Source organism: Pseudomonas sp. IT-P253 (assembly GCF_949768125.1).
Classification (GTDB): domain Bacteria; phylum Pseudomonadota; class Gammaproteobacteria; order Pseudomonadales; family Pseudomonadaceae; genus Aquipseudomonas.
Window position 1 is genome coordinate 1 of record NZ_CATKPT010000003.1, and the last position, 56565, is coordinate 56565.

At 58.8% G+C, this 56565-nt stretch carries 56 protein-coding genes (1 of these 56 only partly in view); 22 read left to right on the plus strand and 34 right to left on the minus strand.

Annotated features, from left to right (window positions below; all coding sequences use genetic code 11):
- Positions 1-135: 135 nt before the first annotated feature.
- The 10 genes from brnQ to sdhC all read right to left on the minus strand — a co-directional run bounded on the left by brnQ (position 136) and on the right by sdhC (position 13224).
- The gene (gene brnQ, locus ACM6IR_RS01345; RefSeq protein WP_414906031.1) at positions 136-1449 is read right to left on the minus strand and encodes a branched-chain amino acid transport system II carrier protein; all 1314 of its coding nucleotides are present in this window, start codon (positions 1447-1449) and stop codon (positions 136-138) included.
- 401 nt (positions 1450-1850) lie between these two features.
- Complete coding sequence (gene sucD, locus ACM6IR_RS01350) at positions 1851-2732, minus strand: succinate--CoA ligase subunit alpha (protein WP_027922418.1); 882 nt, start codon at positions 2730-2732, stop codon at positions 1851-1853.
- On the minus strand, positions 2732-3898 hold the full coding sequence (gene sucC, locus ACM6IR_RS01355; RefSeq protein WP_008148602.1) for an ADP-forming succinate--CoA ligase subunit beta: 1167 nt from the start codon (positions 3896-3898) through the stop codon (positions 2732-2734). The genes sucD and sucC overlap by 1 nt, the downstream gene beginning before the upstream one ends.
- 198 nt (positions 3899-4096) lie before the next feature.
- Entirely contained in the window at positions 4097-5533 is a 1437-nt protein-coding gene (lpdA, locus tag ACM6IR_RS01360; protein ID WP_414906032.1) for a dihydrolipoyl dehydrogenase, read from the minus strand.
- A 102-nt stretch (positions 5534-5635) separates the two neighbouring features.
- The gene (odhB, locus tag ACM6IR_RS01365) at positions 5636-6856 is read right to left on the minus strand and encodes a 2-oxoglutarate dehydrogenase complex dihydrolipoyllysine-residue succinyltransferase (RefSeq protein ID WP_010456848.1); all 1221 of its coding nucleotides are present in this window, start codon (positions 6854-6856) and stop codon (positions 5636-5638) included.
- Positions 6857-6898: 42 nt separating this feature from the next.
- Complete coding sequence (locus ACM6IR_RS01370) at positions 6899-9730, minus strand: 2-oxoglutarate dehydrogenase E1 component (protein ID WP_414906033.1); 2832 nt, start codon at positions 9728-9730, stop codon at positions 6899-6901.
- 262 nt (positions 9731-9992) lie between these two features.
- The gene (locus ACM6IR_RS01375) at positions 9993-10697 is read right to left on the minus strand and encodes a succinate dehydrogenase iron-sulfur subunit (protein WP_414906034.1); all 705 of its coding nucleotides are present in this window, start codon (positions 10695-10697) and stop codon (positions 9993-9995) included.
- A gap of 11 nt (positions 10698-10708) precedes the next feature.
- Positions 10709-12484, minus strand: a complete 1776-nt coding sequence (gene sdhA, locus ACM6IR_RS01380; RefSeq protein ID WP_414906035.1) for a succinate dehydrogenase flavoprotein subunit — start codon at positions 12482-12484, stop codon at positions 10709-10711.
- Positions 12485-12487: 3 nt separating this feature from the next.
- Entirely contained in the window at positions 12488-12856 is a 369-nt protein-coding gene (gene sdhD, locus ACM6IR_RS01385; RefSeq protein WP_059402221.1) for a succinate dehydrogenase, hydrophobic membrane anchor protein, read from the minus strand.
- Positions 12850-13224, minus strand: a complete 375-nt coding sequence (gene sdhC / locus ACM6IR_RS01390) for a succinate dehydrogenase, cytochrome b556 subunit (protein WP_414906036.1) — start codon at positions 13222-13224, stop codon at positions 12850-12852. Before sdhC ends, sdhD begins: the two co-directional genes overlap by 7 nt.
- A gap of 363 nt (positions 13225-13587) precedes the next feature.
- Between sdhC and gltA the strand changes: the two genes are divergently transcribed.
- A complete protein-coding gene (gene gltA, locus ACM6IR_RS01395; RefSeq protein WP_414906037.1) occupies positions 13588-14877 on the plus strand; it encodes a citrate synthase in 1290 nt (429 codons plus the stop codon).
- A gap of 703 nt (positions 14878-15580) precedes the next feature.
- On the opposite strand, the gene ACM6IR_RS01400 is transcribed toward gltA, so the two are convergent.
- The 3 genes from ACM6IR_RS01400 to ACM6IR_RS01410 all read right to left on the minus strand — a co-directional run bounded on the left by ACM6IR_RS01400 (position 15581) and on the right by ACM6IR_RS01410 (position 18693).
- Entirely contained in the window at positions 15581-17239 is a 1659-nt protein-coding gene (locus ACM6IR_RS01400; RefSeq protein WP_414906038.1) for a cation acetate symporter, read from the minus strand.
- Complete coding sequence (locus ACM6IR_RS01405; RefSeq protein ID WP_414906039.1) at positions 17236-17547, minus strand: DUF485 domain-containing protein; 312 nt, start codon at positions 17545-17547, stop codon at positions 17236-17238. Before ACM6IR_RS01405 ends, ACM6IR_RS01400 begins: the two co-directional genes overlap by 4 nt.
- Positions 17548-17841: 294 nt before the next feature.
- Positions 17842-18693 (minus strand): glycine betaine ABC transporter substrate-binding protein, encoded by an 852-nt coding sequence (locus ACM6IR_RS01410; protein ID WP_414906040.1) that lies wholly within the window; start codon positions 18691-18693, stop codon positions 17842-17844.
- A 287-nt stretch (positions 18694-18980) separates the two neighbouring features.
- Here ACM6IR_RS01410 and ACM6IR_RS01415 point away from each other — a divergent pair, with 287 nt between their 5' ends.
- On the plus strand, positions 18981-20576 hold the full coding sequence (locus ACM6IR_RS01415; RefSeq protein ID WP_414906140.1) for a beta (1-6) glucans synthase: 1596 nt from the start codon (positions 18981-18983) through the stop codon (positions 20574-20576).
- 111 nt (positions 20577-20687) lie between these two features.
- Here ACM6IR_RS01415 and ACM6IR_RS01420 read toward each other — a convergent pair whose 3' ends face one another.
- On the minus strand, positions 20688-21056 hold the full coding sequence (locus ACM6IR_RS01420; protein ID WP_414906041.1) for a hypothetical protein: 369 nt from the start codon (positions 21054-21056) through the stop codon (positions 20688-20690).
- 222 nt (positions 21057-21278) lie between these two features.
- Between ACM6IR_RS01420 and ACM6IR_RS01425 the strand changes: the two genes are divergently transcribed.
- Both ACM6IR_RS01425 and ACM6IR_RS01430 read left to right on the plus strand, forming a co-directional pair.
- Entirely contained in the window at positions 21279-22577 is a 1299-nt protein-coding gene (locus tag ACM6IR_RS01425; protein WP_414906042.1) for a serine/threonine protein kinase, read from the plus strand.
- The gene (locus ACM6IR_RS01430) at positions 22570-23358 is read left to right on the plus strand and encodes a VacJ family lipoprotein (RefSeq protein WP_414906043.1); all 789 of its coding nucleotides are present in this window, start codon (positions 22570-22572) and stop codon (positions 23356-23358) included. The genes ACM6IR_RS01425 and ACM6IR_RS01430 overlap by 8 nt, the downstream gene beginning before the upstream one ends.
- A 148-nt stretch (positions 23359-23506) precedes the next feature.
- Here the strand turns inward: ACM6IR_RS01430 and ACM6IR_RS01435 are convergent, their stop codons facing one another.
- Positions 23507-24421: a DUF808 domain-containing protein gene (locus ACM6IR_RS01435; RefSeq protein ID WP_414906044.1), complete on the minus strand. Its 915-nt coding sequence runs from the start codon at positions 24419-24421 to the stop codon at positions 23507-23509.
- A gap of 144 nt (positions 24422-24565) precedes the next feature.
- On the opposite strand from ACM6IR_RS01435, the gene ACM6IR_RS01440 reads away from it, so the two are divergent.
- Positions 24566-25174, plus strand: a complete 609-nt coding sequence (locus tag ACM6IR_RS01440) for a TetR/AcrR family transcriptional regulator (protein ID WP_414906045.1) — start codon at positions 24566-24568, stop codon at positions 25172-25174.
- A gap of 127 nt (positions 25175-25301) precedes the next feature.
- Here the strand turns inward: ACM6IR_RS01440 and ACM6IR_RS01445 are convergent, their stop codons facing one another.
- On the minus strand, positions 25302-25760 hold the full coding sequence (locus tag ACM6IR_RS01445) for an REP-associated tyrosine transposase (RefSeq protein WP_414906046.1): 459 nt from the start codon (positions 25758-25760) through the stop codon (positions 25302-25304).
- Positions 25761-25959: 199 nt separating this feature from the next.
- Positions 25960-26400 (minus strand): GlcG/HbpS family heme-binding protein, encoded by a 441-nt coding sequence (locus tag ACM6IR_RS01450; RefSeq protein ID WP_414906047.1) that lies wholly within the window; start codon positions 26398-26400, stop codon positions 25960-25962.
- Positions 26401-26666: 266 nt separating this feature from the next.
- On the opposite strand from ACM6IR_RS01450, the gene gcl reads away from it, so the two are divergent.
- The 8 genes from gcl to ACM6IR_RS01490 all read left to right on the plus strand — a co-directional run bounded on the left by gcl (position 26667) and on the right by ACM6IR_RS01490 (position 36214).
- Entirely contained in the window at positions 26667-28442 is a 1776-nt protein-coding gene (gene gcl / locus ACM6IR_RS01455) for a glyoxylate carboligase (protein WP_414906048.1), read from the plus strand.
- A 143-nt stretch (positions 28443-28585) separates the two neighbouring features.
- Entirely contained in the window at positions 28586-29368 is a 783-nt protein-coding gene (hyi, locus tag ACM6IR_RS01460) for a hydroxypyruvate isomerase (RefSeq protein ID WP_414906049.1), read from the plus strand.
- A 114-nt stretch (positions 29369-29482) separates the two neighbouring features.
- On the plus strand, positions 29483-30373 hold the full coding sequence (locus tag ACM6IR_RS01465) for a 2-hydroxy-3-oxopropionate reductase (RefSeq protein WP_414906050.1): 891 nt from the start codon (positions 29483-29485) through the stop codon (positions 30371-30373).
- A gap of 153 nt (positions 30374-30526) precedes the next feature.
- Positions 30527-31807, plus strand: coding sequence for a glycerate kinase type-2 family protein (locus ACM6IR_RS01470; protein WP_414906051.1), 1281 nt, complete (start codon positions 30527-30529; stop codon positions 31805-31807).
- A complete protein-coding gene (gene pyk, locus ACM6IR_RS01475) occupies positions 31797-33212 on the plus strand; it encodes a pyruvate kinase (protein WP_414906052.1) in 1416 nt (471 codons plus the stop codon). The genes ACM6IR_RS01470 and pyk overlap by 11 nt, the downstream gene beginning before the upstream one ends.
- Before the next feature lie 140 nt (positions 33213-33352).
- On the plus strand, positions 33353-34267 hold the full coding sequence (locus ACM6IR_RS01480) for an urea transporter (protein WP_414906053.1): 915 nt from the start codon (positions 33353-33355) through the stop codon (positions 34265-34267).
- Between the two features lie 21 nt (positions 34268-34288).
- A complete protein-coding gene (locus ACM6IR_RS01485; RefSeq protein WP_414906054.1) occupies positions 34289-35113 on the plus strand; it encodes an ion transporter in 825 nt (274 codons plus the stop codon).
- Between the two features lie 102 nt (positions 35114-35215).
- The gene (locus ACM6IR_RS01490; protein ID WP_414906055.1) at positions 35216-36214 is read left to right on the plus strand and encodes a sulfate ABC transporter substrate-binding protein; all 999 of its coding nucleotides are present in this window, start codon (positions 35216-35218) and stop codon (positions 36212-36214) included.
- A gap of 395 nt (positions 36215-36609) precedes the next feature.
- Here the strand turns inward: ACM6IR_RS01490 and ACM6IR_RS01495 are convergent, their stop codons facing one another.
- Complete coding sequence (locus tag ACM6IR_RS01495; protein ID WP_414906056.1) at positions 36610-37239, minus strand: hypothetical protein; 630 nt, start codon at positions 37237-37239, stop codon at positions 36610-36612.
- A 237-nt stretch (positions 37240-37476) separates the two neighbouring features.
- Here ACM6IR_RS01495 and ACM6IR_RS01500 point away from each other — a divergent pair, with 237 nt between their 5' ends.
- Positions 37477-38682 (plus strand): MFS transporter, encoded by a 1206-nt coding sequence (locus tag ACM6IR_RS01500; protein ID WP_414906057.1) that lies wholly within the window; start codon positions 37477-37479, stop codon positions 38680-38682.
- A 71-nt stretch (positions 38683-38753) separates the two neighbouring features.
- Here the strand turns inward: ACM6IR_RS01500 and ACM6IR_RS01505 are convergent, their stop codons facing one another.
- Positions 38754-39158 (minus strand): type II toxin-antitoxin system HicB family antitoxin, encoded by a 405-nt coding sequence (locus ACM6IR_RS01505; RefSeq protein ID WP_201118776.1) that lies wholly within the window; start codon positions 39156-39158, stop codon positions 38754-38756.
- Positions 39158-39370 (minus strand): type II toxin-antitoxin system HicA family toxin, encoded by a 213-nt coding sequence (locus ACM6IR_RS01510; protein WP_414906058.1) that lies wholly within the window; start codon positions 39368-39370, stop codon positions 39158-39160. Before ACM6IR_RS01510 ends, ACM6IR_RS01505 begins: the two co-directional genes overlap by 1 nt.
- Positions 39371-39592: 222 nt before the next feature.
- Between ACM6IR_RS01510 and ACM6IR_RS01515 the strand changes: the two genes are divergently transcribed.
- The 5 genes from ACM6IR_RS01515 to ACM6IR_RS01535 all read left to right on the plus strand — a co-directional run bounded on the left by ACM6IR_RS01515 (position 39593) and on the right by ACM6IR_RS01535 (position 43178).
- Positions 39593-40249: a peroxiredoxin-like family protein gene (locus ACM6IR_RS01515; protein WP_414906059.1), complete on the plus strand. Its 657-nt coding sequence runs from the start codon at positions 39593-39595 to the stop codon at positions 40247-40249.
- A gap of 50 nt (positions 40250-40299) precedes the next feature.
- Complete coding sequence (locus tag ACM6IR_RS01520) at positions 40300-41019, plus strand: SDR family oxidoreductase (protein ID WP_414906060.1); 720 nt, start codon at positions 40300-40302, stop codon at positions 41017-41019.
- Between the two features lie 147 nt (positions 41020-41166).
- Positions 41167-42054, plus strand: a complete 888-nt coding sequence (locus tag ACM6IR_RS01525; RefSeq protein ID WP_414906061.1) for a LysR family transcriptional regulator — start codon at positions 41167-41169, stop codon at positions 42052-42054.
- An 84-nt stretch (positions 42055-42138) separates the two neighbouring features.
- On the plus strand, positions 42139-42606 hold the full coding sequence (locus ACM6IR_RS01530; protein ID WP_414906062.1) for a helix-turn-helix domain-containing protein: 468 nt from the start codon (positions 42139-42141) through the stop codon (positions 42604-42606).
- On the plus strand, positions 42603-43178 hold the full coding sequence (locus ACM6IR_RS01535) for a PIN domain-containing protein (protein ID WP_414906063.1): 576 nt from the start codon (positions 42603-42605) through the stop codon (positions 43176-43178). The genes ACM6IR_RS01530 and ACM6IR_RS01535 overlap by 4 nt, the downstream gene beginning before the upstream one ends.
- Positions 43179-43235: 57 nt before the next feature.
- Here ACM6IR_RS01535 and ACM6IR_RS01540 read toward each other — a convergent pair whose 3' ends face one another.
- The 10 genes from ACM6IR_RS01540 to ccmA all read right to left on the minus strand — a co-directional run bounded on the left by ACM6IR_RS01540 (position 43236) and on the right by ccmA (position 50619).
- Positions 43236-43640 (minus strand): hypothetical protein, encoded by a 405-nt coding sequence (locus ACM6IR_RS01540; RefSeq protein ID WP_414906064.1) that lies wholly within the window; start codon positions 43638-43640, stop codon positions 43236-43238.
- 14 nt (positions 43641-43654) lie between these two features.
- A complete protein-coding gene (ccmI, locus tag ACM6IR_RS01545) occupies positions 43655-44857 on the minus strand; it encodes a c-type cytochrome biogenesis protein CcmI (RefSeq protein WP_414906065.1) in 1203 nt (400 codons plus the stop codon).
- Complete coding sequence (locus tag ACM6IR_RS01550; protein ID WP_201118798.1) at positions 44854-45324, minus strand: cytochrome c-type biogenesis protein; 471 nt, start codon at positions 45322-45324, stop codon at positions 44854-44856. Before ACM6IR_RS01550 ends, ccmI begins: the two co-directional genes overlap by 4 nt.
- On the minus strand, positions 45321-45857 hold the full coding sequence (locus tag ACM6IR_RS01555) for a DsbE family thiol:disulfide interchange protein (RefSeq protein ID WP_414906066.1): 537 nt from the start codon (positions 45855-45857) through the stop codon (positions 45321-45323). Before ACM6IR_RS01555 ends, ACM6IR_RS01550 begins: the two co-directional genes overlap by 4 nt.
- Positions 45854-47842, minus strand: a complete 1989-nt coding sequence (locus ACM6IR_RS01560; RefSeq protein ID WP_414906067.1) for a heme lyase CcmF/NrfE family subunit — start codon at positions 47840-47842, stop codon at positions 45854-45856. Before ACM6IR_RS01560 ends, ACM6IR_RS01555 begins: the two co-directional genes overlap by 4 nt.
- A 3-nt stretch (positions 47843-47845) precedes the next feature.
- A complete protein-coding gene (ccmE, locus tag ACM6IR_RS01565) occupies positions 47846-48301 on the minus strand; it encodes a cytochrome c maturation protein CcmE (protein ID WP_414906068.1) in 456 nt (151 codons plus the stop codon).
- Entirely contained in the window at positions 48298-48474 is a 177-nt protein-coding gene (ccmD, locus tag ACM6IR_RS01570) for a heme exporter protein CcmD (RefSeq protein ID WP_008055370.1), read from the minus strand. Before ccmD ends, ccmE begins: the two co-directional genes overlap by 4 nt.
- Positions 48471-49226 (minus strand): heme ABC transporter permease, encoded by a 756-nt coding sequence (locus ACM6IR_RS01575; RefSeq protein WP_414906069.1) that lies wholly within the window; start codon positions 49224-49226, stop codon positions 48471-48473. The genes ccmD and ACM6IR_RS01575 overlap by 4 nt, the downstream gene beginning before the upstream one ends.
- Before the next feature lie 92 nt (positions 49227-49318).
- Positions 49319-49987 carry a heme exporter protein CcmB gene (gene ccmB, locus ACM6IR_RS01580; RefSeq protein WP_414906070.1) on the minus strand — a complete coding sequence of 223 codons (669 nt, stop codon included), beginning with the start codon at positions 49985-49987 and terminating at the stop codon, positions 49319-49321.
- Positions 49984-50619, minus strand: coding sequence for a cytochrome c biogenesis heme-transporting ATPase CcmA (gene ccmA / locus ACM6IR_RS01585; protein WP_414906071.1), 636 nt, complete (start codon positions 50617-50619; stop codon positions 49984-49986). The genes ccmB and ccmA overlap by 4 nt, the downstream gene beginning before the upstream one ends.
- A gap of 196 nt (positions 50620-50815) precedes the next feature.
- Here ccmA and ACM6IR_RS01590 point away from each other — a divergent pair, with 196 nt between their 5' ends.
- The 3 genes from ACM6IR_RS01590 (at position 50816) to ACM6IR_RS01600 (ending at position 54279) form a co-directional block, all read left to right on the plus strand.
- Positions 50816-52390 carry a flagellar hook-length control protein FliK gene (locus ACM6IR_RS01590; RefSeq protein WP_414906072.1) on the plus strand — a complete coding sequence of 525 codons (1575 nt, stop codon included), beginning with the start codon at positions 50816-50818 and terminating at the stop codon, positions 52388-52390.
- The gene (locus tag ACM6IR_RS01595; protein ID WP_414906073.1) at positions 52387-52716 is read left to right on the plus strand and encodes an EscU/YscU/HrcU family type III secretion system export apparatus switch protein; all 330 of its coding nucleotides are present in this window, start codon (positions 52387-52389) and stop codon (positions 52714-52716) included. The genes ACM6IR_RS01590 and ACM6IR_RS01595 overlap by 4 nt, the downstream gene beginning before the upstream one ends.
- A 105-nt stretch (positions 52717-52821) precedes the next feature.
- Entirely contained in the window at positions 52822-54279 is a 1458-nt protein-coding gene (locus tag ACM6IR_RS01600) for a hypothetical protein (RefSeq protein WP_414906074.1), read from the plus strand.
- Between the two features lie 117 nt (positions 54280-54396).
- Here the strand turns inward: ACM6IR_RS01600 and ACM6IR_RS01605 are convergent, their stop codons facing one another.
- From ACM6IR_RS01605 to ACM6IR_RS01620, 4 genes are all read right to left on the minus strand, one after another.
- Positions 54397-54789: a DUF2802 domain-containing protein gene (locus ACM6IR_RS01605; protein WP_414906075.1), complete on the minus strand. Its 393-nt coding sequence runs from the start codon at positions 54787-54789 to the stop codon at positions 54397-54399.
- Positions 54790-55275 (minus strand): chemotaxis protein CheW, encoded by a 486-nt coding sequence (locus ACM6IR_RS01610; RefSeq protein WP_322221603.1) that lies wholly within the window; start codon positions 55273-55275, stop codon positions 54790-54792.
- Between the two features lie 72 nt (positions 55276-55347).
- Positions 55348-56220, minus strand: coding sequence for a CheW domain-containing protein (locus tag ACM6IR_RS01615; RefSeq protein ID WP_414906076.1), 873 nt, complete (start codon positions 56218-56220; stop codon positions 55348-55350).
- Between the two features lie 117 nt (positions 56221-56337).
- A protein-coding gene (locus ACM6IR_RS01620) for a ParA family protein (RefSeq protein WP_414906077.1) crosses the window boundary here: on the minus strand, positions 56338-56565 show its 3' portion. Its footprint extends 561 nt past the window's final position; only the last 228 of its 789 coding nucleotides appear in the window; its start codon lies off the right edge, out of view — the gene reads right to left on this strand; its stop codon occupies positions 56338-56340.

The window sequence follows — 56565 nt, forward strand, 5'->3', positions numbered from 1 at the left end:
TGGGAATTGCAATGCTTCGACGTTAGCTCAAGGAAAAAGACACTGCATCACGCGCATAAAAAATGCCCCATATCGATTGATACGGGGCATTTCTGTTGTTGCTCAAGACCCGCTTGTGACGGGCCTTGCAGCGGCTTAAGCCAGCACTTCTTCGCGCTTGCCCAGCAGACGGTCGCAGGCTACGGCGACCACCAGTGTCATCACCGACGGCACCAGCCATGCCAGCCCCTGCTCGCTCAGCGGCAGGTGGGACAACTGAGTCGGCATCCAGTCCGCCAGACCCGCGCCCTTGAGGGCATCGATCAGGCCGAAAAGGAACGACACCAGCATGACCGGACCGACGATGCGGCCTTGCTCATGCCAGAAGTCCTTGCAGAAGCTCAACGCCACCAAGGCAATGCACGGCGGGTAAATAGCGGTCAGTACCGGGATCGAGAACGCGATCAGCTTGGTGAGGCCCAGGTTGGACACCAGCAAGGAGAACGCGGCCAGGATAATGACCAGTGTCTTGTAGGACAGTGGCAGCACGCGGCTGAAGTATTCAGCGCAAGCACACGTCAGACCCACCGCAGTGACCAGGCAGGCCAGCGAGATCAACACCGCCAGAAAACCGCTGCCCAACGAACCAAAGGTGTGTTGCACATAAGCGTGCAACACCGCCGCGCCGTTGGTGGCACCTGCTGCCACTTCGTGGCTGCCCGAACCGAGGCGGAACAGGCTGACGTAAACCAGCGCCAGACCGACGCCGGCAATCAACCCGGCAATGATCGCATAACGGGTGATCAGCGCTGGCGAATCGACGCCACGGGAACGGATGGCGTTGACGATAACAATGCCGAACACCAATGCGCCCAGTGTATCCATGGTCAGGTAACCATTGATGAACCCTTGGGAGAACGGCGCCGCCACGTATTCCGGGGTCGCCACGCCGATATCACCGGCCGGCAAGGCAAACGCCGCGATACCCAGCGCAGCCAGGGCGATGATTTTCAGCGGCGCGAGGAAACGTCCTACGGTATCAAGCAAACGGCCCGGGTAGAGCGAGATGAAGAACACCAGCAGAAAGTACACCGAGCTATAGAGGAACAGCGCCAGCGGGCTCTCACCCGTCAGCGGCGCCAGACCCACTTCAAAGGATACCGTTGCGGTACGCGGTGTCGCGAACAGCGGGCCAACGGCGAGGTAGCACGCGGCAGCCAGCAGACCGCCGGCGACTTTACCGATCGGGCTGCTCAATGCATCCATTGCACCACCGACCTTGGCCAGTGCAACCACGGTGATCACCGGCAATCCGACCGCCGTGATCAGAAAACCCAGCGCCGCCATCCAGACATGAGGTCCGGACTGCAAACCGACGATAGGCGGGAAGATGATGTTGCCAGCCCCGACAAACAGGGCAAACGTCATAAAACCAAGTGCCAGGATGTCCTGGCCTTTCAACACTTTCATTAAGGAAATACCACACTACTGAATCGGAATTTAGAGAGGGATTTCCCTTATGGGTGAGGGAAATGCTGTCGGCCCGTATAGGACTGACCCTTTAGCGCGACGCTTCCTTGTGGGACGCAGACGCAAAAATGGCTGCTAGCCTAACGAATTTGGGTAATAAACGCACTGTTACAGGGCGAACTATCCGATCTGCGACATTTCCGTGTCGCGTTTTTACATGAAAATGGTGGGTGCCTGTAAGAACGTCTTCGCGGGCAAGCCTCGCTCCTACAGACTTACGGCGCCCTGTAGGAGCGAGGCTTGCCCGCGAAGAGGCCCGTACGGCCAGCACAAATGCCACAAACGACAAAAGCCACCCGAAGGTGGCCTTTGTTTGGTGAAGCGTGAATTAAGCGCGAGGCTTACTTCATCGCCCAACCGGTCAGCTCGGACAAAGCCTTGCCGATGTCTGCCAGCGAACGCACGGTTTTAACGCCTGCGTCTTCCAGGGCAGCAAACTTCTCGTCTGCAGTGCCTTTGCCGCCAGAGATGATTGCGCCAGCATGGCCCATGCGCTTGCCCGCAGGGGCAGTCACACCAGCGATGTAGGAAACAACCGGCTTGGTCACGTGTGCCTTGATGTAGGCAGCCGCTTCTTCTTCAGCCGAACCGCCGATCTCACCGATCATAACGATCGCTTCGGTCTTCGGGTCTTCCTGGAACAGCTTCAGGATGTCGATGAAGTTCGAGCCTGGGATCGGGTCACCGCCGATGCCGACGCAAGTCGACTGACCGAAACCGGCGTCAGTAGTCTGCTTCACAGCTTCGTAGGTCAGGGTGCCGGAACGGGAAACGATACCGACCTTGCCTGGCAAGTGAATGTGACCTGGCATGATGCCGATCTTGCATTCGCCTGGAGTGATCACGCCTGGGCAGTTTGGACCGATCAGGACTACGCCCAGCTCGTCGCACTTGACCTTGGCATCCAGCATATCCAGGGTAGGAATGCCTTCAGTGATGCAAACGATCAGCTTGATGCCGCCGAAGGCTGCTTCCAGGATGGAATCTTTGCAGAAAGGAGCTGGAACGTAGATCACGCTGGCGGTGGCGCCAGTGGCAGCTACAGCGTCTTTCACAGTGTTGAACACTGGCAGACCCAGGTGTTCGGTGCCGCCTTTACCCGGAGTTACGCCACCGACCATCTTGGTGCCGTATTCGAGGGCTTGCTGGGTGTGGAAACTACCTTGCGAACCGGTAATACCCTGGCAGATAACTTTGGTGTCTTTATTGATCAGGACGCTCATTATTTGCCCTCCGCAGCTTTAACGACTTGTTGAGCAGCGTCGGTCAGGCTGGTAGCAGCGATGATGTTCAAACCGCTTTCTGCCAGTACTTTAGCGCCCAGCTCAGCGTTGTTGCCTTCAAGGCGAACAACAACCGGGATTTTCACGCCGACTTCTTTCACAGCGCCGATGATGCCTTCGGCAATCATGTCGCAGCGAACGATGCCGCCGAAGATGTTGACCAATACTGCAGCGACGTTAGTGTCGGACAGGATGATCTTGAACGCTTCGGTAACGCGTTCTTTGGTAGCACCGCCGCCCACGTCGAGGAAGTTGGCTGGTTTGCCGCCATGCAGGTTGACGATGTCCATGGTACCCATGGCCAGGCCAGCACCGTTGACCATGCAACCGATGTTGCCTTCCAGTGCTACGTAGTTCAGTTCGAACTTGGCAGCGTGCGCTTCGCGCGGATCGTCTTGCGACGGATCATGGAAAGTCTTCAGCTTAGGCTGACGGTACATGGCGTTGGCGTCGATGTTGATTTTGGCGTCGAGGCAATGCAGATCGCCGTCAGCCTTGATCACCAGCGGGTTCACTTCCAGCAGAGCCAGGTCGTGATCCTTGAACAGCTTGGCCAGACCTACGAAGATCTTGGCGAACTGAGCAACTTGCTTGCCTTCCAGACCCAGCTGGAATGCCAGCTCGCGACCCTGGAATGGCTGAGCGCCAACCAGTGGATCGATAGTGGCCTTGAGGATTTTCTCAGGGGTGTCGTGAGCGATTTTCTCGATGTCCACGCCACCTTCGGTGGAAGCCATGAACACGATGCGACGGCTCGAACGGTCAACGACAGCGCCCAGGTACAGCTCTTTAGCGATATCAGTGCACGATTCAACCAGGATCTTGGTGACTGGCTGACCATTGGCATCAGTCTGGTAAGTCACCAGACGCTTGCCCAGCCACTGCTGTGCGAATGCCTTAGCGTCTTCTTTGCTGCGAACCAGCTTGACGCCGCCCGCTTTACCGCGACCACCAGCGTGGACCTGGGCTTTGACAACCCACTCGGTGCCGCCGATTTTGTCGCAAGCTTCTGCTGCTGCTTCCGGGGTGTCTACGGCGAAACCCTGGGATACTGGCAGGCCGTATTCAGCGAACAGCTGCTTACCCTGATACTCGTGAAGATTCATGCTTATTACCGTCTTCGTTAGGTACTGCGCATTCGGTGCTGCACTTGTTCAAGTGCCGCACCACCTGTGACTGCTGCTTGCGTAGCCTTTCCGGACAACCGGTGCAGCTACGCAAGACTGCGTCCAGCGGATATTCCGCGGTGAGTCTTGCATGCAAGGCTCACGACGGGCCAAACCGCCGTGGTTTCTTATTATGTCTTAACGCTTCTTGCGGTTGGCAATGTGGATGGCGCCGCCATTCACAGCCAGTGCTGCTTCGTGCAAGGCTTCGGACAGGGTCGGATGGGAGAAGACCATCATGCCCAGGTCTTCAGCGCTGGTGCCGAATTCCATACCGATCGCGCCCTGCTGAACCAGTTCTGCAGCGCTCGGGCCAATCACGTGGACGCCCAATACGCGGTCAGTCTTGGCATCAGCAATGACTTTCACGAAACCGCCGGTGTCGTTGGCTGCCATGGCACGGCCACTGGCTGCGAACGGGAAGGTGCCAACGTTAACTTCAACGCCTTCAGCCTTCAAGGTCTGCTCGGTTTTGCCGACCCACGCGATTTCCGGGTGAGTATAAATAACTGACGGGATCAAGTCATAGTTCATCTGGGCTTTGTGGCCCTTGATGCGCTCAACGACCATGATGCCCTCTTCCGAGGCTTTGTGTGCCAGCATCATGCCGCGAACCACGTCACCAATGGCGTAAACGCCCGGTACGGTGGTGGCGCAGTGATCGTCAACGTGCACGAAACCGCGCTCGTCGAGGGTCACACCGCAATCAGCGGACAGCAGATCAGTGGTCACTGGACGGCGACCAACGGCTACGATCAGCTTGTCGAAAGTGATGTTCTGTTCGCCATTGGCATCGGTGTAGTTCACGACTACTTCGTCGCCGTTCACTTTGGAACCGGTGACGCGAGCGCCCAGCTTGATGTCCAGACCTTGTTTGGTCAGGGTTTTCAGCGCTTCCTTGGAAACGGCAGCGTCAGCAGCCATCAGGAAGGTGTCCAGCGCTTCGAGAACGGTAACTTCTGCGCCCAGACGGGACCAGACCGAACCCAGTTCCAGACCGATCACACCAGCGCCAATCACGCCCAGACGTTTTGGCACGGACTGGAATTCCAGCGCGCCAGTCGAATCGACGATCACATTCTGGTCGACCGGAGCCGGTGGAATGTCGATCGGACGCGAACCTGGAGCCAGAATCACGTTCTCGGCTTCAATGATTTCTACCGAACCGTCAGCCTTGGTGACTTCGACTTTCTTGCCGGCCAGCAGTTTGCCGTGGCCCTGGATCGAGGTCACACCGTTGGCTTTGAACAGGGTCGCAACGCCAGAGGTCAGGCCTTTAACGATGTTGGCTTTACGGCCGACCATCGCTGGCACGTCCATGGTCACGCCAGCATGGTTGATGCCGTGGATCGCGAAACCGTCTTGGGCTTCGTGGAACTTCCAGGAGCTGTCCAGCAGCGCCTTGGATGGAATGCAGCCGACGTTCAGGCAAGTACCGCCCAGAGCCAGTTTGCCTTCCTTGTCGGTGTACTTCTCGATGCAGGCAGTCGTCAGGCCAAGCTGCGCTGCTTTGATGGCAGCCACATAGCCGCCAGGGCCCGCGCCGATCACTACTACGTCAAATTTCTGCGACATTCAAAAAATCCTCTTTTGGCAAGCTTGAAGCCACGAGTGGCAAGCCCAAGCGACAGCCGAAAAGGCTTGCCGCTTGAAACTTGCAGCTCGCAGCTGCTTCTATCAGATATCCAGCAGCAAACGAGCCGGGTCTTCCAGCAGGTTCTTGATGGTAACCAGGAAGGTCACAGCTTCTTTGCCATCGATCAAACGGTGATCGTAGGACAGAGCCAGGTACATCATCGGACGGATAACAACCTGACCGTTGATCGCCATAGGACGCTGCAGAATGTTGTGCATGCCCAGGATTGCCGCTTGCGGCGGGTTGACGATCGGGGTCGACATCATCGAACCGAAGGTACCACCGTTGGTAATGGTGAAAGTACCGCCAGTCATTTCGTCCATCGACAATTTGCCGTCACGAGCCTTCTTGCCGAAGGTGGCAATGCCACCTTCGATTTCAGCCAGGCTCATCAGTTCGGCGTTACGCAGAACCGGTACGACCAGGCCGCGGTCGCTGGAAACAGCCACACCGACGTCAGCGTAGCCGTGGTAAACGATGTCTGCACCGTCGATCGACGCGTTGACAGCCGGGAAGCGTTTCAGCGCTTCGGTGGCCGCTTTCACGAAGAACGACATGAAGCCCAGGCGTACGCCGTTGTGGGACTTCTCGAACAGGTCCTTGTACTTCGAACGCAGGGCCATGACTTCGGTCATGTCGACTTCGTTGAAAGTGGTCAGCATCGCCATGTTCGACTGAGCTTCTACCAGACGCTTGGCCACGGTAGCGCGAACGCGGGTCATCGGAACGCGCTTCTCGATGCGGTCGCCAGCGGCGAACACAGGAGCAGCGGCAGCAGGTGCAGCAGCCTTGGCAGGCGCGGCAGCCGGAGCGGCTTTCTTGGCAGCAACCGCTGCAACCACGTCTTCCTTGGTCACACGACCGCCTTTGCCAGTACCGGCAACGGAAGCGATGTTGATGCCGTTTTCTTCAGCCAGCTTGCGAGCAGCCGGTGCAGCAACAGGATCGTCTTCGCCTTCAGCGGCTGGAGCAGCAGCTTGTGCGGCGGCCGGAGCAGCAGCGGCAGCCGGGGCAGCAGCAGCGCCGCCCGCTTCGATGGAGCCCAGGACTTCGTCGGACAGAACGGTGTCGCCTTCGTTCTTGACGATAGCGCCCAGTACGCCGTCAGCAGTCGCCAACACTTCCAGCACAACCTTGTCGGTTTCGATATCGACGATCAGGTCATCACGCTTTACAGCGTCGCCTGGTTTTTTGTGCCAGGTGGCAACGGTGCCATCGGCAACCGATTCCGGGAAAGTGGGGGCTTTGATTTCGATAGCCATTATCTGTGGGTCCTTAAATTCGGTTTCAGGTGCGCGAAGGCGTTAAACAGTAAAGGCGTCTTGCAGCAGTTTTTCCTGCTGCTCAGCGTGCATCGACGCATAACCACAAGCAGGTGCAGCAGAAGCCTCACGGCCCGCGTACTCGAGTACGAGAGACTTGTTGAGATTGCTGATGCTACGACGCAAGTGGTGTTGGCTGCAGTACCAGGCACCCTGGTTCATCGGCTCTTCCTGACACCAGACAGCATGTTTGGCGTTGGTGTAAGGAGCCAGGACTTCTTTCAAGTCGTCCTCAGGGAATGGGTACAGCTGCTCGATACGCACGACGGCGATGTCGTCACGACCTTCGGCACGGCGTTTTTCCAGCAGGTCGTAGTAGACCTTGCCGCTACACAGAACAATGCGCTCGACCTTCGACGGGTCTTGGGCATCGATTTCCGGGATCACGGTCTGGAACGAACCTTCGGCCAGATCTTCCAGGGTCGAAATAGCCAGTTTGTGACGCAGCAGCGACTTCGGAGTCAGAACGATCAATGGCTTGCGCAGCGGGCGAATCACCTGACGGCGCAGCAAGTGGTAGATCTGAGCCGGCGTGGTCGGTACGGCTACCTGAATGTTGTGCTCGGCGCACAGTTGCAGGTAACGCTCCAGACGAGCCGACGAGTGCTCCGGCCCCTGACCTTCATAACCGTGAGGCAGCAGCATGGTCAGACCGCAGAGACGGCCCCACTTGTGCTCGCCACTGGTGATGAACTGGTCGATAACCACCTGGGCACCGTTGGCGAAGTCGCCGAACTGGGCTTCCCAGATCACCAGCGCCTCAGGCGTGGTGGTCGAGTAACCGTATTCGAACGCCAGCACGGCTTCTTCGGACAGGAACGAATCGTACAGGTCGAAACGTGGCTGGCCCTTGTACAGGTTTTGCAGCGGAACGTAGGTGCCCGCGTCTTTCTGGTTGTGCAAGACAGCGTGACGGTGCGAGAACGTACCGCGACCGATGTCCTGACCCGTCATGCGAATCGGGTGACCTTCGAACGCCAGGGTCGCGTACGCCATGGTTTCAGCGTAACCCCAGTTGATCGGCAGGCCGCCGGCTTGCATTTTCTGACGGTCTTCGTAAATTTTCGCGACCTGGCGCTGAACCACGAAGCCTTCCGGAATTTCCAGCAGCTTGGCAGACAGTTCCTGCAAGGTTTTCAGATCGAAGCGAGTGTCGTGACGTGCGGTCCAGGCGTGGCCCAGATACGGACGCCAGTCCACGAACAACTCTTTGTTCGGCTCTTTGACCAGGCTTTTTACAACATGCAGACCGTTGTCCAGCGCATTGCGGTATTCGTCGACTTTCGCCTGAACACGCTCTGCGTCCAGCACGCCGCCCTGAGTCAGACGATCGGCATACAGCTCACGGGTGGTGCGCTGTTTGGTGATCTGCTGATACATGATTGGCTGGGTGCCGCTTGGCTCGTCGGCCTCGTTGTGGCCACGACGACGGTAGCAGACCAGGTCGATCACCACGTCACGCTTGAACTGCATGCGGTAGTCGATGGCCAGCTGGGTCACGAACAATACGGCTTCCGGATCATCACCATTCACATGGAGGATCGGCGCCTGGATCATTTTCGCAACGTCGGTCGCGTACTCGGTGGAGCGCGAGTCCAGCGGGTTGCTGATGGTGAAACCGACCTGGTTGTTGATCACGATGTGAACAGTACCGCCGGTCTTGAAACCGCGGGTCTGCGACATCTGGAAGGTTTCCATGACCACGCCTTGACCTGCGAATGCAGCGTCACCGTGGATGGAGATCGGCAGAACCTTCTCACCGGTAGGGTCGTTACGACGATCCTGACGGGCGCGAACCGAACCTTCGACCACCGGGGAAACGATTTCCAGGTGGGACGGGTTGAACGCCATGGCCAGGTGAACTTCGCCGCCGGCGGTCATCACGTTGGACGAGAAGCCCTGGTGATACTTAACGTCACCGGAACCCAGCTCGACCTTCTTCTTGCCTTCGAACTCGTCGAACAGCTCGCGCGGGTTCTTGCCGAAGGTGTTGACCAGCACGTTCAGACGACCACGGTGGGCCATGCCGATGACGATTTCCTTGGTGCCGTAGGAACCGGAACGCTGGATCAGCTCATCGAGCATCGGAATCAGGCTCTCGCCGCCTTCCAGACCGAAACGCTTGGTGCCCGGGTATTTGGTCCCCAGGTATTTTTCCAGGCCTTCGCCGGCGGTGACGCGCTCGAGCAGGTGGCTCTTGATGTCGGCGGAGTAGGTCGGACGGCCGCGCACGCTTTCCAGACGCTGCTGGAACCACTGGCGCTGCTCGGAATCGGTGATATGCGTAAATTCAGCGCCGATGGTGCGGCAATATGTCTGCTGCAACGCTTCGTGAATTTCGCGTAGGCTCGCTTCCTCTTTGCCGATGAACAGGTCGCCGGCACGGAAGGTCGTATCAAGATCGGCATTGGTCAAGCCGTAATGATTGATCGACAGGTCTGCAGGTGCAGGACGCTGCCACAGCCCCAGCGGGTCAAGCTGGGCTGCCTGGTGGCCGCGCATACGGTAGGCCTGGATCAACCGCAGTACTTCAACTTGCTTCTTTTCGTGCTCACTGCTCACGCTTCCGGCGGAAACCGGTTGGGCGCGGCGCTGGTTCTTTGCCAGCAAGACGAAATGATCGCGAATTGTGGAGTGCGAAACATCGGTGGCAGTGTTGCCGTCAGCAGGCAACTTCTGGAAGTAGGTGCGCCACTCTTCTGGCACAGCGTTAGGGTCGTGCAGGTAGAGCTCGTAGAGCTCTTCCACATAGGCAGCGTTACTACCGGATAGGTAGGCGCTGTTCCACATGCGCTGCATCACGCTTTCTTGCATGCTTGGTCACCCTCGGTTAGGGGAACACCACCGGCGTCGACACCGAGCACGCTTGCAGAAGTCCGAATGCAGCGACCAAAACAAGCCACTTAGGATCACGCTGATAGTCCGGGTACCAGCCCGGATGCCCCTGCTTGTCTCATTTCTTCAAAATAAGAGCCGCAGCTTTATGGGCTGCTGCTCAGGTTAAAACTACGGCGCCGGTTGAAGCCTGCGCCGTAGCATCTACAGGTACTGCGGTGTTACGGGTACAGCAGCTGAATCACACGCCGCTTTGCAGCAGCATGTTACGTACGTGACCGATGGCCTTAGTCGGGTTCAGGCCTTTCGGACAGACGTTGACGCAGTTCATGATCCCGCGGCAGCGGAATACGCTGAACGGGTCATCCAGCGAAGCCAGACGCTCGGCAGTCTTGGTGTCGCGGCTGTCTGCCAGGAAGCGGTACGCTTGCAGCAAAGCAGCTGGACCCAGGAACTTGTCCGGGTTCCACCAGAAGGACGGGCAAGAGGTCGAGCAGCAAGCGCACAGGATGCACTCGTACAGACCGTCGAGCTTTTCACGCTCTTGCGGGGTCTGCAGACGCTCGATGGCCGGAGCCGGCGTGTCGTTCTGCAGGTATGGCTTAACTTTCTCGTATTGCTTGTAGAAGATGCTCATATCGACGACCAGGTCACGGATAACCGGCAAACCTGGCAGCGGACGAACGATCAGCTTGTTACCTTTCACGACAGAAGACAGCGGCGTAACGCACGCCAGACCGTTTTTGCCGTTGATGTTCATGCCGTCGGAACCGCAAACACCTTCACGGCAAGAGCGACGATAGGAGAAACCTTCGTCCTGCTCTTTGATCAGGGCCAGCACGTCCAGCACCATCAGGTCTTTACCACCGGTGTCGACCTGGAATTCCTGCATGAACGGCGCAGCGTCCTGATCAGGGTTGTAGCGATAAACACTGACTTGCAACATGGCGGCCACCCTTAATAAGTCCGAATCTTAGGTTCAAAAGTCGGAACAGTCTTCGGCGAGAAGTTCACGGCGCGCTTGGTTACGCGTTTGTCACCCGGGAAGTACAGGGTGTGGCACAGCCAGTTTTCGTCGTCGCGGTCTTCGTAGTCTTCACGGGCGTGAGCGCCGCGGGACTCTTTGCGGATTTCTGCAGCGATGGCGGTGGCTTCGGCCACTTCCAGCAGGTTCTGCAGCTCCAGTGCTTCGATACGAGCAGTGTTGAACGCCTGGCTCTTGTCGTTGATCTTGACGTTGGCAATACGGCCACGCAGATCAGCCAGCTGAGCAATACCCTTCTGCATGTATTCGCCGGTACGGAATACACCGAAGTAGTTCTGCATGCAGCTTTGCAGCTCTTTACGCAGCGTGGCGACGTCTTCGCCTTCGGTACGCGAGTTCAGGCCATCGAGACGAGCCAGGGCTGCGTCGATGTCGGACTGGCGAGGGCGAGCGTAATCAACGCCTGCTTTCAGGGTCTGCTCAAGGAACAGGCCGGCGGCACGACCGAATACCACGAGGTCGAGCAACGAGTTGCCGCCCAGGCGGTTCGCACCATGAACCGATACGCAAGCCACTTCACCCACTGCGAACAGGCCAGGAATGATCTGGTCTACGCCGTCGGCGTCCTGGGTCATTGCCTGACCGTGGATGTTGGTGGCAACGCCGCCCATCATATAGTGGCAGGTTGGAACGACCGGAATCGGCGCCACGGCTGGATCGACGTGAGCGAAGGTCTTGGACAGTTCCATGATGCCTGGCAGACGGCTGTGCAGAACTTCTTCACCGAGGTGATCGAGTTTCAGCATTACGTGGTCGCCATCCGGACCGCAACCGTTGCCGGCGATGATTTCTTTAACCATCGAACGAGCAACAACGTCACGACCCGCCAGGTCTTTGGCGTTCGGAGCATAACGCTCCATGAAACGCTCGCCGTGCTTGTTGATCAGGTAACCGCCTTCACCGCGGCAGCCTTCAGTAACCAGTACACCGGCGCCGGCGATGCCGGTCGGGTGGAACTGCCACATTTCGATGTCTTGTACCGGCACGCCAGCACGCAGAGCCATGCCGACGCCGTCACCGGTGTTGATCAGGGCGTTGGTGGTGGACGAGTAGATACGGCCTGCACCGCCAGTCGCCAATACGGTGGCGTTAGCGCGGACGTAGGAGGTTTCGCCGGTTTCGATGCAGATGACGATCATGCCGACAAAGGCACCATCTTCGTTCTTCACCAGGTCGACGCCGTAGTATTCGTTGAGGAATACGGTGCCGGCCTTGAGGTTGGCCTGGTACAGGGTGTGCAGAAGCGCGTGACCGGTACGGTCGGCAGCGGCACAGGTACGTGCAGCCTGGCCACCTTTACCGAAGTCTTTCGACTGACCGCCGAACGGACGCTGATAGATGCGACCTTGTTCGGTACGAGAGAACGGCAAGCCCATGTGCTCGAGCTCGAAGACCGCTTCCGGCCCTACGGAACACATGTATTCGATAGCGTCCTGGTCACCGATATAGTCGGAACCCTTGACGGTATCGTACATGTGCCAGCGCCAGTCATCGTTCGGATCTGCCGAGGCGATGGCGCAGGTAATGCCACCCTGGGCGGATACAGTGTGCGAACGAGTCGGGAAAACCTTGGTGATAACGGCAGTCTTGTGACCACCTTGTGCCAGCTGCAGAGCAGCGCGCATGCCAGCACCGCCGCCGCCAATGATGATGGCGTCGAACGAAAGCGTATTAACTGTAGTAGACATGAATCAGATACCCCAAAGAATCTGCACACCCCAGACGAAGTACGCGAACATCGCGACGCCGCATACAGCCTGGAAGAGGAAACGTATTGCAGTCGCGGACTTGCCGAACGCCATTGGCGTCAGGTAGTCGGTCGCGATGGTCCACATGCCGACCCAGGCGTGAGCGCCGAGGGCAACGAGAGCCAGGAGACTGAAAATACGCATCCAGTTGCTTGCGAACAGTTCATGCCATTGGGCGTAGCCGAGGCCAGGATGGGCGACGACGTATCCGATCAGGAAAATGAAGTAAGCCGCGAGAACGACCGCAGACACACGTTGTGCCATCCAGTCATAGAGGCCCGAACGCGACAGGTTCGTGACGTTAGTTACCATATCCAAACTCCTGCCAGAACGATTACCACCACGGAAACGGCGATAACGATTTTCGAGCCCAGTTTGCCGCCTTCAAGCGACTCGCCGATGCCCATGTCCATGATCAAATGGCGCACACCGGCAACCATGTGATACAGCAAGGCGGACAGGATTCCCCAAATCACTAGCTTGGCTAGCGGACTGGTCAGACACGCTTTCACCTGACCGAAGCCTTCTTCTGAGCTCAGCGACTTGTCCAATGCATAAAGCATGATGGCCAGGCTGACAAAGAGGATGACACCGGAGATTCGGTGAAGAATGGACGTGTAAGCAGTGACTGGGAGTTTGATGGTCCTTAGGTCTAGGTTTACAGGTCGTTGGCTATTCACGGCTTTTTTTCACACTGAAGAGCCCCTAACAATCAGGGCAAAGTTGTTGGGGAGTGCACTGGTCAGGTACCCACCACCCAGGGAGTGCGACCCCCAATAAAGCAGGCCCAAAAGCCCCTGGCGGTCGGAGGCCGAGTATAGACAGTTAGGCTACTAATGACAACGCGTTCACCTACCCCAAATAGCGCATTGCACAAGTTGGATAAAAGGCGTAAATGGCAGTCAAATTCGAGGAAAAAGTCCGGTTAAAGCCTTCTGGAGCAAGACTTTAGGCAAATTGACATTCAAATTTATCTCACTATAGTGGTGCGGGCCCTGCGTGGGGGGTCTGTCTGATGATTTCAAGCATAAATAGGAGGCCACATGGCTGACAAAAAAGCGCAGTTGATCATCGAGGGCGCAGCCCCCGTCGAGCTGCCCATTTTAACCGGCACCGTTGGTCCCGATGTTATCGATGTTCGGGGCCTGACGGCCACGGGCCGTTTCACCTTTGACCCTGGTTTCATGTCGACCGCTTCCTGCGAGTCGAAGATCACCTATATCGACGGCGACAACGGCATTCTGCTGCACCGCGGCTACCCGATCGAACAGTTGGCTGAGAAGTCGGACTACCTGGAAACCTGCTATCTGCTGCTCAACGGCGAATTGCCGACCGCAGAACAGAAGGCCCAGTTCGTCAGCACCGTCAAGAACCACACCATGGTTCACGAGCAGCTCAAGACGTTCTTCAACGGCTTCCGTCGCGACGCCCACCCGATGGCCGTCATGTGCGGTGTAGTCGGCGCCCTCTCGGCCTTCTACCACGACTCCCTGGACATCAATAACCCGCAGCATCGCGAAATCTCCGCGATCCGCCTGGTTGCCAAGATGCCGACGCTGGCAGCGATGGTTTACAAGTACTCCATGGGCCAACCCATGATGTACCCGCGCAACGACCTGTCGTACGCGGAAAACTTCCTGCACATGATGTTCAACACCCCGTGCGAGATCAAACCGATCAGCCCGGTGCTCGCCAAGGCCATGGACCGGATCTTCATCCTCCATGCCGACCACGAGCAGAACGCATCGACTTCCACCGTACGTCTGGCCGGTTCTTCGGGTGCCAACCCGTTCGCCTGTATCGCCGCCGGTATCGCTGCGCTGTGGGGCCCTGCCCATGGCGGCGCGAACGAAGCCGTTCTGACCATGCTCGATGAAATTGGCGATGTTTCGAACATCGACAAGTACATCGCCAAGGCCAAGGACAAGAATGATCCGTTCAAACTGATGGGCTTCGGTCACCGGGTTTACAAAAACCGCGACCCACGCGCCACGGTTATGAAGCAGACTTGCGACGAAGTGCTGAAAGAGCTGGGTATCACCAACGATCCGCAACTCCAACTGGCCATGCGCCTGGAAGAGATTGCCCTGACCGACCCGTACTTCATCGAACGCTCGCTGTACCCGAACGTCGACTTCTACTCGGGAATCATCCTCAAGGCGATCGGTATTCCAACCAGCATGTTCACCGTGATCTTCGCCTTGGCGCGGACTGTCGGCTGGATCTCCCACTGGAAAGAAATGCTCTCCAGCCCGTACAAGATCGGCCGTCCGCGCCAGTTGTACACCGGCTACGAGTCGCGTGACATTACCAAGCTGGAAGACCGCAAATAAGACCTGTCTTGCGATAACGTCTTAAGTAGTACCGAGAACGGCCTCTATATATAGAGGCCGTTTTTGTTTGGGGCGGTTGGGTCTTTGATTGGGGGTATATCCATTTTTTTGGTAGCTGCGGCTATTGGTTCCGCCCTTACGGCGGGTCACTTTGAAAAGCGCAAAGTAACCAAACGCTTCTGCCCCTTTCGTTCGGTGCCTCAAGATCAAAAGCTGAAGGCGAGCTAACGCTCGGCCTGATGAGCAGTGAGAATCAAAAGCGGTACGCCGCGCCATTGTGGGGGGGGGGTGAAAAACAATTGCGGTACGCCGATCCAATGTGGGAGCGAGCCTGCTCGCGAAGCTGTTGCCCTTGCCTTTGCTTTGCTTTTGCTTCAGATCTGCTGCCCCTTTCCCAGAGGCCGAACGCAGGCGTTGCGCAGGGGGCACCGCGGCAAGGATGCCGCGGTAGCCGCCCCCGGGGCAATGCCTTCGTTATGGCATGCCGAGCCTTAGCGAGGCACCGAATGGAGGGGCAAAGCCTTTTGGTTCCTTTTTGGCGTTTGAAAAAGGGACTCGCCGTAAGGGCGAAACCGCCAGCAGCCGCTACCAAAAAACGGATATACACACAAATCCAACCACCCAACCACCCAACAAAAAATGCCCCGATCTCTCGACCAGGGCATTTCCGTTTAACACCACTTACCCAAACAAACCCAACCTCTTAGTGAGAAACCGCCCCACTCGACCCCAACCCAGTCTGCGAACGAACAAATTGCGGGAAGAACAGCGCCCGTTCATTGTCAGCCGCGGTCGACTTGTCAGTAATCGAGAAGAACCAGATCCCGACAAAGGCAATGGCCATCGAGAACAGCGCCGGGTACTCATACGGGAAGATAGCTTTCTCGTGATGCATGATCTGCACCCAGATGGTTGGCCCAAGCACCATCAAGGCAACGGCACTGACCAGCCCCATCCAGCCCCCGATCATCGCACCACGGGTGGTCAACTTCTTCCAATACATGGAAAGCAGCAGTACCGGGAAGTTACAGCTCGCCGCGATGGAGAACGCCAGGCCGACCATGAACGCGATGTTCTGGCTTTCGAACAAAATACCCAATCCAATCGCCAACACCCCGAGAAAGATGGTGGTGATTTTGGAGACGCGGATCTCGTCCTTGTCGTTGGCCTTGCCCTTCCTGATCACACTGGCGTAAAGGTCGTGAGACACCGCGGTAGCACCGGCCAGGGTCAGACCGGCAACGACGGCCAGAATGGTCGCGAAGGCTACTGCCGAGATAAAGCCCAGGAAGATACTGCCACCTACCGCGTTGGCCAGGTGCACCGCCGCCATGTTGTTACCGCCCAACAGCGCGCCAGCCGCATCTTTAAAGGCCGGGTTGGTGCTGACCAGCAGGATCGCGCCGAAGCCGATAATGAAGGTCAGGATGTAGAAGTAACCAATGAAGCCGGTGGCATACAACACGCTCTTGCGAGCTTCTTTTGCGTCACTCACGGTGAAGAAGCGCATCAGGATGTGCGGCAGGCCTGCAGTGCCGAACATCAGTGCCAAGCCCAGCGAGAACGCCGAGACCGGATCTTTCACCAAACCACCGGGGCTCATGATCGCTTCACCTTTAGGGTGAACCTTGATCGCCTCGGAAAACAGGGTGTTGAAGTCAAAGTTGACGTGTTTCATCACCATCAGCGCCATGAACGAGGCACCGGACAGCAACAGCACGGCCTTGATGATCTGCACCCAAGTGGTTGCCAGCATACCGCCGAACAATACGTACAGGCACATCAGGATACCGACCAGGATCACCGCGACGTAGTAATCGAGGCCGAACAGCAGCTGGATCAGCTTGCCGGCACCGACCATTTGCGCGATCAGGTAAAACGCCACCACTACCAGCGAACCGCAAGCGGACAGTGTGCGGATCTGGGTTTGCCCGAGGCGGTAGGACGCTACGTCGGCAAAGGTGTATTTACCCAGGTTACGCAGGCGCTCGGCGATCAGGAACAGAATGATCGGCCAACCCACCAGGAAGCCGATCGAGTAGATCAGGCCATCGTAGCCGGAGGCGTACACCAGGGCGGAAATACCCAGGAAGGACGCCGCCGACATGTAGTCACCGGCAATTGCCAGACCGTTCTGCAGACCGGTGATCTTGCCGCCAGCCGCATAGTAGTCGGCCGCCGATTTGTTGCGCTTGGAAGCCCAGTAGGTGATGCACAGGGTCAAACCGACAAACGCCACGAACATCAGGATCGCGGAAACGTTGAGTGGTTGTTTGTGCACTTCGCCCGTCAGGGCTTCAGCCGCCCAGGCACCAGGTGCAAAGGCTGTGATGCTCAATAGAGCCATTAGACGCCGGATCATTGCTGAGCCTCCTTGAGAATCGCATTGTTCAGGTCGTCGAATTCGCCATTGGCGCGTCGTACGTAGATTGCCGTCAGGACAAAGGCCGAAACAATCAACCCGACACCAATCGGTATCCCCCAGGTAATCGATGACTCAGGACTGATTTTCGCACCCAGTATGTGCGGTCCGTAAGCAATCAAAAGGATGAATCCGGAGTAGAGCCCAAGCATGATCGCCGAAAGAATCCAGGCGAATCGTTCCCTCTTGCGAACCAGCTCCTTGAAGCGCGGGCTGTTTTGAATCGAGAGGTAAATGCTGTCGTTCATTGTTTTTATCCTCGCAGCACAGATTAAGTTGGAACATATCCACTCTATTCGGCTCAAGGACAGGTTCCAGACGACCTTAGTATTAGAACGACATGACGTTTTCGCCAATTTCCGGCACGCAATAAATAAATGTGGGAGCGAACCTGCTCGCGAAGACGGTATGTCAGTCAACGTTGATGTCGATTGACACACGGCCTTCGCGAGCAGGCTCGCTCCCACATGGAAAAGCGAAAGGCCGCTTGGCGGTTACACCAAGCGGCCTTGAAAGGTGCTGACCACATGCGTCAGCTCAAATCATTTGATCCAGTCTGCAACACGATCCGGGTGCTTGGCGACCCAATCCTTCGCAGCGACTTCAGGCTTGGCGCCATCCTGGATTGCCAGCATGACTTCGCCAATTTCGTCTTTCGAGGCCCACTGGAAGTTCTTCAGGAACTTGGCCACTTCCGGCGCCTTCGTTGCCAGTTCTTTGCTGCCGATGTTGTCCACGGTTTCAGCGGCGCCATAAACGCCTTTCGGGTCGTCCAGGAAGCGCAGTTTCCACTTCGCGAACATCCAGTGCGGCACCCAACCGGTGACAGCAATGGATTCGTTTTTCTTCTCGGCACGGGTCAGCTCGGCAATCATGCCAGCGCCGGAACTGGCCTTGAGTTGATAGCCAGTCAGATCGTAGTCCTTGATCGCCTGCTCGGTTTTCAGCATTACACCCGAACCGGCGTCGATGCCGACGATGCGACCTTTGAAACTGTCATCGGTTTTCAGATCGGCGAGGGACTTGGCCTTGACGTACTCAGGCACGATCAAGCCGATTTTTGCGTCTTTGAAGTTCGGGCCATAATCGACGACCTGGTCTTTGTTCTTGGCCCAGTATTCCCCGTGGGTCACCGGCAGCCAGGCAGACAGCATGGCGTCCAGTTTGCCAGTCGCCACACCTTGCCACATGATCCCGGTGGCCACCGCTTGCAGCTTCACGTCATAACCGAGCTTCTGCTTGATCACTTCAGCGGCCACATGGGTCGTCGCGACGCTGTCGGACCAGCCGTCGACATAACCGATGCTCAGGGTTTTGCTCTCGGCATTGGCCATTGTGGAGCCAATCGCAAGTACCAGTGCGGCACCCGCGCCTAAAAGTCGTCGCATCTTCATCGTTACTTCCCCGAAAGTGCTGCGCTCGACGGATGCCGAGTCGCGTCAACGTATTGTTATGGTGCACCGCGCCCCCATCACGCTTAACCACAAACTCGTGCGAACATCAGCGGAGTACTGACGCGTCGATAATCAACCTGACGCCAACCGCGACCTGTGCTGTCAGCGACCTCAATGCATCGAGAAACGACATCAGAACGCCATTAATCTCGAGTACGAGAAACAGGCTAGTCAATACGCCCAAACTTTGCATGTCAAAACACTGCAAGCCACCAAGCGCGCGGCAAATACAGGTAACATGCGCGGCTTTGCTCCCAGACGGCCTGACCATGCCCGCGACATCACGTTTTCCTTTTTTTGCTTATCTATTCGCCTGCCTGCTCGGGCTGTTTGCCCTGGGTGGCTTTTGGTACGGACTCGGCAAACCGGTGATTCTGGCTGACGTGGCCACCGCGACACACAAGCTGCAATGCGCGTCGTACACGCCGTTCGACAAGGACCAATCGCCGTTCGATCAGCCCTTCAAGTTGCGCCCCGAGCGCATGGACGCCGACCTTGCACTGTTGGCGACCCGCTTCGAATGCATCCGCACCTACTCCATGACCGGCCTTGAGGCCCTACCGGATCTCGCGCGAAAGCACGGGCTGAAAATGATGATCGGCGCCTGGGTCAACAGCAACCCGGTGGACACCGCCAAGGAAGTTGACCTGTTGATCGCCTCGGCCAATGCCAACCCGGATGTGGTGACCGCGGTGATCGTCGGCAACGAGACGCTGCTGCGCAAGGAAGTCACCGGCGCGCAATTGGCCAAGCTGATCAACAAGGTCAAAAGCCAGGTCAAACAGCCCGTCACTTATGCCGACGTCTGGGAGTTCTGGCTCAAGCACCCGGAAGTCGCGCCGGCGGTGGACTTCCTGACCATCCACTTACTGCCGTACTGGGAAGACAATCCGTCGAACATTGACGCCGCACTGCAACACGTGGCTGAAGTACGCCAGGTGTTCGGCAACACCTTTGCGCCCAAGGACGTGATGATTGGCGAAACCGGCTGGCCGAGCGAAGGCCGCCAGCGCGAAACCGCCCTGCCTAGCAGGGTCAACGAAGCACGGTTCATTCGTGGTTTTGTGACCATGGCCGAGCAGCACGGGTGGCATTACAACCTGATCGAAGCCTTCGACCAGCCATGGAAACGCGCCAGCGAAGGCGCGGTCGGTGGCTATTGGGGCCTGTTCGATGCCGATCGCCAGGACAAGGGCGTGCTGGCAGGTCCAGTGTCGAACGTGCCGTACTGGAAACAGTGGCTGGCGGTGGGCGGCTTGATTTTCCTCGGCACGCTGATTCTCGGCGGTCGTGTACGCAGCACTCGCGCGGCACTGGTCCTGCCGCTGCTGGGGGCGTTGGCGGCGTGCTCGATTGGCGCCTGGGGCGATCTCGCACGGGTCAGCACCCGGTTTGCCAGTGAATGGTTGTGGGTTGCTCTGCTGACTGGTTTGAATGTGCTGGTGTTGGCGCATGCCGCACTGACGCTGAGCGCTCGCACTGGCTGGCGTGGGCGAGCCTTCGACGTACTGGAGCGGCGGGCGGGCTGGCTACTGGCAACAGCAGGGTTTGCGGCGGCGGTAATGATGCTGGAGATGGTGTTCGATCCGCGCTATCGCAGCTTCCCGAGTGTCGCGTTCATCGTGCCCGCGCTGGTTTACCTGTGCCGCCCGGTGAACGTACCGCGTCGCGAGATTGCCCTGTTGACCTTCATCATCGGCGCCGGCATTGCGCCGCAGCTGTTTCGTGAAGGCTTGCAGAACCAGCAGGCCTGGGGTTGGACGCTGGTGAGTGTGTTGATGGTGGCGGCGTTGTGGCGCAGTTTGCGGGTTATCAAGGGGTAAATTTCAGCGCGGCTACTGGCCTCTTCGCGAGCAGGCTCGCTCCCACACTCCACCGCATCGATCATAAGAACGCTGTCAAATGTGTGGGAGCCTGCTCGCGAAGACGGACTATCAGGCGCTACGGGAAGCCCTGACCAGCCGCAACCCGGCAATCACCACTGCAAACACCGCCAACGTCGTGTTGTACAACGCCAACGCCGGAAAACCGAACACCAGCGCCAACACGGCCAGCCACCACCCTGCCCGCCCCGGCAACACGAAGCCGATCACGGCCGCGGCCAGTGCCGCCCAACCCAACACAGCAAAGTGAATCATCAATCCCAGATTCGAACGAACCAGGCATTCCCACCGGTTCGCGTCATCCACGCAGAGGCCGACCCACTGCGCATCCTCCATGAAGCCATAGCGCGCGCCATAACTGGCGGCCAGCCATAACGGCAGCAAAACAAGCAGCAAAATCACGGGCAGACGGCGGGACATGAAGCACTCCAATTAACCAAAAACGGCGGCCAGCTTAATCTCCCGACGGCCTTACGCAAGTGTTAACAACAGTTAACTGGCCAGCCAATCGCTGCAAAGTGTATCGTCCATCCACTATTACTCAGAATCAGGCCTGTTTGTTGCCGATACACGGCACTTTGGCGCAAATCCAGTGGTCATAGCCTGCGAACTCATTCGGCACCTTTTCTAAGGGATCTAGTCATGCTCCGTTCCTTGCGCTTCGCCGCCCTGTTTGGCGGCATTATTTTGAGTGCGTCCGCACTGGCAGTCGACATCGACGCCGCCAGTTATGGCTACCCCTTGACCAACCCGTTCGAGGCGACAATCGCCACGACTCCGCCGGACCTGCGCCCGGAGTTACCGCGCAACGAAGACATCAATCAGTCGGATCGCAGCGTCACCCTGCGCCCGGAGCGAGCATTCGAACTGCCGGACAACTTCTGGCCGGTAAAGAAACTCACCTACCGTATCGCCACTCAAGATAAAGCGGCACCGCTGATCTTCCTGATCGCCGGCACCGGCGCGCGCTATGACAGCAGCCTCAACGAGTACCTGAAAAAGCTCTACTACAAGGCCGGTTACCACGTGGTGCAACTGTCGTCGCCTACCAGCTTCGACTTCATGAGTGCCGCCTCACGCTTTGCCACACCGGGCATCACCAAGGAAGACGCCGAGGACATGTACCGGGTGATGCAGGCCGTTCGCGCGCAGAACCCGAGAGTGCCCGTCACCGATTACTACTTGACCGGTTACAGCCTGGGCGCACTGGATGCTGCGTTCGTCGCGCACCTGGACGAAACCCGCCGCAGCTTCAACTTCAAGAAAGTCCTGCTGCTCAACCCGCCGGTCAACCTCTACACCTCGATCACCAACCTGGACAAGCTGGTCCAGACCGAGGTCAAGGGCATCAACAGCACCACCACGTTCTATGAGCTGGTGCTGAACAAACTGACCCGCTACTTCCAGCAGAAAGGCTACATCGACCTCAACGATGCCCTGCTCTACGACATCCAGCAGTCCAAGCAACACCTGACGAACGAACAGATGGCCATGTTGATCGGCACCTCGTTCCGCTTCTCGGCGGCCGACATTGCCTTCACCTCGGACCTGATCAACCGTCGGGGCCTGATCACTCCACCCAAGTACCCGATCACCGAAGGCACCAGCCTCACGCCGTTCCTCAAGCGTGCGCTGCAATGCGACTTCGACTGCTACATCACCGAGCAGCTCATTCCGATGTGGCGCGCCCGCACCGATGGCGGCAGCCTGCTGCAGCTGATCGATCAGGTGAGTTTGTATGCACTGAAAGACTACCTGCACGACAGCCCGAAAATCGCCGTCATGCACAACGCTGACGACGTGATCCTCGGCCCGGGCGACCTCGGTTTTCTACGCAGGACGTTCGGCGATCGCTTGACTGTTTATCCGCTGGGCGGCCATTGCGGCAATCTCAATTACCGCGTCAACAGCGACGCCATGCTGGAGTTTTTCCGTGGCTAAACACCTCCTGCTTATCGCTGCGTTACTCTGTGCAGGCGTCGCCAATGCCGACAACAGCAAGGCCAACGCGCCGGTTGTGCTCGACAGTGACGGCTTCAAGGAGCCACTGAGCAAATTGAAAATCAACCCGGGGATGGATCAGCGCGAGTTCGAGCGCTCGACGCTCAACGCGCTGAACGTCTATGACCCGCTGGAAGAATGGAACCGCCGGGTTTACCACTTCAACTACCGCTTCGACCAATGGGTGTTCCTGCCCGTGGTGGACGGCTATCGCTACATCACGCCGAGTTTCCTGCGCACCGGCGTCAGCAACTTCTTCAACAACCTCGGCGACGTGCCAAATTTGTTGAACAGCCTGCTGCAGTTCAAGGGCAAGCGTTCGATGGAGATCTCCGGTCGACTGCTGCTCAATACCACCCTCGGCATCGCCGGCCTGTGGGACCCCGCCACCGCCATGGGCCTGCCGCGCAAGAACGAAGACTTTGGTCAGACACTGGGCTTCTACGGTGTACCGGGCGGCGCCTACTTCGTGCTGCCCATCCTCGGCCCTTCGAACATTCGCGACACCGGCGGCCTGGTGTTCGACTTCTCCGCAGAATCGGCAATCAACTTCCTGAACGTCTCCCACGTCAGCGAAAACCATCCGGAAATCTGGGTCCTGCGCGGCATCGACAAGCGCTACCAGACCACCTTCCGCTACGGCCAGCTGAACTCGCCGTTCGAATACGAGAAAGTGCGTTACGTGTACACCGAGGCGCGTAAATTGCAGATCGCCGAGTAATTCCACCGGCTACAAAAAAGGCCATTCGATGCGAATCGAATGGCCTTTTTCAAATTCCCAGTGGGAGCGAGCCTGCTCGCGAAAGCGGTGTATCAGTCAACCCATGCGTTGATTGTCAGACCGCATTCGCGAGCAGGCTCGCACAGTTTTAGCCTTTCACCAACTTCCAGATCTTGCTGAAAGCCATCACCCCGGCCAGCACCACCGCACCCGCCACAATCCCCGCCACCGCATTCAATAACGTCGGCACGATAAACCCGGCGCTGCCCGCCCCCGTGCTGACGCTTTCAATCCAGTGATGTACCACCGGCACGCCGTGCGTGAGAATCCCGCCGCCCACCAGGAACATCGCTGCCGTGCCGATCACCGACAGGCTTTTCATCATGTACGGCGCCGTACGCAATATCCCGGCGCCGATGCTTTTGGCCATCTGCCCGGGCTTCTGGGTCAGCCACAGGCCCAGGTCGTCGAGTTTGACGATGCCCGCCACCAGGCCATAGACACCAACGGTCATGATGATGGCAATGCCCGACAGCACGATCACCTGCTGAGTCAGCGACGCCCCCGCCACGGTACCCAACGTGATGGCGATGATTTCCGCCGAAAGAATGAAGTCAGTGCGGATGGCGCCTTTGATCTTGTCCTGCTCGAACGCCACCAGATCGGTCACCGGATCGGCCACCGCCTCGACCAGTTGTGCATGTTCGGCGTCATCTTCAGCCTGGCTATGCAGGAACTTGTGGGCCAGTTTCTCGAACCCTTCGAAGCACAGATAAGCACCACCGACCATCAACAGTGGCGTGACCAGCCACGGAATGAATGCGCTGATGGCCAGTGCCGACGGTACCAGGATCAGTTTGTTGCGAAACGAGCCCTTGGCCACGGCCCAGACCACCGGGATTTCCCGTTCGGCACGCACACCACTGACTTGCTGGGCATTAAGCGCCAGGTCGTCGCCGAGCACGCCGGCCGTCTTCTTCGCGGCCATTTTGGTCATCAACGCAACGTCGTCGAGTACCGCGGCGATGTCGTCGAGCAGCACCAGTAAACTGCTTCCTGCCATGGGTCAGGCTTCCCTTACACAAACAAAGTGCGCGAAGCATAGCGCTCAAGGTGTTTGCCAGCCACCGACTCGCATTCTTGAGCGCCGCGCGAGGCCGGTGCTAACATGCGCAACCGCCAGAACAGGCAAGGAATCACCTGGTTTATGAGCACTATCCGCGAGCGCAACAAAGAATTGATCCTGCGTGCCGCCAGTGAAGAATTTGCCGACAAGGGCTTCGCTGCGACCAAAACCAGCGACATCGCAGCCAAGGCGGGATTGCCCAAGCCCAACGTCTACTACTACTTCAAATCCAAGGAAAACCTCTACCGCGAGGTCCTTGAAAGCATCATCGAGCCGATCCTGCAGGCCTCGACACCGTTCAACGCCGACGGCGTGCCCAGCGAAGTGCTCAGCGGCTACATCCGTTCGAAAATCCGCATCTCCCGCGACCTGCCCTTCGCCTCCAAGGTGTTCGCCAGCGAAATCATGCACGGCGCCCCGCACCTGAGCGCCGACCTGGTCGAGCAACTCAATGGTCAGGCCAAGCACAACATCGACTGCATCCAGACCTGGATCGACCGCGGCCAGATCGCCCCCATCGACCCCAATCACCTGATGTTCAGCATCTGGGCCGCAACCCAGACCTACGCCGACTTTGACTGGCAGATCACAGCCATTACCGGCAAGGCCAAGCTCGATGAAGAAGATTACGAAGCGGCGGCGCAGACGATCATCCGGTTGGTGCTCAAGGGGTGTGAGCCGGACCGGTAAGCCGTAGCGCGGCTATTCGCGAGCAGGCTCGCTCCCACAGGGTTTTGTGTTGAAAGCAAAATTAGTGATCACTGAAGATCCACTGTGGGAGCCAGCCTGCTGGCGATTGCGACGATCCGGTTTTTGATCAAACCCAGATGGCATCCCACAGCGGATAGTCGCCAAGGCGCTCTACCAATCCTGCACGCAATGGGTTGGCCACGACATACCGCGCCAGTTTCACCAAGTCTTCATCTCGTCGTAATGCTCGGTCGTGAAAGCCCCGTTGCCAGAGACTGATCTTTCGATCGGTGGCTAGGTTCACCGCTTTGGTACACAACGATTTGGCCTTCTGCATCAGTCCACTCAGAGACCCCTGCTGCAATTCGATCAACCAATGAAAGTGATCAGGCATGACAACCCAGGCCAATGAGTTGGCACATCCTTGCTCTTGTGCGGCGCGAAATTGTGCGACGACTAATCTGCCCAAGGCGAAATCCTTAAAAGCAGGTTCCCGGTCGAATGTGTTGGTAGTCAAAAGATAGATGCGGTTCTGTTCTGCATAGCGGCCGACACGCAGGCGATGTGAAGCGGCTAAATCCGGCATTCCTTTGCCCTTTTCATAGTGAAGTCACGAAAAAGGCTAGACCTCGGATAGCCGGAGGGCGGAGCGAATTTTTAGCTGGATGTGTCTGGTAGACCGCCATCGCCAGCAGGCTGGCTCCCACAATGGATCTCTGACACTCAGATAATCCACCTGTGGGAGCCAGCCTGCTGGCGAAAGCGGTAGGTCAGTCACCCATTAATCAAGCACTAACCCCCGCATCCGCCCGCAATCCCAACGCCTCGATCGCATTGATTGCGCATTGCTCATCGACATCAGAAAGATCACCACTGATCCCCACCGCCCCTAACACGTTCCCTTCCTGATCCCGAATCAACACACCGCCCGGTGCCGGCACCACGCTGCCCTGCCCGAGGCTGTTCAAAGCCGCGATGAACGCCGGGCGTTGTTGTGCGTCCAGCGCCAGCAGGCGTGAGCCTTTGCCCAGGGCGATGGCGCCCCAGGCTTTGCCGATGGCGATCTGCGGGCGTAGCAGGCTGGCGCCGTCTTCGCGCTGCAGGGACACCAGGTGCCCACCGGCGTCCAGCACGGCAATGGTTAACGGAGCCGCCGAGATTGCCCGTCCCGCGGAGATGGCCTGACTGGTCAGGTTGACTGCAACTTTCAAGGTTAAAGCGCTCATGGTGCCGTCCTCATTTTGTTATACGGAAAGCGGTAGGCCTTCGTTTTGTTCAGAAGTCCGATAGGACAAATAGAACACAACAACTTATTTTTTTGTATACAATAATTTTCGAAAAGCGCCACATGCGACGAAAAGCCACAGCAGAACCGGCTTCCGACGAATGAAACGACCGCTTGAGAAAATGGATTGACCTGCGCCGTCCGCCGTGAATACACTCTGCGCAAAGCCACTTGTATACAATTACAAAACGTAAGAGGCACAAAACCATGAGCAAAATGAGAGCAATCGAAGCCGCCGTTCTGGTGATGCGCCGTGAAGGGGTTGATACCGCTTTTGGCATCCCGGGTGCAGCCATCAACCCTCTGTACTCCGCCCTGCAAAAGGTCGGCGGCATTGATCACGTCCTCGCTCGCCACGTTGAAGGCGCCTCGCACATGGCCGAGGGCTACACCCGCACCAAGGCCGGCAACATCGGCGTGTGCATCGGTACTTCCGGGCCTGCCGGTACTGACATGGTCACCGGGCTCTACAGCGCCTCGGCCGACTCGATCCCGATCCTTTGCATCACCGGGCAAGCACCCCGCGCCCGTATGCACAAGGAAGACTTCCAGGCGGTCGACATCACGACCATCGTCAAGCCAGTGACCAAGTGGGCAACCACCGTCATGGAACCGGGCCAGGTGCCTTATGCGTTCCAGAAAGCCTTCTACGAAATGCGCTCCGGCCGTCCAGGCCCGGTGCTGATCGACTTGCCGTTCGACGTGCAGATGGCTGAAATCGAATTTGACATCGACGCCTACGAACCACTGCCGCTGGCCAAGCCATCCGCTAACCGCGTGCAAATCGAGAAGGCCCTGGCCATGCTCGATCAGGCCGAGCGTCCACTGCTGGTGGCCGGTGGCGGCATCATCAATGCCGATGCCAGCGAATTGCTGGTGGAGTTCGCCGAGTTGACCGGTATTCCTGTGATCCCGACCCTGATGGGCTGGGGCACGATCCCGGACGATCATCCATTGATGGTCGGCATGGTCGGTTTGCAGACTTCGCACCGCTACGGCAACGCCACGCTGCTCAAGTCCGACGTGGTGCTGGGTGTCGGTAACCGTTGGGCCAACCGTCACACCGGTTCGATCGACGTGTACACCGAAGGCCGCAAGTTCATTCACGTCGACATCGAGCCAACGCAAATCGGTCGCGTGTTCAACCCGGACCTGGGCATCGTGTCCGACGCTGCTGCCGCGCTGACTGTGTTCATCGAAGTTGCTCGCGAATGGCAAGCCGCCGGCAAGCTGAAAAACCGCAGTGCCTGGTTGCAAGACTGCCAGCAGCGCAAGGCCAGCCTGCAGCGCAAGACTCACTTCGACAACGTACCGGTCAAGCCGCAGCGCGTTTACGAAGAAATGAACCAGGTGTTCGGCAAAGACACCTGCTACGTCAGCACCATCGGTCTGTCGCAGATTGCCGGTGCGCAGTTCCTGCACGTCTACAAACCGCGTCACTGGATCAACTGCGGCCAGGCCGGTCCATTGGGCTGGACCATCCCGGCTGCGCTGGGCGTGGTCAAGGCCGATCCGACCCGCAAGGTCGTGGCACTGTCGGGCGACTACGACTTCCAGTTCATGATCGAAGAATTGGCGGTGGGCGCGCAGTTCAAGCTGCCGTACATCCACGTGGTGGTCAACAACTCGTACCTGGGGCTGATTCGTCAGGCTCAGCGCGGTTTCGACATGGACTACTGCGTGCAGCTGTCCTTCGATAACCTGAACGCTCCGGAACTCAACGGTTACGGTGTCGATCACGTCGCCGTCGCCGAAGGCCTCGGCTGCAAGGCCCTGCGTGTGTTCGAACCGGATCAGATCCAGCCGGCCCTGCGCAAGGCTCAGGAACTGATCGAAGAGTTCAAGGTGCCGGTGATCGTGGAGATTATTCTGGAGCGTGTGACCAACATTTCCATGGGTACCGAAATCAACGCCGTCAATGAATTCGAAGACCTGGCGCTGGTCGGCAACGACGCGCCGACCGCGATTTCGCTGCTCGATTAAGTTGACCTGATACCTGTAGCAGCTGCCGAGGTACGAGGCTGCGTTGCGTGTCCGCAGGACCGCCGTCGAGGGCCGCTTCGCAGCCCAACGCAGCCTCGTTCCTCGGCAGCTGCTACAGGCACCTACTTTTACAGGAGACCACCATGCCGCGTTTCGCAGCCAACCTGTCCATGCTGTTCACTGAGCAGGATTTTCTTTCCCGTTTTGAAGCGGCCGCCAAGGCCGGTTTCAGTGGTGTCGAATACCTGTTTCCTTACGACTTCAGTTCCGCCGAGATCAAGGCCAAACTCGATGCCAACGGCCTGACCCAGGTGCTGTTCAACCTGCCAGCCGGTGACTGGGCCAAGGGCGAACGCGGTATCGCGTGCCTGCCGGACCGGGTTGAGGAGTTCCGCGCCGGTGTCGACCTGGCCATTGCTTACGCCAAAGTGCTGGGCAACACCCAAGTCAACTGCCTGGCAGGTATTCGTCCACAAGGCATCGACGATGCGACCGTGGAAAAAACCTTCGTCGCCAACCTCAAATATGCGGCCGACAAGCTGCAAGCGGCGGGCATCAAACTGGTGATGGAAGCGATCAACACCCGTGACATCCCGGGTTTCTACCTGAACAACACGGCGCAAGCCCTGTCGATTCGCGAACAGGTCGGTAGCACCAACCTGTTCCTGCAATACGACATCTACCACATGCAAATCATGGAGGGCGACCTGGCCCGCACCATGGCCACGCACTTGGGCGAGATCAACCACATCCAGTTGGCCGACAACCCGGGGCGCAACGAACCAGGCACCGGTGAAATCAACTACCGCTTCCTGTTCGAACACCTGGACCGCATCGGTTATCAGGGGTGGATTGGCTGTGAGTACAAACCGCTGACCACCACGGAAGCGGGTTTGGGCTGGCTCAAAACCCATAACGCGATCTGATCCGAGACCGCGTCATCGTTCTTCGCTGTAGGAGCGAGGCTTGCCCGCGAAGGCGCCCTCGCCGACACCCCACGAATTTCGCGAACAGAGCAATAAAAACAAGAGGATTTTCTCATGGCTAAAATCGGATTTATCGGCACCGGCATCATGGGCCACCCAATGGCATTGAACCTGCAGAAAGCCGGTCACAGCCTGTTCCTGTCGGCGCATCACGACGCTGCGCCGGCCGACCTGATCGCCGGTGGCGCTGTCGCTCTGGCGAACCCGAAAGAAGTCGCTCAGGAAGCCGAATTCATCATCGTCATGGTCCCGGATACCCCACAGGTCGATGACGTGCTGTTCCGTGCCGACGGCGTTGCGGCCGGTGTTGGCAAAGGCAAAATCGTGATCGACATGAGCTCGATCTCGCCAACGGCTACCAAAGCGTTCGCGGCAAAAATCAACGAAAAAGGCGCTCAGTACCTCGACGCGCCGGTGTCCGGCGGTGAAGTCGGCGCCAAGGCTGCGACCCTGAGCATCATGGTCGGTGGCGATGCCGATGCCTTCGAACGCGCTCTGCCGCTGTTTCAGGCCATGGGCAAGAACATCACCCTGGTGGGCGGCAACGGCGACGGTCAAACCGCGAAAGTGGCCAACCAGATCATCGTGGCGCTGAACATCCAGGCCGTGGCCGAGGCCCTGTTGTTCGCGTCGAAAAACGGTGCTGATCCGGCCAAGGTCCGTGAAGCACTGATGGGCGGTTTCGCCTCCTCGAAGATTCTCGAGGTGCACGGCGAGCGCATGATCAAAGGCACTTTCGACCCGGGTTTCCGCATCAGCCTGCACCAGAAAGACCTCAACCTGGCCCTGGCTGGCGCACGCGAATTGGGCATCAACCTGCCAAATACCGCCAACACCCAGCAAGTGTTCAGCACCTGCGCGGCCATCGGTGGCAGCAACTGGGACCACTCGGCGCTGATCAAGGGCCTGGAGCATATGGCGAATTTCTCGATTCGCGATAAATAAGCCAATCACCCGCTCCTCGTAGGAGCGAGGCTTGCCCGCGAAAGGATCGCCTCGGTGCAGCAGAAATACCGTGGCGTCCGGTTCGCGGGCAAGCCTCGCTCCTACAGAGGGCAAGCAGTCTTCCCCAATAACAAGAAAACCCGGGAGCCCGCCATGTCGGTCGATCCACAACAATTCCTGCGCGAGCTGTTCGCCACAGCCATTGACGCGGCCCACCCACAGCAAGTCCTCGAAGCTCATTTACCCAAAGACCGCAGCGGTCGGGTGATCGTCATTGGCGCCGGCAAAGCCGCAGCCGCCATGGCTCAAGTCGTCGAGCGCTGCTGGCAGGGTGAAGTCTCAGGTCTGGTGGTGACCCGTTATGGCCACGGCGCCCCCTGCGAAAAAATCGAAGTCGTCGAAGCCGCTCATCCGGTGCCGGACGCGGCGGGTCTGGCCGTGGCCAAACGGGTGCTGGAACTGGTCAGCAACCTGACCGAAGACGACCGCGTGATCTTCCTGCTGTCGGGCGGCGGCTCTGCCCTGCTGGCCCTCCCTGCGGCCGGCATTACCCTCGCCGACAAGCAATCCATCAACAAAGCCCTGCTCAAATCCGGCGCAACCATCGGCGAGATGAACTGCGTGCGCAAGCACCTCTCCGCGATCAAAGGCGGCCGCCTGGGCAAAGCCTGCTGGCCTGCCACTGTTTATACCTATGCGATTTCCGATGTACCGGGCGACCTCGCCACGGTTATCGCCTCCGGCCCGACTGTGGCCGACCCAAGCACCTCGGCTGAAGCGTTGGCAATCCTCAAGCGCTATGGCATCGAGGTCACGACGTCGGTACGCAACTGGCTGCAAAGCGCGGAATCGGAGACGGTCAAACCCGGCGATCCGAGCCTTGAACGCAGTTACTTCCAGTTGATCGCCCGTCCACAACAGTCGCTCGAAGCGGCCGCGGTGAAAGCTCGCCAGGCCGGTTTCAGCCCGCTGATCCTCGGTGACCTGGAAGGCGAATCCCGCGAGGTGGCCAAGGTTCACGCCGGCATCGCGCGGCAAGTGGTCTTGCATGGCCAGCCATTGGCGGCGCCGTGCGTGATCCTCTCGGGTGGTGAAACCACCGTCACCGTACGCGGCAATGGCCGGGGCGGACGCAACGCCGAATTTCTGCTGAGCCTGACCGACAGCCTCAAAGGCCTGCCCGGTGTCTACGCGCTGGCCGGTGACACCGATGGCATTGACGGCTCCGAAGACAACGCCGGCGCAATCATGACCCCGGACAGCTACGCCCGCGCCACCGCCCTGGGTCTGAGCGCCAGCGACGAATTGGATAACAACAATGGCTACGGCTATTTCGAGGCGCTGGACGCACTGATCGTCACCGAGCCGACCCGTACCAACGTCAACGACTTCCGCGCCATCCTGATTCTCGAGAGCCCTAAACATGACGCCTGACAAAAAAGTCAAAATCCTCGCCACCCTCGGCCCGGCCACCGACGGGATCGACAACATCCGTGAGCTGGTGCTGGCCGGGGTCAACATCTTCCGCCTGAACTTCAGCCATGGCGATCACGCCGACCACGCCCAGCGCTATCAGTGGATCCGTGAAGTCGAGCGCCAGCTCAATTACCCGCTCGGGATTCTGATGGACCTGCAAGGTCCGAAACTGCGGGTCGGCAAGTTCGCCGTGGGCAAGGTGCAATTGCATCGTGGCCAGGCCTTGCGCTTGGACCTGGACCCGACGCCGGGGGATGAACGTCGGGTCAACCTGCCGCACCCGGAAATCATCGCGGCGCTGGAGCCGGGCATGGACCTGCTGCTGGACGACGGCAAACTGCGCCTGCGTGTCGTGACCAAGTATGCCGATGCCATCGACACCACCGTACTCAATGGCGGCGAGCTGTCGGACCGCAAAGGCGTGAACGTGCCGCAAGCGGTGCTGGAACTGAGCCCGTTGACCGCCAAGGATCGTCGCGACTTGAACTTCGGTCTGGAGCTGGGTGTGGACTGGGTGGCGCTGTCGTTCGTACAGCGTCCGGAAGACATTCGTGAAGCCCGCAAACTGATCGGCGACAAAGCGTTTCTGATGGCCAAGATCGAGAAACCATCGGCGGTGACACAGCTGCGGGAAATCGCCGAGTTGAGCGACGCAATTATGGTCGCTCGCGGAGATCTCGGCGTTGAAGTGCCAGCCGAAAGCGTGCCGCAGATTCAGAAGAACATCATCAGCACTTGCCGCGAACTGGGCAAACCGGTGGTCGTGGCGACGCAGATGCTGGAGTCGATGCGCTTCTCCCCGGCCCCGACCCGTGCTGAGGTGACTGATGTTGCCAACGCCGTGGCCGAAGGTGCCGATGCCGTGATGTTGTCGGCGGAAACCGCGTCCGGCGAGTACCCGCTGGAAGCCGTGCAGATGATGAGCAAAATCATCCGCCAGGTGGAAAACGGTCCGGACTATCAGACGCAACTGGATGTGAGCCGGCCGAAGGCTGAAGCGACCGTGTCCGATGCGATCAGCTGCGCGATCCGTCGTATCAGTAACGTGCTGCCGGTGGCGGTCTTGGTCAACTACAGCGAGTCCGGTACGTCGAGTCTGCGTGCGGCGCGGGAACGGCCAACGGTACCGATTCTGAACCTGACGCCGAACTTGCAGACCGCACGCCGATTGACGGTGGCGTGGGGCGTGCATTCGGTGGTCAATGACCGGCTGCGCCAGGTGGATGAGGTGTGCTCGACGGCGTTGGAGATTGCGCAGGCGCAGGGCATGGCCAAGCGTGGCGATACGTTATTGATCACCGCTGGTGTGCCTTTCGGGCAGCCGGGGTCGACTAACTCATTGCGTATTGAGACGTTGATTTAACGCCTGCGCCGGCCTCTTCGCGGGCAAGCCTCACTCCTACAGTTTGAGTCGTTCGCAACGATCGTGGTCGACATAAATCCGTAGGAGCGGGGCTTGCCCGCGAAGAAGGCAACTCGGTCCCCCTGACACACAGATAAAAAATGCCTGCCAACCACTTCAACACCCACTGCCCCGATTGGGCGACTGCCCTGCTCAACGGCTTCAGCCAGATCTTCCTCCAGCGCCATCCGCTGTGCGGTCTGCTGTGCCTGTTGGCGATTCTTTTTACCGCGCCATCCCTGCTTGGCGGTGCGCTGTTGGGTGGCGTCGCCGGATTGCTCACCGCGCAACGTCGCAACTATGCCAAGGCCGATCGTCAGGCCGGGCTGTTCAGTTACAACGGTGTTTTACTCGGCTTGCTGCTGAGTCTCTATTTCCCTTGGTCAGCGATGTTGCCACTGGTGATCATTGCCGCTGGCGGACTGAGTGCAATGCTCACTGAGCAATGGCTCAAGCGCGCACGCGACCATCATTGCCCGCCCGCCTACACCGCGCCTTTTGTCGGCACAAGCTGGCTACTACTGTTGTTCGCCGCCCCCCAACACCCCGCGCCACTGCTGGAACTGAACACGCTCAACCTGCTTGCCGCTTCACTGAAGGGGCTTGGCCAGGTGATGTTTCTGGGTCATCCATTGGCGGGGGCGCTGATAGCCCTCGGCTTGCTGATCGCCGACCGCCGCGCGTTTTTATGGGCGCTGCTGGCGTCCGCTGCCGGCCTCGGCTTCGCCTTGCTGCATCACGAAACGTCTAGTGCATTGCTCGGCTTGAACAGCTACAACCCCGTGTTGGCGGCCCTTGCCTTCAGCCATGTTCGCCGTCCCCCCTGGCTGCCGCTGCTGGGCATTGCGCTGGCGATACTGCTCACACCGGCATTCGCCGCACTCGGTCTGGCCACGCTCACCGCGCCATTCATCCTCGCCTGCTGGCTGACCCGCGCGGGCCTTCGCCTGTTGCGCCAAACAACGATAGACAGCGCGCCTTGCGCTTTGAAGGAGAATCAACCTAGGCTTCGCTGATCATTGGTTCAGGCGGTATCCATGGACAGCAGCAAAAACTGGCGTGAAGAGCTTTACGTCATGGTTTTCCACAGCGACACCAAGGCAGGACGTCGCTTCGACGGCATCCTGCTATTGATCATCCTCGCGAGCATCATCATCGTGATGCTCGACAGCATCGATGCCATCCACCAGAACTACGCCAACGTGCTGGCGTATATCGAGTGGGGCTTCACAGTCATCTTCGCCATCGAATACGGCTTGCGCCTGTACTGCTCGCCCAAGCCATTGCGCTATGCGTTCAGCTTCTATGGATTGGTGGATTTACTGGCGATCGTGCCCGGCATCCTCGCGCTGTATTACGCCGATGCGCAGTACCTGCTGATCATCCGGATCATTCGGATGCTGCGGATTTTCCGCGTGCTCAAACTCAGTCCCTACCTCAAGCAAGCCAACTATTTGATGTCGGCGCTGCGCGGCAGCAAACAGAAAATCGTGGTGTTCCTGGTCAGCGTCTGCACATTGGTGACCGTGTTCGGCACGCTGATGTACGTGATTGAAGGTCCGGAACACGGCTTTACCAGCATTCCCAAAGGCATCTATTGGGCTATCGTGACGTTGACCACTGTGGGCTTCGGCGACATCGTGCCGAAGACACCGCTGGGTCAGGTTATTTCGTCGCTGGTGATGATCACCGGTTACTCGATTATCGCGGTGCCGACCGGGATTTTCACCGCAGAACTGGCCAATGCCATGCGCGGCGAACAGCTGCAACACGACTGTCCGGTGTGCCAAAAAAACAGCCATGAACATGGGGCGGCTTTCTGCTCGCGTTGCGGCAATCAGCTGTTCAAAAAAACGGAATAAGCAAAGTGCTTTTTAATCTTTATGGGACTATGTGAGCGCAGTTATAGTCGCCGGCCAATCGCCTCACTTTTGAATAAGAACCTTTCGAACAAGGAATGCGCAGTGAAAAAAATCTTTGCCGCCTCACTGCTGGCCGCCGGCCTGGCATTGACCAGTGTTGCTCAGGCCGCACCGACCCTGCTTAACGTTTCCTACGACGTGATGCGAGATTTCTACAAAGACTACAACACTGCCTTCCAGAAACACTGGCAAGCCGAGCACAACGAAAACATCATCTTGCAGATGTCTTTCGGCGGCTCCAGCAAACAGGCGCGTTCGGTGATCGACGGCCTGCCGGCTGACGTCATCACCATGAACATGGCCACCGACATCAACGCCCTGGCGGACAATGGCAAACTGGTCCCCGACAACTGGGTCACCCGCCTGCCGACTAACAGTGCACCGTTCACCTCAGCCACCGTGTTCATCGTCCGCAAAGGCAACCCCAAAGCCCTGAAAGACTGGCCCGACCTGCTCAAGGACGGCGTGCAAGTGATCGTGCCGAACCCGAAAACCTCGGGCAACGGCCGCTACACCTACCTGTCGGCCTGGGGTTATGTACTGAAAAACGGCGGTGACGAAAACAAGGCCAAAGACTTCGTCGGCAAACTGTTCAAACAAGCGCCAGTACTCGATACCGGCGGTCGCGCAGCCACCACCACTTTCATGACCAACCAGATCGGCGACGTGCTGGTGACCTTCGAAAACGAAGCGGAAATGATTGCCCGTGAGTTCGGCCGTGACCAGTTCGAAGTGATCTACCCGAGCGTTTCTGCTGAAGCCGAGCCGCCGGTGTCGGTGGTCGACAAAGTGGTCGAGAAAAAAGGCACTCGCGCAGCGGCTGAGGAATACCTGAAGTACCTGTGGTCGCCGGAAGGCCAGGAAATCGCAGCGGCGAACTACCTGCGTCCGCGTGATCCGGCGGTGCTGGCCAAGTACCTCGATCGCTTCCCGGCGGTGGATTTCCTGTCCGTGGAAAAAACCTTTGGCGACTGGCGCACCGTGCAGAAGACCCACTTCAACGATGGCGGGATCTTTGACCAGATTTACAACGGCCAGTAAGTCCTGAGTCCAACAAAAAAGCGACCTTCTCAGGTTAATGCGAAACACGCTCTTGGTAGCAGCCTGCGTTCGGCTGCTGTAGGAGCGAGGCTTGCCCGCGAAGGCGTCAGTTTTGACACACTGCGTTATCGTTCTTCGCGAGCAAGCTTCGCTCCTGCAGCCGAACGCAGGCTGCGCCAGCTGCTACAGATCGCGTTACGGCTTAACTGACTCTCATTAACCTTCACAGGTCGCTTTTTTGTGGGCACCAGATTGCTCGCAATAACCCGGTATCCGTTACGAATCTCTGTGGTGAGGGAGATTGCTCCCTCGCCACAATTTTCACCGCAGGTTTACCCACTTCGTCGGAACGCCGCCCGGAGCCGGCTCGCTCCCACACGTCTGCGACAGGGCAGTTACATCGGCGGGGTTACGCCGTCCTTGCCGGCCGAGATGGATTGGGCTGTCAGCGTTCCGTCGGCACTTTGGGTGACGAACGTCACGATCTTCACTCCCACCTTCAGCAAGCTGCGATCACCCGGCACCAGGTTTACGATCGGCACGTCCTCCGGCACCAGAATCTTCTGCTGGCCGCCCTTGTAGTTGACGGTCAAAACACGGCCATTACTGACCACCAAATCGCCCACGCTGCCATTGGTCATGCTGCTGCCCTTGACCAGATCAAAGGGCCGATGGCCGTCGCCGCTGCCGGCCAGTTCCGGTGGGAAGACGTGGACTTCCAGCGCCTTGAGGGTGCCATCTTCCTGCGGGATGGCTGCCGAACCGATGTAGCTGCCGGGTTTGATGTCATCGATGTTGGCCAGGGTGACGGCGCGAATTTTCGTGTCTTTGGTCAGATTGATGATTACGTTTTCACCGTTATTGACGTGGACTTTCAACACGTCAGGGCTGACCTCGGTGATCTCGCCACGCACCCCGATGCGCATGCCTGGCGCGTCAGTGGCCTGGGCCAGACCCGCGCTGAATAAGGTGATCAAGGTAAACGCTGAAGCGCCGCGAATCAGGTGACGGAACATCGCATTCATGGAAGTGCCTTCCGGTTATGAAACGTTAGGTGTGAACATAAGCACGCTATCGAACAGGATGTAAGTGAATGTATTATCAGCGCTCTATGTCCGGACGCAAGGTTCATCGGCGGTCAGCCCAGACCTGCGTCACTCATTGCGCAATGGAATGAGTGCTATCACGCCAACCCCTCTTCCGCCGTTTTGGCCTGCCGCTTAGCCTGCGTGCATTCCCCCAATTGTTCAGCGAGACCTGTTATGAACCCAGCGACCCACATGCCTCACGGCGCCGCGACGATGACCCGAGGCATGGTGCTGCTGTTCGCCTTCTGCTGCGGCGCCATTGTGGCCAATATTTACTACGCCCAGCCGATCATTGGTTTGATCGCGCCGGACATCGGCCTGACCAGCACCCTGGCCAGCCTGATTGTCTCGCTGACCCAGATTGGTTACGCGCTGGGCCTGTTCTTTCTGGTGCCGTTGGGTGATCTGCTGGAGAACCGCCGGTTGATGATCATCACCACCCTGGTGGCGATTGCCAGCCTGCTGGGTGCAGCGTGGACCGATCAGCCGAACCTGTTTTTGCTCATCTCGCTGTTGGTGGGTTTCAGTTCGGTGTCCGTGCAAATCCTGATTCCGCTCGCCGCGCACCTCGCGCCGGAAGAGTCCCGTGGCCGAGTGGTCGGCGGGATCATGGGGGGATTGCTGCTGGGGATTCTATTGGCACGGCCAGTGTCCAGCGTGGTGGCTGACCACTTCGGCTGGCGGGCGATGTTTGTGATTGCGGCGGGGTTGATGGCGGCGATCAGTATCGTGCTGGCGCTGACCATTCCCAAGCGCCAGCCTGATCACAGCGCTTCTTACGGCCAGTTACTGGGTTCTCTGTGGACGCTGCTGTGCCAGCAACCGGTATTGCGTCAGCGCGCGTTTTACCAGGGTTGCATGTTCGCCACGTTCAGTCTGTTCTGGACCGCCGTGCCGCTCGAACTGGCACGCAATCATGGCCTGTCACAAACACAGATTGCGATCTTCGCCCTGGTGGGTGCCATCGGCGCCATCGCTGCGCCCATCGCCGGCCGACTGGCCGATGCCGGACATACCCGCATCGCTTCGCTGCTGGCCTTGTTGTTCGCGAGCCTGAGTTTCCTGCCAGCGTTCGTCCATCCGCTCTATAGCGTCATCGGCCTCGCGGTCACCGGCGTGGTACTCGACTTCTGCGTACAGATGAACATGGTCCTCGGCCAACGCGCGGTGTACGCCCTCGACGCCAAAAGCCGCAGTCGTCTGAACGCGCTGTACATGACCAGCATTTTTATCGGTGGCGCGTTTGGTTCCTCGGTGGCCAGTGTGGTGTATGAACACGGCGGCTGGTTGTGGATCGTGATCGTGGGGAGCGTGTTTCCGTTGTTGGCGTTACTGCGGTTTTTGAGTGTTTCGCGGGAGCGTTCGCTGGCAACGGCTTAATCGCCAAAGGCTTCGCGGACAAGCGCCTGAAGAACCGGGCTTGTCCGCGAATGCGATGTACCTGATGCCCCTCAATGTCGAACCAACTTCTCCATCGCCGCATCGGCCAGAAAGGAAGAGCGGCTCTTGACGTTATGTTCACGCACATATCGATCGATGCGCTGGATAACATAGCCAGGCAGCGTCACGTTGACCTTCTCGGTCTTGCCCATATACGGCGCGATGTCCAGCTCCAGCATGCCCCAGCCCATGTCGGCAAAATCCGGATTGCCGCGATGAGCCGCCGCCGACGTAGGCATCGGAATCGACTCGCCGTCAGCGGCCATCTCCTGAAGCATGATGTGCGCAATCTCGACTGCCGCATTGTAGGCATCTTCAAACGTATCCCCGGCCGTTACGGCGCCTGGAATATCGGGGATCTGAATACCGATGGCGGTGTTCTCGTCGCCCCACTCGATACAGATTGGATATTGCATTATGGATCTCCTGCGTAACTGGCTCCCGGGCAATACAGCCCGGCTCGCCTCCTGATGCTTTTGACCGTCCCGATCGGCAAATCCTTTTTCGGATGCGGGACGGGTATCGTGTACGGGTTGTATCGGTGTTTGAAGAGGTGATGACTGCCGGTAATCCGATCCAGTATCCAGCCGGCCTCCTCCAATTCCTTGATCAATTGCCTGCTCTGCACCAGTAGCCTCCTTGCTCAGGCCCAACAAACGTAACCCTAGAGTTATCTTTACTCAAGCACATAAATCGGTATAGCGACGTTCGGTTGTTTTACAGCATGTGATTCAGACCGCCTCATTCCCCCCAGGCATGACTCCTATGCCCCCCACCCGCGTTCCGCCCTCACCGCCTCAGGGTCACTATCGATCTCAGCCAACCGGCTTCCTCATCCAGGACTACGATCATGACTCTTCAAGCACAACTCGATGCCTTCAAAGCCGACTTCAAGGCCGGCAAACCGCCCTACAACGCACCGGCCGAAATCCACCCGATCATGGAGCGCGCCACTGCCGAGCTGATTGCATCCGGCGCGGCGAACAAAGCACTAAAAGTCGGAGACAAGGCACCGCTGTTCACCCTTAAAGATCCCGATGGCCATCCGGTGTCTTCCGCCGATTTGCTGGCCAAAGGTCCATTGGTGCTGACTTTTTACCGTGGTGTCTGGTGCCCGTACTGCAATATGGAGCTGCAAGCCTTGCAGGCATTCCTGCCGACGTTGCTGGACGCTGGCGCAAACCTGGTGGCGATTTCGCCCCAGATTGCCGCCAACAGCCGCAAGTCCGTGCGCACCAACGGCCTGCAATTCCCGATCCTCAGCGATACCCATAACGATGTAGCGGACGCCTTTGGCTTGCGCTTCGAGTTGCCGGATTACCTGATTGAGTTGTACAAGAATCTGCGCAACGACTTGCCGACGTTCAATGACGATCCATCGTGGACGCTGCCGATGCCGGCGCGTTATGTCATCGGTCAGGATGGCGTGATTCGTTACGCCGAGGTCAACCCGGATTACACTCAGCGTCCGGAGCCTGAAGCGATGTTGGATGCTATTCGCGGCTGACCCTTTCAAATGCCGTCTGACCCGCGGTGTGTTCGTTCAAGGAGCTTGCAATGACCCGACGTACCTTTCTCATCACCGGCGCCAGCAAAGGCATTGGCCGAGCGGTGGCCGAGCATCTGGACCGTGCGGGGCACCGGGTGGTTGGCATTGCTCGATCACCTGACCTGAGCTTTCCGGGCATATTGTTTCCGCTGGACCTGAGCGACCGGGCGCTGACCCAGGAAGTGCTGGCGGATCTGGCCAGGACTTACGAGTTCGACGGACTGGTGAATAACGTCGGCCTGGTGCGCCCACAAGTGCTGGGCGAAATCGACCTGGAAACGTTCGATGACGTGATGCGGGTCAACCTGCATTCGGCCTTGCAGGCCACTCAAGCACTGCTGCCGAACATGCGCGCCAATGGCTGGGGCCGGGTGGTGAACATCTCCAGCCTGACCGTGCTTGGCATCGCTCAACGCACGGCTTATGCCGCCGCCAAAGCGGCGCTGATCAGCTTCACGCGATCATGGGCGCTGGAGCTGGCGCAAACCGGTGTGACGGTAAACGCCGTGGCGCCGGGACCGACTGAAACGGAACTGTTTCGCGCCAACAATCCGCCGGGCAGTGAGGGCGAGGCGCGTTACCTGGCCGGCGTGCCGATGGGACGTTTGGGTCAGCCCCAGGAAATCGCGGCGGCGATTGCGTTTTTGTTGTCGGAGCAGAGCGGGTTCATTACCGGACAAACCTTGTTTGTCGACGGAGGCGCTTCGATCGGCAAAGCCGCGTTCTGACCGGCAACACAATCCCCCTGTGGGAGCGAGCCTGCTCGCGAAAGCGGCTTCACATCCAACAATGATGTTAGCTGATACCGCTTTCGCGAGCAGGCTCGCTCCCACAGTGGATCTCTGGTGATTTCCAGCACTGCACAAGGACTTAAGATGGACCGCCTCAGCGCAATGGAAACTTTCGTCTACGTGGTGGAAACCGGTTCATTTTCCGCCGCCGCCCGGCGCCTGAATATTGGTCAGCCCGCCGTGTCGAAGGCCATCGCTCAACTGGAGGCGCGGCTGGCTGTCCGGCTGCTTTTACGCTCGACCCGCGGCCTGACACCCACCGAAGCCGGTCTGGCGTTTTTCGAACGATCCAAGCGTGCCATCGAAGAAGCCGATGAGGCCGACAACGCCGCACGCGGTGCCGCCAGCGGCCTCACCGGCAGCTTGCGCATTTGCGCCGCCGTGACTTTCGGCCGACTGCACATCGTTCCACACCTCGGACCGTTCCTTGAGCAAAACCCGGAACTGAACATCGACCTGATGCTCGACGACCGCAACGTCAATCTCGTGGAAGAAGGCGTCGACATCGCCCTGCGCATGGGGGCCTTGAGCGACTCCGGCCTCACGGCCCGCAAGATCGCCGAATGCCGACGCGTGGTGCTGGGTACCCCGGCGTACTTCGAAAAACACGGTGAACCCACCTGCCCGGCCGACCTGTGCAAGCATCAGGCAGTCGTTTACACATTGGGTGGCGGCGCCAATTGGCAGTTCCGCAACAAGACCGAGGAGCAAGCCGTCATTATCAACGGCCGAATCCGCGTCAACGCCGCCGAAGGTTTGCGTGAAGCCGTGCTCGCCCATCAGGGGCTGACCATGGCGTCCGAGTGGATGTTTACGCCCGAGTTGGCCAGCGGTGCGGTCAGGGAAGTGATGAGCGATTGGCGGCTGCCGAATCTGGACCTGTGGGCCGTGTTCCCGACCGGCAGAATGGCCAGCGCCAAGGCTCGGGCGTTTGTGGAGTATGTGCAGGGGTTGTTGGTGCAAGAAGACTGACATTTCGATTATTTCGTTTATTGCGATATTCGATTAATTCGAATAGCCTGCCAATTTCACTTATACAGAATATTGGAAACCGACATGCCGCCTGTCAATCACTCACCAATCTCCTTGCCCATGGAGCGCGAAGTACAAGTTGCCATTGAGGGGCAGCGCACCTTGGGAGCCTACCTCGCAACTCAATTCGAAACCCAGCGCATTCAGATTTTCGACGAGCAGAACGAAGCTCACAGTGTCGAACTTCCCACCTCAGCGCTCCGACTGCTGGTCGACATCCTGGCAGAGCTCGCGGCGGGAAACGCCGTCAAAGTAGTCCCCGTACACGCTGAATTGACTACCCAGGAAGCAGCTGACCTGCTCAACGTCTCACGCCCGCACCTGATTAAACTGCTGGAATCTGGCGAGTTGTCCTACCACAAAACCGGCAAGCACCGACGTGTGCGTTTTGCTGATTTGATGGACTATAAAAACCGGCGCGACAGTGCCAGCGAGCAAGCAATGACGCTGCTCGCCGAACAAGCACAAGCGTTAAGGACAGGATACGAGTGAGGCATTCCTCTTTTACCGCTGTATATGACGCCTGTGTGCTGTACCCCGCTCCCCTGAGAGACTTTCTGATGTGGCTCGCGCTCTCCGGACGTTTCAGAGCGAAATGGTCAAAGGAGATACATAACGAATGGAAACGCAATTTGCTCAAAAAACGTCCGGATTTGACCGCAGAACAACTGGATCGCACGTCTGAGTTGATGGCGCAGGCTTTACCAGACGCTTGCGTTACCGGCTACGAAGACCTGATCGAAGGTCTAACGCTCCCCGATATCAACGATCGACATGTACTGGCAGCCGCCATTTGCTGCAATGCCAGCGTCATCGTGACTTTCAATCTGAAAGACTTCCCCTCTACAGCGCTGCGCCCTTTCGGTATAGAGGCGCAGCATCCTGACGAGTTCGTCGGCAACCTCTTCGACCTGGACCCGTCCGCAGTGGTCGCGGCAGCGCAACGCCAACGACAGCAGTTGAAAATGCCACCTATGGGTGTCGACGCCTATCTACACCTTCTGTCACGTCAGGGCCTGATTAAGTCGTCCAGGGTTTTGATTCCGTACCAGGCCATTCTCTAAATCTCTTTTCACACATTTCAAACAGCAAAACGGCGATCCTGAGATCGCCGTTTCCGTTTACTGCCCGAATTGCCGTCCCAGGCCACCCGGTACGCCATGGATATCCGTCTCTTCCCAAGGCCCTTTCGGGCTGATCGACCGGCTCCAGCCGTTGTCCCAGCGGTAGTAGGTGCGCTGGCGGTAGAAGGTATTGGGCTGGTCATCCAGCACATAGACGCCGAGCTTGGCGTCCCAATGGCTGTTGCCACCCGGTGGTGGCGCGAAGCTGGCGGAAGTGCTTGGCATCGGTTTGCCGGGTTTGGCTGGAATGCCCGGTTTGCCAGGCGTGGGTGAAGTAGACGGCGTAGGTCTGGGCTGCGACGGCGGGATCGGTGGCAGCGTCGTCGGCTCGGGCCGTTGGACCGCACAAGCGCTCAGCCCCATAACCAGACTGAGCAGGGTGATACGAGCGATGGCGGTCATAACGGCTATTCCTATTATTTATCTGGGCTGTCGATGGTCAGTTGTTGCTGCGCGGTGGTGCTGCTGGCCAGAGGCTGGCTGCGACCGATCCATTCCCCGGCAGTCGGTTGACCGGCGCGGGAGACGCGTGCAACCAGTTGGACTTCAGGGAAGTTCGACAGTTTCAACTGCGGCATCATTGCGTCGGCATCGCCCAGTTCGACGGTTGCCGGCAAGTCGGCCACGGTCAGGCGCTTGGCGGCCAGCGGTGCCGGTGGACCCGAGGTGGCACGCGCAAAGATGAACACGCTGTCGCCCGGCTGGACGCTGGCTTTCAGGTCTGGCGCCAGATCCACGCGCACCTTGAGCAGCGCCGCAACTTTGGCCGCAGGTGCCTGGACAACCTTGCCACCGCTGGCTTCGAGTTTCTCGGTGGCCCGGGTGATTCCGCCTTGCAGCGCGGTGCGGGAATTGTCGTCCGGTGGCAGTTGCGCCAGCAGCCGGTTCCAGTAGTCGATCGCGTCTTGATACCGCTGGCTTTCAAACGCAGCAATCCCGAGCAGACCAAGACTGGTGACTTCTTTCGGATCCGCTTTCAATGCTTCATCCGTCAGCGCCTGAACCTTGTCCGACCACTTCTTGCCGTCGGCGAAGTATTGGGCTTGAGCCCATTGGCCCAGCAGTTCCGGCTGACGACCGGCCAGGTTCACGGTGCGTTCGAAGATCTTCGCCGCATCGCCAGGACGGTCTTGGGCCATGTAGGTACGACCGAGGAAGTACAAGCCTTCAGCCGAGTCCGGTTGCGCCGCGACCGCGCGCTCCAGGCGACGGGTCATCTCTTCCATCGATTGAGGCGCCTGGGAGAATTCGCGGGTCAGTTCGACTTTGTCGCTGGCCCCGAAATGCAGGTACAGCCCGAGCCCCAGCACCGGCACCAGAATCGCCGCCAGCAATGGCAATGGCTTGCCCAGTCGCGACACGCGAGGCGCCGCGACACCTTCGGTATCCGCCAGCAATTCACGGGCCGCTTCGGCACGGCCAGTGTCCATTTGCGCGGCGTCGAGAACGCCCTCTTCCTGCTGAGTCTGTAACTCAGCCACGCGCTCTTGGTACAGCGCGACGTTCAGGGCAGTACGATCCTCTTCAAGCTGGGCGCGGCGGCCACGCAGAACGGGGATCAGCAGAAAACTCAGGGCAACCAGAAGCAGCAGACCTGCAGCGAGCCAGAAATCAATCATTCTTGGTTTTTATCCAACAGGTGGTCGAGGCGCTCGCGCTCATCAGAGGAAAGCTCATCCTTGGTATCAGCGCGTTGCACGCGACGACGGCGGACGATCACGGCGATGATCACAAAACCGCCCAGCAACAGGCCGGCCGGGCCGAACCAGAGCAAGGCGGTCTTCGCGTTAAGGGCGGGTTTATAGCGGACGAAATCACCGTAGCGGTCGACCATGAAGTCGATGATCTGCTGATCGTCCTTGCCCTCGCCGAGCATGCGGAAAATCTCTTTGCGCAGGTCCGCGGCGATCGGTGCGTTGGAGTCGGCAATGTCCTGATTCTGACACTTGGGGCAACGCAGTTCCTTGGTCAGCTCGCGAAAGCGCTCACGGTCGCCTTCTTTGGCGAACTCGTAAGTGTCGATGGCGGCGTGTGCCACGCCGGCCATGCTCAAACCCAAAACGGCGGCAGCTATCCAGCGCTTCATGGCTTGGCCTCGTCGACCAGCGCCTGATATTTGGCCGCCAGTTTTTCGCGCCAGACCTGCTCGTCGATCACGCCGACGAATTTGTCACGGATGATGCCTTTAGCGTCGATGAAGAAGGTTTCCGGAGCGCCGTACACACCAAGGTTCAGGCCGAGGGTGCCTTCATCGTCGCGGATGTCGAGTTGATAAGGGTTGTGGAATTCCACCAGCCACTTCAAGGCGTCGGTGTTGACGTCCTTATAGTTGATGCCATAAAGCACCACGCCCTGCTGGGCCAGCTTGTTCAGCACTGGGTGCTCGACCCGGCAGGAAATGCACCAGGTGCCCCAGACGTTGACCAACGCAGGTTTACCCAGAATGTCAGCCTGGGTCAGCGTCTTGTCGCCCTGCACGGCTGGCAGGGAAAACGCCGGGAACGGCTTATTGATCATCGCCGAAGGTAACTCGGCCGGGTCCAGGTACAGCCCGCGATAAAGAAACACGGCGACCACCAGAAAAATCGCCAGTGGTAACAGCAACAACCAACGTCTCATGCAGTGGCTCCTGTCATGCCCAGTGCTTCACGCACACGGCTTTTCACCTTGACCCGATAACGGCGATCCAGCGCCGCCAGCAACCCGCCCAAACCGGTCAGCAGGCCACCGAACCAGATCCAGCGCACAAACGGTTTGACGTGGACGCGCACAGCCCAGGCGCCATCGCCCAGCGGTTCGCCGAGCGCGACGTACAGGTCGCGGGTGAATCCTGCGTCGATCCCGGCCTCGGTCATCATCGACCTCTGCACGGTGTAGAGACGTTTTTCCGGGTGCAGCACGCTGACTTCCTTGCCATCGCGGATCACCCGAATGGTGCCTTTGTCGGACGTGAAGTTCGGGCCTTCGACGTGCTTGGCGCCTTCGAACACAAAGTGATAACCGGCCAGGTCCATGGACTCGCCCGGTGCCAGGCGCAAATCGCGCTCGGCACTGTTCTGGCTCGACAGCACGACACCCAGGGCGCACACGGCGATGCCCAAGTGCGCGACCTGCATGCCCCAATAGCTGCGGGTCAGGGTCGGCAGGCCTTTGATCAGGCCTTTGTGACGCGTCTTGTCGAAGATGTCACGCACACCGGCCAGCAATACCCACGCGGCAAGCATGAAGGTCGCGATCACCGCCCAGTTGAAATCGCCATAGGCGATGCCGGCCACAACGGCCAACGCTGCGCTGCCGAGCAACACTGGCGTGAGCATGTTCATCAGCCATTTGACCGGGGTGTCTTTCCAGCGCACCAGCATGCCGACCGCCATCACCACCATCAACAAGGCCATCAACGGAATGAACAGCGCGTTGAAATACGGCGGGCCCACCGACAGCTTGGCGCCCGTCATCGCATCCAGAATCAATGGATACAGCGTGCCGAGCAGGATCATCGACGCGGCCACCACCAGCACCAGGTTATTGCCCAGCAGCAGGGTTTCCCGGGACCAGAGGTTGAAGCCGACGTGGCTCTTGACCACCGGCGCGCGCAGGGCGAACAGCGTCAGCGAACCACCGACCACGAACAGCAGGAAAATCAGAATGAACACACCGCGCTCAGGGTCGGACGCAAACGCGTGAACCGAGGTCAGCACGCCAGAGCGCACCAGGAAGGTCCCGAGCAAGCTCAACGAAAATGCGGCGATGGCCAGCAATACGGTCCAGCTCTTGAACACGCCCCGTTTTTCTGTGACCGCCAACGAGTGAATCAGCGCCGTACCCACCAGCCAAGGCATGAAGGAGGCGTTTTCCACCGGGTCCCAGAACCACCAGCCACCCCAACCGAGTTCGTAGTAGGCCCACCACGAACCGAGGGTGATGCCAATACCCAGGAACGCCCAGGCGACGATGGTCCACGGACGCGACCAGCGCGCCCACGCGGCATCAAGGCGACCACCCATCAGCGCCGCGATGGCGAAGGCGAATGCCACCGAGAAACCGACGTAACCCATGTACAGCATCGGCGGGTGAACGATCAGGCCGATATCTTGCAGCAACGGATTGAGGTCGGCGCCATCGCCGGGCACTTGCGGCAGGATGCGCTTGAACGGGTTGGACGTGAGGATCAGGAACAGCAGGAAACCCGTGCTGATCATGCCCATTACTGCCAGAACCCGCGCCAACATGACCTGCGGCAACTGCCGGGAGAACACCGACACCGCGAACGTCCAGCCACCGAGAATCAATGCCCAGAGCAGCAACGATCCTTCGTGCGCGCCCCAGACGGCGCTGAATTTGTAGTACCAGGGCAACGCGCTGTTGGAGTTGCTGGCGACGTAGGCGACGGAGAAGTCGTCGGTCATGAACGCGTAAGTCAGGCAACCGAAGGCGAACACCAGAAAGGTGAACTGGCCCCAGGCGGCCGGCTGAGCGAGGCTCATCCACAAACGGTCACCGCGCCAGGCACCGAGCAACGGCACGATGGCCTGAACCAACGCGAAACACAGCGCCAGAATCATGGCCAGGTGGCCCAGTTCAGGGATAAAGATTCCGGACGTCATCAATTAACCCTCTTTGGCTTGTGTGGGCGCCGACTGGCCGCTGTCTTTCAGGGCCTTGGTCACTTCCGGCGGCATGTATTTCTCGTCGTGCTTGGCCAGCACTTCGTCGGCCACCACCACGCCGTCGGCGTTGATTTTGCCGAGGGCGACAATGCCCTGCCCTTCGCGGAACAGGTCCGGAAGGATCCCGCGGTAGGTGATGGTCACGGATTTGTTGAAGTCGGTGACGATGAATTTCACGTCCAGCGAGTCACCGGAACGTTGCAGCGAACCCTTCTCGACCATGCCGCCGGCGCGGATGCGCGTGTCTTGCGGGGCCTCGCCGTTGGCGATCTGGGTCGGGGTGTAAAACAGATTGATATTCTGCTGCAGGGCACTCAGGGCCAGGCCGACGGCAGCGCCGACACCGACCAGGATGGCGAAAATAATGATAAGACGCTTTTTACGCAGCGGATTCACTTGCCGTTCTCCCGGCGCAGACGACGCGCCTCTTGTTGCAGATACCGCTTGCGGGCCAGGATCGGCGCCGCCACGTTAAGAGCCAGCACTGCCAGGCAAATGCCATAGGCTGACCAGACATACAGGCCATGATGGCCCATGGCGAGGAAGTCGCCGAATGAAGCAAAACTCATCGAGCGGCCTCCAGACTGTTTTGCACTTCTGCTTTGACCCAACTGGCCCGGGCTTCGCGCTTGAGCACTTCAAGGCGCATACGCAGCAGCAATACCGCGCCGAAGAAACAGTAGAAACCCAGCACCGTCAGCAGCAACGGCAACCACATCTCGGCCGGCATTGCCGGCTTTTCGGTGAGGGTGAAGGTCGCCCCCTGGTGCAGGGTATTCCACCACTCCACCGAATATTTGATGATCGGGATGTTGATCACGCCGACAATCGCCAGTACCGCGCACGCTTTGGCGGCGCTGTCACGATTACTGATCGCGTTGCCCAGCGCAATAAGACCGAAGTACAGAAACAGCAGAATCAGCATGGACGTCAGTCGTGCATCCCAGACCCACCACGAACCCCAGGTCGGTTTGCCCCAGATCGCGCCGGTGACCAGCGCCACGGCGGTCATCCAGGCACCGATGGGGGCCGCGCATTGCAGGGCGACATCGGCCAGTTTCATCTTCCACACCAGTCCGACGACGCCGCACACAGCGAGCATTATGTAGCAGGACTGCGCCAGCATGGCGGCCGGAACATGGATATAGATGATGCGAAAGCTGTTGCCTTGCTGGTAGTCCGGCGGCGCAAAGGCCAAGCCCCAGACCACGCCAACGCCGATCAGCAGCAACGCCGCGACGCTCAGCCACGGCAGCAGTTTGCCACTGATGCCGTAAAACCATTTGGGCGAGCCGAGCTTATGAAACCAGGTCCAGTTCATTACTGTTTCCATCACGGTTGCTCTTGGCTTCAAGCGCCAGGAGTCTGCCTTTCTTCAAAAAGAAGTGATCAAAAATTGATCAGGCCTCATTATTATTCGCCGACGCTGATCTTCAGGCCAGCAGCGATTGCAAAGGGTGTCAGGGTTATCGCCAGGGCGGTCAGGCTACCAAGCCACAACAGATAACCGGTCGCCGGCATGCCCTGCAAGGCCGCCTGCAAGGCGCCACTGCCGAGAATCAACACCGGGATGTACAGCGGCAGAATCAGCAGTGCCAGCAACAGACCACCGCGCTTCAATCCCACCGTCAAGGCTGCGCCCACTGCACCGAGCAGGCTCAGCACTGGTGTACCGAGCAACAGGGAAAGCAGCAACACTGGCAGACAAACGGTTGGCAAACCGAGCATCAACGCCAGTAAAGGTGCGAGCAAAACCAGTGCCAGGCCGGAAAACGACCAGTGTGCCAGCACCTTGGCCAAAACCAGAAGAGGCAGGGGGTGCGGCGAAAGGACCCACTGCTCAAGGGATCCATCTTCGAAATCACTGCGGAAAAGCCCGTCCAGCGAGAGCAGAACCGATAAAAGGGCCGCCACCCAGACCAGTCCCGGAGACAAGGTTTGCAACAATTGAGACTCGGGGCCGACCGCCAACGGGAACAGGGACACCACAATCGCAAAGAACACGAGCGGATTGGCCAACTCCGCAGGGCGGCGGAACAACAAACGGGCCTCACGGGCGACCAACAGGCCGAAAACACTCATATGGCCCAGTTCCCCAGATCAATGTCGCGATAGCCGGCCGGCATCCGGGTCAGCGTGTGGTGAGTGGTCAACACCACCATACCGCCCCGTTCGCAGTGTGCGGCCAGGTGCTCTTCGAGTTGCGCTACGCCTTGTTTGTCGAGCGCGGTGAACGGTTCGTCGAGAATCCACAGCGGCGGGCTGTCCAGATACAAGCGCGCCAATGCCACACGGCGTTGTTGCCCGGCAGACAGGGTGTGGCAGGGAACATCCTCGAAACCACTCAGTCCGACCGCCGCCAGCGCCTGCCAGATGGCTTCATGGGAGGCTGGTTGATGCAGGGCGCAAAGCCAGCTCAAGTTCTCTTCCGGCGTCAGCAGGTCCTTGATGCCGGCGGCATGGCCGATCCACAACAGGTTGCGCGCCAGTTCGCTGCGTTGCTCGCTCAGCGGCTGGCCGTTGAGCAGCACTTGACCGGCGGTTGGTTGCATCAGACCGCACAGCAAGCGTAAAAGGCTGGTCTTGCCGCTGCCGTTGGGGCCGCTGATTTGTACCATTTCGCCACTAGCCAGTCTCAATTCGAGATTTTCGAAGAGCAGCCGAAGGTCTCGCTCACAGGCAAGGGCAACGGTTTGCAGGACAGGACTGGTCAAGGGTTCACGGGCCTTATACGGTTCAAGTCGGCTCTGGCGCGGCCGTTAAAGAGAGGCAGCATAGATGCAATGACGCATTGTTCTAGAGAGCTGCGTCAAACAATTGCAATGTTTTCGCCACTCTCGCAAGTCGGGCGGCATTATACATGTCATGCCCTACTCTCAAGCGTGCATTTTCCCAAGGTTGTGACCGCGTATGACAGGCGAAATGAACATCCTCCCGCTACCACAGACCAACCCGGCGACGACACGTCCACTGGTGGTCAGTGGCGAGTTGATCAAGCTGCTGACGCCGATGGAGGGCCTGATCACCGCCGGTCAGACCGCCAACGCCGAAGTGCTGTCACTCAAGCAGGCAGATCAGACGTTTCAATTGCTGCTCAAGGTCACCCTCGACAGCGGCCGTCAGACCACGGTCCAGGCCACCAGCAACCAGCCGTTGGCTCAAGGCACCAGCCTGGTGGTCACTCAGCCCTCGGCCAGCAATCTGGCGGTCACCGTGCAACAGGCCATCGCCTCCAGCGTCGCCACCCTCACCCGCATCGACACGGCACAACTGCCCGTCGGCACCTTGCTGCAGGGCAAAGTGCTGACCTCGCAAGTCATGCCGCAGGTTCCGGGCCAGCCGACGGTGTTTCGTTCGATAGTCAGCCTGCTCAACACCGCGTTGAGTGGCAGCACGCTGAGCATCGACAGCCCGACACCCCTGCGCATCGGCACGTTATTGAGCGCCTTGGTGCAGGACACGCAGACGCTGAAATTCGTGCCATTGAGTAATCGCCAGGAGCAACTGGCAGTCACCCAACAACTGGTCAGCCAGCAAAGCCGCCAAGGCTCGCTGGATGGCCTGATCAGCGTCCTGCAAAACCTGCCGCAGTCCGATCAGACGTCCAGCGACCTGCGCGCTGCCGTAGACAAATTGCTCGCCGGCCTGCCCGATGTTCAGCAGCTGAGTTCACCCAAAGGTCTGGCCCAGGCGCTGGCCAATAGCGGGCTGTTCCTCGAAGCGAAACTGCTGACCGGGCAAAACCCGACGCTGGCGCCGGACATGAAAGGCGATTTGCTCAAGCTGATCGCCCAACTGACACCGCAGCTGCCGGCCAATACCACCCTCGGTGCAATCATCGCCGCCAACACCCTCGCCCAGACATTGCCGAGTTTCGTGCGCAGCGCCCTCGGCATGCTCGGCCAGGTCAGCGCCAAACCGCCGCCGACCAGTTTCCCGATCCCAGAGCGTCTGTTGCAGAGCATGGACGGTGAAGGTGATCTGGAGCACTTGTTGCGACTGGCAGCGGCAGCGGTTTCGCGCCTGCAAAGCCATCAGTTGTCGAGCCTGGAACAAACCGGCGTCACTGACGATGGTCGCCTGCTCAGCACCTGGCAGCTGGAAATCCCGATGCGCAACGCGCAGGACATCGTGCCATTGCAGGTCAAGTTCCAGCGTGAAGAAGCGCCCGAGAAAGAACAACCGCACGAACGCCGCGACGAACGCGAGCCCAAGCAACCCCTGTGGCGAGTGGATCTGGCGTTCGACATCGAGCCGTTAGGCCCGCTGCAGGTTCAGGCGCAGCTGATCAAAGGCAGCCTTTCCAGCCAACTCTGGGCCGAACGCCCGTACACCGCCCACCTGATCGAAAGCAATCTGGCCGGGCTACGCGAACGCTTGTTGGCCTCAGGCCTCAACGTCGGCGATCTCGATTGCCACCTCGGCACACCGCCGCAAGGCCCGCAAACCCGCCTCGAACAACGCTGGGTCGACGAAACCGCATGAGAAACCCCAATCCTCCACGCCAGGCCATCGCCCTCAAATACGACGGCACCCACGCTCCCACCCTCACGGCCAAGGGCGATGAAGAGCTGGCGGAAGAAATTCTGAGGATTGCCCGCGATTACGAAGTACCCATCTACGAAAACGCCGAGCTGGTGAAGCTGCTGGCGAGGATGGAATTGGGGGAGAGTATTCCGGAAGCGTTGTATCGCACGATTGCCGAGATTATTGCGTTTGCGTGGCAACTGAAGGGCAAGTTTCCGGCGGGGCATGATCCGCATGCGGCGATGGTAGAGAAGGACGTCACCGAACGTGGTAACGACTACTGACATCTTCCATCCGCGCCCCCACCTGGTCGGCGCCCCGTTCTACGATAACCGACTGTCGCAACTGTCAGATCTGACAGTCGCCGATTCCCTTCCTGAAGAGTACTGATGCAGTTGATCGACGCCGATCAGCATTTCTCACGACCTCTCAGGAAAAACGCAATGACCCGTAAGGCTGATCAGATTCAAAGGAGTGATCCCGACAAGAGGGCTGTTGGGCTGCTTGTCATGGGCGCACGTGGATGCCGTCAGGTGATCGGCACTTTCCGCCCTCAACATTGGAGACTGGTGGCCCTCGACGCCGTGACACTGAAGTCGATTGAGGCCAATTGGCAGTACGAAGGGGACAGTCAATCTGAGTCGGGAACTGCATTCTTCGATACTCGCCACCGTGAACGCCTGATCGTGAGTACCGGAAAACAACGCATCACGCTCAATCCAGCCAATATCATCGGTAACTTCCCCGCCGTGTGTGCCCTGCGTAACGATGGCAAGCTGCATGCCTGGGGCTGGGCTGAAAATGGAGGCGAGCTTCCGGAGAACGTCAGGGCACTTAAAGATGTCGTCGAGATAGCTTCCTCAATGGCCGCCTTTGCGGTGAGACGTGCAAGCGGTCACGTCTTGGCGTGGGGAAGTGCGGATAACCCGAGCTCGAGTGTCCCTGCGAAGATTTCAGCCATGAACGATATTGTGGCGATCTACGGCGGTGCTTATGTGTTTGTTGCACGTCGATCCAACGGCCAGATTGTGGCGTGGGGACTGGAGGAAGCGGGTGGTCGGTTACCTGATGAAATCGCTGAGCTGAACGATATCGTCGACGCCATGGGCTCACAGTTTGCTTTCGCAGCGCTGCGCAGTTCTGGCCAGGTCGTCGCGTGGGGAGACTCTCGCAATGGCGGAGAATTACCCGAAGCAATCGGCGCGCTGAAGGATGTCGTGCAATTAGCGAGCAGCGGAGATGTTCTCGCAATACGTCGTGCCAATGGGCAAATCGATGTCTGGGGAAATCCGGCGTTTACCCACATACCGCCAGAGATTGCCAACCTGCGCGACATCGTCGACCTGGTGGGCAAAAGCAGCGCTTTTGCGGCCCGTCGAGCCAATGGACAGGTGGTGGGCTGGGGCTTTCAGCAAAGTGACACGCCGCCAGAAGAAATTGCCGACCTCACCGACATCGTCCATGTGACCTGCACATCCGACGCCTTCATCGCCCTGCGTTCCACGGGCCAAGTGGTTGCTTGGGGGCAGGGCCAGGTAGCCTTGGTGTCTGATGCAATCACACGGTTGTCGGATATCGTGGCCATCAGCACCAATCATGAAGCGGCCGTCGCGTTGCGCAGCAACGGCGAAGCCATTGCCTGGGGAGACCCGGAAACAGGGGGTGATAGCAGCAGTGTTGCTCCCCTGCTCACCCATGTGCGGGCGGTTTATGCTGGAACCTTCACATTCACCGCACTCAGGGAAGACGGCAGAGTCGTGGCATGGGGGGACGCTCACAAAGGAGGGACCGGCGAGCAAAAAGCACTCGACCGCTTGATTTCCTACGCCGAGAAGCCAGTACCTTAATCGAGTCCGGTTCACGGGAACCCCGGTTGAAGCACAAAACCGCAATCTGCGACGGCTCCTAAAGGTATATACAAACCCATGTAGGAGCTGCCGCAGGCTGCGATCTTTTGATCTTTATCAGCTCTTATGAAGCTTGCTCATCAACTCCGCCTCAGCCTGGGTCAACCCGCAAGACTGAGTCAGTTCGTCGACGCTGGCACCCATCCCCACCAATCGTGCCGCCTGGGCAAATGACAGGCTTGACGGATCGCGCTGTTCCAGCTGAGCCAGCTTGTCTGGCAACGGCCCGACCACTGCACGCAGTTCGTGCAGGTCTTCACCCATGCGTACGTTGCCGTTCTGGTAGTTATCGACGTGCCTGGCCAGCTCCTTGATGCGCTGATCACGCAACGCATCGCTGTTTGCCTGTTGCGCGGCGTTCTGCCGTTGGCCGCGAATGTACGCCAGAAACATCGCCAGCGTGCCTGCCCAAAACAGGAACAGGACAATGACCGCCACCTCAAGAATCAATCAGATGCTCTCCAGGTCCGACCATTCTTCTTCGCTCATCATCTTGTCCAGCTCGACCAGGATCAGCAATTCATTGTTCTTGTTGCACACGCCTTGAATGAACTTGGCGGACTCTTCATTGCCCACGTTCGGCGCGGTTTCGATTTCCGACTGACGCAGGTAAACCACTTCGGCCACGCTGTCGACCATGATCCCGACAACCTGTTTGTCGGCTTCGATGATGACGATACGGGTGTTGTCGCTGATCTCGGCATTCATCAGGCCGAAACGCTGGCGGGTGTCGATCACGGTGACCACGTTACCGCGCAGGTTGATGATGCCCAGCACGTAGCTCGGGGCACCCGGGACCGGGGCGATTTCGGTGTAACGCAGGACTTCCTGAACGCGCATCACGTTGATGCCGTAGGTTTCATTGTCCAGTTTGAAGGTTACCCATTGCAGGATCGGATCTTCGGAACCCTTTGCAGACGACGCCTTATCATTCATACCCTGACCCTCGAAAAACCGCCCTAGCGGTGTGTGTTCTGTGCAATGGCAATCAACTTGCCCTGCGTGTTTTTATGTCGGTTTGTGAGTCGGCTTGCTGCCGCTCAAGTCCATGTGCTTCGCCCCGCCACTGGCGATCAATTCGGCCAATTCGGCAACGTCGAGCAATGCACACATGTGTTCAATCACCGTGCCTGCCAGCCATGGTCGTTGACCACGGTGGCTGCGCCATTTGATTTCGTTCGGGTCCAGGCGCAACGAGCGGCTGACCTGATGCACCGCCAGCCCCCACTCGTAGCCCTGAACCGAAATAACGTATTGCAGGCCCTGACGGAAATCTTCGCGATAGCGATCGGGCATGACCCAACGCGCGGTATCCAGAACTTTCAGGTTGCCGGCCTGACTCGGCAGGATCCCGAGAAACCATTCCGGCTGCCCGAACAGCGGCGTCAGTTCGTGACCGGCCAGGGAATAAATCGAGCCCAGGCACACCAGCGGCACGGCAAGGGTCAAACCGGCCACATCGAACAACAGGCATTCGAACGGCTCGGCAGCCCATGCCGGGCGACCGTCGGTTTCCACCGGTGGCGGCGTATTGCTGGGTGGCAGATGAACTTCGACGACGGGCGGCACCAGGGTTTGCAGCAACGGAGCAATGGTCGATACCGGCGCAACGACCGGTGTTGGAGCTTCGATCAGTGCAATCGGGGCTTTGGCAACCGGTGCCGGCACCGGGGCCGCAACCACAGCCGGTTTGTGTGCATCGCGAGCCTGCTCTTCGAGCACCGCCGCCTGGAACTCGTCCAGCGCAGCTTCAACCTCGACAGCCTCTGGAAGTGCTTCGACTTCCAGTGGCAACTCTTCGGTCGCGTCTTGCAGCAAGGCGTCCAAATAAGACTGGAGGGCCAGTTGCGGACGCGAAGTGATCTTCACCGGCCGATTCATGCGCGCCCCTTTGTAGGAGCGAGGCTTGCCCGCGAAGAACGATTATGCGGTTTAACTGCCAAGGCTGCGGCGTCTGCTTCGCGGGCAAGCCTCGCTCCTACAGATAATGAATTCATGTCAGGCCACCTGCGGAACGAGCTGCTGAGCAAGCAAATGCTTGAGCAGTGCGCGGTAAGCGAGAACACCACGGCTCTTGCCGTCGAATTGCGAAGGCGTGAGCCCTGCCCGGCTGGCGTCACGCAAGCGGGTATCGACCGGGATGTAGCCCTGCCAGATGTCTTCCGGGTACATGTCACGCAAGACGCGTAGCGTCCCCAGGGATGCTTGCGTGCGACGGTCGAACAG

Coding starts and splice junctions, on each gene's coding strand:
- lpdA (WP_414906032.1), bottom strand. CDS start 5,533: ATGTCGCAGAAATTTGACGTAGTAGTGATCGGCGCGGGCCCTGGCGGC.
- ACM6IR_RS01480 (WP_414906053.1), top strand. CDS start 33,353: ATGCCTGCCAACCACTTCAACACCCACTGCCCCGATTGGGCGACTGCC.
- ACM6IR_RS01600 (WP_414906074.1), top strand. CDS start 52,822: ATGCAGTTGATCGACGCCGATCAGCATTTCTCACGACCTCTCAGGAAA.
- ACM6IR_RS01515 (WP_414906059.1), top strand. CDS start 39,593: ATGACTCTTCAAGCACAACTCGATGCCTTCAAAGCCGACTTCAAGGCC.
- ACM6IR_RS01420 (WP_414906041.1), bottom strand. CDS start 21,056: ATGTCCCGCCGTCTGCCCGTGATTTTGCTGCTTGTTTTGCTGCCGTTA.
- ACM6IR_RS01400 (WP_414906038.1), bottom strand. CDS start 17,239: ATGATCCGGCGTCTAATGGCTCTATTGAGCATCACAGCCTTTGCACCT.
- gltA (WP_414906037.1), top strand. CDS start 13,588: ATGGCTGACAAAAAAGCGCAGTTGATCATCGAGGGCGCAGCCCCCGTC.
- ACM6IR_RS01530 (WP_414906062.1), top strand. CDS start 42,139: ATGCCGCCTGTCAATCACTCACCAATCTCCTTGCCCATGGAGCGCGAA.
- ACM6IR_RS01450 (WP_414906047.1), bottom strand. CDS start 26,400: ATGAGCGCTTTAACCTTGAAAGTTGCAGTCAACCTGACCAGTCAGGCC.
- ACM6IR_RS01540 (WP_414906064.1), bottom strand. CDS start 43,640: ATGACCGCCATCGCTCGTATCACCCTGCTCAGTCTGGTTATGGGGCTG.
- ACM6IR_RS01440 (WP_414906045.1), top strand. CDS start 24,566: ATGAGCACTATCCGCGAGCGCAACAAAGAATTGATCCTGCGTGCCGCC.
- ACM6IR_RS01435 (WP_414906044.1), bottom strand. CDS start 24,421: ATGGCAGGAAGCAGTTTACTGGTGCTGCTCGACGACATCGCCGCGGTA.
- pyk (WP_414906052.1), top strand. CDS start 31,797: ATGACGCCTGACAAAAAAGTCAAAATCCTCGCCACCCTCGGCCCGGCC.
- ACM6IR_RS01550 (WP_201118798.1), bottom strand. CDS start 45,324: ATGAAGCGCTGGATAGCTGCCGCCGTTTTGGGTTTGAGCATGGCCGGC.
- ACM6IR_RS01465 (WP_414906050.1), top strand. CDS start 29,483: ATGGCTAAAATCGGATTTATCGGCACCGGCATCATGGGCCACCCAATG.
- ACM6IR_RS01470 (WP_414906051.1), top strand. CDS start 30,527: ATGTCGGTCGATCCACAACAATTCCTGCGCGAGCTGTTCGCCACAGCC.
- ACM6IR_RS01560 (WP_414906067.1), bottom strand. CDS start 47,842: ATGACGTCCGGAATCTTTATCCCTGAACTGGGCCACCTGGCCATGATT.
- sucC (WP_008148602.1), bottom strand. CDS start 3,898: ATGAATCTTCACGAGTATCAGGGTAAGCAGCTGTTCGCTGAATACGGC.
- ACM6IR_RS01500 (WP_414906057.1), top strand. CDS start 37,477: ATGAACCCAGCGACCCACATGCCTCACGGCGCCGCGACGATGACCCGA.
- ACM6IR_RS01555 (WP_414906066.1), bottom strand. CDS start 45,857: ATGAGACGTTGGTTGTTGCTGTTACCACTGGCGATTTTTCTGGTGGTC.
- ACM6IR_RS01425 (WP_414906042.1), top strand. CDS start 21,279: ATGCTCCGTTCCTTGCGCTTCGCCGCCCTGTTTGGCGGCATTATTTTG.
- hyi (WP_414906049.1), top strand. CDS start 28,586: ATGCCGCGTTTCGCAGCCAACCTGTCCATGCTGTTCACTGAGCAGGAT.
- ACM6IR_RS01410 (WP_414906040.1), bottom strand. CDS start 18,693: ATGAAGATGCGACGACTTTTAGGCGCGGGTGCCGCACTGGTACTTGCG.
- ACM6IR_RS01445 (WP_414906046.1), bottom strand. CDS start 25,760: ATGCCGGATTTAGCCGCTTCACATCGCCTGCGTGTCGGCCGCTATGCA.
- sdhA (WP_414906035.1), bottom strand. CDS start 12,484: ATGTCTACTACAGTTAATACGCTTTCGTTCGACGCCATCATCATTGGC.
- ACM6IR_RS01405 (WP_414906039.1), bottom strand. CDS start 17,547: ATGAACGACAGCATTTACCTCTCGATTCAAAACAGCCCGCGCTTCAAG.
- ccmI (WP_414906065.1), bottom strand. CDS start 44,857: ATGATTGATTTCTGGCTCGCTGCAGGTCTGCTGCTTCTGGTTGCCCTG.
- ccmD (WP_008055370.1), bottom strand. CDS start 48,474: ATGAGTTTTGCTTCATTCGGCGACTTCCTCGCCATGGGCCATCATGGC.
- ACM6IR_RS01595 (WP_414906073.1), top strand. CDS start 52,387: ATGAGAAACCCCAATCCTCCACGCCAGGCCATCGCCCTCAAATACGAC.
- ACM6IR_RS01520 (WP_414906060.1), top strand. CDS start 40,300: ATGACCCGACGTACCTTTCTCATCACCGGCGCCAGCAAAGGCATTGGC.
- ACM6IR_RS01485 (WP_414906054.1), top strand. CDS start 34,289: ATGGACAGCAGCAAAAACTGGCGTGAAGAGCTTTACGTCATGGTTTTC.
- ACM6IR_RS01370 (WP_414906033.1), bottom strand. CDS start 9,730: ATGCAAGAAAGCGTGATGCAGCGCATGTGGAACAGCGCCTACCTATCC.
- ACM6IR_RS01525 (WP_414906061.1), top strand. CDS start 41,167: ATGGACCGCCTCAGCGCAATGGAAACTTTCGTCTACGTGGTGGAAACC.
- ACM6IR_RS01375 (WP_414906034.1), bottom strand. CDS start 10,697: ATGTTGCAAGTCAGTGTTTATCGCTACAACCCTGATCAGGACGCTGCG.
- ACM6IR_RS01505 (WP_201118776.1), bottom strand. CDS start 39,158: ATGCAATATCCAATCTGTATCGAGTGGGGCGACGAGAACACCGCCATC.
- ACM6IR_RS01610 (WP_322221603.1), bottom strand. CDS start 55,275: ATGAATGATAAGGCGTCGTCTGCAAAGGGTTCCGAAGATCCGATCCTG.
- ACM6IR_RS01495 (WP_414906056.1), bottom strand. CDS start 37,239: ATGAATGCGATGTTCCGTCACCTGATTCGCGGCGCTTCAGCGTTTACC.
- odhB (WP_010456848.1), bottom strand. CDS start 6,856: ATGGCTATCGAAATCAAAGCCCCCACTTTCCCGGAATCGGTTGCCGAT.
- sucD (WP_027922418.1), bottom strand. CDS start 2,732: ATGAGCGTCCTGATCAATAAAGACACCAAAGTTATCTGCCAGGGTATT.
- brnQ (WP_414906031.1), bottom strand. CDS start 1,449: ATGAAAGTGTTGAAAGGCCAGGACATCCTGGCACTTGGTTTTATGACG.
- sdhD (WP_059402221.1), bottom strand. CDS start 12,856: ATGGTAACTAACGTCACGAACCTGTCGCGTTCGGGCCTCTATGACTGG.
- ccmB (WP_414906070.1), bottom strand. CDS start 49,987: ATGAGTGTTTTCGGCCTGTTGGTCGCCCGTGAGGCCCGTTTGTTGTTC.
- ACM6IR_RS01575 (WP_414906069.1), bottom strand. CDS start 49,226: ATGAACTGGACCTGGTTTCATAAGCTCGGCTCGCCCAAATGGTTTTAC.
- ACM6IR_RS01590 (WP_414906072.1), top strand. CDS start 50,816: ATGACAGGCGAAATGAACATCCTCCCGCTACCACAGACCAACCCGGCG.
- ACM6IR_RS01615 (WP_414906076.1), bottom strand. CDS start 56,220: ATGAATCGGCCGGTGAAGATCACTTCGCGTCCGCAACTGGCCCTCCAG.
- gcl (WP_414906048.1), top strand. CDS start 26,667: ATGAGCAAAATGAGAGCAATCGAAGCCGCCGTTCTGGTGATGCGCCGT.